Genomic DNA, 54,421 nt, shown 5'->3' on the forward strand with positions numbered 1-54,421 from the left:
AGGAGCTGGCGGAATGGATCGGCGCGAGAGCGTCGGCCGGTCGCATGGTGCCGAAGGGATTCCCGCGGACCGGGAAATTTGGTTGAAGCTGCTGATCTCCCCCCAAGTGGGGGAGATGGCCGGCAGGCCAGAGGGGGGCGCTGTCCCGCCAGCGCATCAAATGGTCATGGCTCGCCACTCGGTCGCAACTCTTGGGTCTTCAATGTCGGGTGCCAGGCTGGCGATCCTTCGCTACCCCCTCTGGCCTGCCGGACATCTCCCCCACAAGGGGGGAGATTGGCAGCTTCACCAACCATTTGGACTATCGTCACGATTGCGGCACTATAACAGTGCATAAACGCTGTTAGGCCGGGGAGAATTGACCGTTTGAAGGAAGCGAAGATCCAGAAGCCTGAGCGTCAGCAGCGCCTGTTCGGCCTGTCGACTCCGTTGCGATCAGCTGTCATTCCTCCGCTGTCGGCGGCGCGCTGGCTGTTGGTGCTGATCGTCGCCGCCGGCGTTTATTTCTTCCACGGGTTCCTGTTTCCCGTGCTGGCAGCCCTCGTCATTGCTTTTGCCAGCTGGCCGCTCTACCGCCGGCTGCTTGCCGGTGTCGGCGGTAACCGCACCGTCGCCGCGACGCTCGCCATCCTGTTCATCCTCGCCTTCCTGGTGGTGCCGATAGCGCTCGCCGGCACCTACGCCATCAACGAGGTCCGCGAATGGGTCGGCTGGGCGATCGAGACCAACAGGCACGGCGCGGTCACACCGCACTGGATCACCTCGCTGCCTGTCGTCGGCGAGTGGCTGAACGAACAGTGGATCGACAATTTCGGCCATCCCGGCGGCATCGGCGAGCTGATCCAGCTGGTCAGCGGCGCTAATATCGGCAGCATCTATCGCGGCGTGCTGGCTGCCGGCGGCAGCGCCTTCGGCCTGTTGCTGACGCTGCTGTTCATGATGATCGCGCTGTTCTTCGCCTACCGCGACGGCGAACACTTTGCCAGCCAGATCGACCGGCTCGGCGAACGCATCCTGCCGACGCGCTGGGAGCGGATTTCGCGCGTCGTGCCGGCGACCATTTCCTCGACCGTTACCGGCATGACCGTGATCGCCATCGGCGAGGGGCTGGTGCTCGGCATCGCCTACTGGCTGGCCGGGGTGCCGTCGCCGGTGACGCTGGGCGCATTGACCGGCGTGATGGCGCTGATCCCCGGTGGCGCGCCGCTGTCGTTTACGCTTGTGTCGATCTACCTCGCCGCCAGCGGCTCGCCGATGGCGGGTCTGGCGCTGTTCATCTGGGGCGCAGTGGAACTGTTCATCGTCGACAAGACCTTGCGCCCGAAGCTGGTCGGCGGGCCGATCAAGCTGCCCTTCCTGCCGACCTTTTTCGGCCTGATCGGCGGCGTAAAGACAATGGGCTTTCTCGGCCTGTTCATCGGCCCGGTGCTGATGGCGCTGCTCGTCGCGATCTGGCGCGAATGGCTGCGCGAGGTGGAACTGGCCGAAGACACCGTTCCCGACGCGGCGGCCGAGCTCGAAGGCGGGCCGCCGCAGATCGAGATTGTCGCCGGCCCGGCGAAGAAAAGTCAGGCTGGGTAAGCGACGGCGAGCGCTGCCCGGCGCTTGCGCCCTTCATGCAACTGCCACAGGGAATGGGCAACCAGCGTGACGATCAGGATCACGCCGCCGATCAAGCTGTTGCGCGACGGCGTCTCGGCAAAGATCATCCATATCCAGACCGGCGCCAAAACCGTTTCCAGGAGATAGAACATCGCCACTTCCGGGCCTGAAATGTATTTCGGCCCGTTGGCTAGGCAGAAGAAGGCGAACGGCATGATGACGGCGCCGTTGAAAACGATCCACCATGGCGCTTCCACCTGGAAACCGGTCCTGGAGACCATGAGCGCCGCCAGCCCGAACGGCAGCAGGACGCCGGTCAGCGCGGTGAATCCCATATCCCTGCCGCTGGCGCGTGAAACGGTGATTGCGCAGGCAATCGCCAAGGCCGAACACAGCGCCATCACATCGCCGAACAGATTTCCCGTGCCGACGGAATCGCCGACGATGATCGCGATGCCGACGATCATCAGCGCCATTGCCGCAAGCGTCAGCGGCTGCGGTCGCTCCTTCAGGAACAGCCACGACAGCAGCGCCGAGAACATGGTGGAGAAGGCCAGGATGAAAACCAGATTGGCGGTCGAGGTGTTGTAGACGGCAGTGATGAAGGCGATTGCGCCGAGCCCGTAGAGGGTGGCGACGACGAGCCCCGACCAGCCGGGTATCAGCTGCGGAGCATTCTTGCTGAACGAGCGCCAGATGGCCCATACGATCAGCCCTGCCACGAAGGTGCAGCCGGTGCGGAGCAAAAGGATCGTCCAGGCTTCGCCATGGGCGAGCCGGATCAGGGGAATGTCGATGGTCAGCGCCAGCCCGCCAAGCGCGGTGAGCAGGAGTCCTTTGGTGTGGGCATTGTGAGAGGACATGCAACGGCTTTCGCAATGATTTGAGCAGATGCCAGTCGGCGCAATCGCCCCGCCAACGGGCGGAAAGACCAGCATCGTCTCGGCTGAAAATGTTTAGATCAGGATCTGGTAAGAAGAAAAATCAGCGCGTGACCGCTTCGTGGTCGTAGCGTTCCCAGCCCTTCGGGCCGAGATGCTCCTGCGGCATGAAGCGCATCTTATAGTTCATCTTGCGCGAGCCGTTGACCCAGTAGCCGAGATAGACGTGGGGCAAGCCCATGGCCCGGGCGCGGGCGATATGGTCGAGGATCATGAAGGTGCCGAGCGAACGGTCCTCGAACTCGGGATTGAAGTAGGAATAGACCATCGACAGGCCATCGGCCATCTTGTCGGTCAGCGCCACGGCGATCAGCTCGCCCTGGCCCTTGCCGGTGATGAATGTGTCGGGGCCGCGGCGCCGGTATTCGATCACCTTGGTGTCGACATGGGTATCTTCGACCATCATGGCGTAGTCGAGCACCGTCATGTCGGACATGCCGCCGCGGCGATGGCGAGCGTCGAGATAGCCGCGAAACAGGGAATACTGCTCCGTCGAGGGCTGCGCGTCGTGCATGGCGCCGATCAGATCGGAATTGCGCTGGATCACCCGCTTCATGTTGCGGCTGGCGGTGAACTCCTGCGCCAGGATACGCACCGAGACGCAGGCGCGGCAGGTCTCGCAGGCGGGACGGTAAGCGATGTTCTGCGAGCGCCGGAAACCGCCTTGCGTCAACAGATCGTTCATCTCCGGCGCCTTGTCGCCGACCAGATGCGTGAACACCTTGCGTTCGAACTGGCCCTCGAGATACGGGCACGGCGATGGCGCGGTCAGGAAGAACTGCGGCGACTGGGTCGGATGGTGCGTCATCGAACCTTGGGAACACTCCTGCGAATCGCTCTACCTTTGGCTTGGCTGGCGAAAAATTCAACAGGATTGTGAAGGCGAGGTTGAACGGACCCCTTCACATTTGCACACAAATGCCTGTTGGCGTCGGTTGAACTCGGTTCAACGGTCGCTGCGGCTGACGACCGTGCCAAGCAGCAGGTCGTGCAGTGTGCGCTTGCGATCGGAAAACAGCGTCACCAGGAGGACGAGCGGCGTCAGGATGACCGTGCTCGCCCAGAACAGCACCGAATGGACAACGGCGGTGAGGCCGTCGATACGGCTGCCGTCGAGACGATCGAGCCGAATGCCCATCATCTTCATGCCTGATGTGGCCTGGTTGCGACCGCCCAGCGTGTTCCAGATGTAGAGAATGGCGACCGCCGGCACGAGGATGGAATACAGCGCCCAGCCAAGACCGAATGTCAAAAGGCCAAGCACGGCCACCAGGATCGCGAACGGAATGGTGAGCAGCGCCACGATGCAATAGTCGATGATGAAGGCCAGGATCCGCCGCGTGCGCACACCGTCATAGGCCCTGACGTCGTCGAGCCTGCTGGTGATGATTTCGCCGTCAAGTACGCGCGCGTTCATGTCATGTCCTCGCAACAGGCGCCACGCTAGGGTGCGCCGCCACTGAAATGGTGAAGACCGCGGGCGGAATCAAGATCGGTTCGTCCATCGGTCCTGCTCGGCAGTGTGACGCGGTTGAGCCGATTGAATTTGGTGGACGGATGGCGTTAGCTTGCTGCGGCGCAACAAGACGCCGAGGGGGCGGGTTACATGGATTACGACATGCTGGTCATCGGCAGCGGCCCTTCCGGGCGCCGCGCCGCGGTTCAATCGGCCAAGCTCGGCAAATCGGTCCTGGTGGTCGACCGCGGGCGCCGCCTCGGCGGCGTCTCGGTGCACACCGGCACCATCCCGTCGAAGACGCTGCGCGAGACGGTGCTGAACCTGTCCGGCTGGCGCGAGCGCGGCTTTTACGGCCGCGGCTACCGGGTCAAGCAGGACATCTCCATCGCCGACCTGGTCGAGCGGCTGCACAAGACGCTCGACCACGAGGTCGAGGTGCTGCAGCACCAGTTTATGCGCAACGCCGTCAAAAGCGTGCGCGCCATGGCGAAATTCGTCGGCCCAAACAAGGTCAGCCTGACGGCCGACAATGGCGACTACTCGGAGGTTGGTTTCACCAATGCGCTGATCGCGGTCGGCACCAGGCCGCACCGGCCGCGCGACGTGCCCTTCGACAAGGTCCGCGTCTTCGACAGCGACGAGATGCTGGAACTCGACCATCTGCCGCGCACGCTGACGGTGATCGGCGCCGGCGTCATCGGCGTTGAATATGCGACGATCTTTTCGGCGCTCGACGTGCCGGTGACGCTGGTGGAGCCGCGCAACACCATCCTCGATTTCGTCGACCGCGAGATCGTCGACGACTTCATCCACCAGATGCGCGACCGCGGCATGACCATTCGCCTCGGCAGTACGGTCAAGGAAATCGTCTCAAAACCCGACTATGCCGAAGTGACGCTCGCCGATGGCCGCCCATCCGCTCCGAGATCGTGCTTTACGCCGCCGGCCGCAGCGGCAATCTCGGCAGCCTCGGCCTCGACGTGGTCGGCATCGAGGCCGATTCCCGGGGCCGCATCAAGGTCGATCCGCAGACCTTCCAGACCAATGCGCCCAACATCTATGCCACCGGCGACGTCATCGGTTTCCCCAGCCTTGCCTCGACATCGATGGAGCAGGGCAGGGTGGCCGCCTGCCACGCCTTCGGCGTGCAACTGCCACCGCCGCCGGAAACCTTCCCCTATGGCATCTACGCCGTGCCGGAAATCTCCACCGTTGGTCAGTCGGAGGAGCAGGTGCGCGAGAGCGGCGCTGCTTATGAAGTCGGTCTGGCGCGGTTCCGCGAAACCTCGCGCGGCCACATCATGGGCGTCAACTCCGGCTTTCTGAAGCTGCTGTTCTCGGTCGAAACGCGCCGCCTGCTCGGCGCCCACATCGTCGGCGAAGGCGCCACCGAACTGATCCATATCGGCCAGGCGGTGATCAACCTCGGCGGCACGGTTGATTTCTTCGTCAACAACACCTTCAACTATCCGACGCTGGCCGAAGCCTACAAGATCGCCGGGCTCGATGCCTGGAACCGGATGGGACAGGGCTAGGCGACGAGCATCTGCTCAGCTGTTCCGCCGGGCGCCGATGCGGTCTACAAAGGTCTCCTAGCCTGCCTGGCGTGCGACCAATGCTGGTCCCGCAAGCCATTGCCGGACGATGGCGGCATCCGGGCCGCCGATTTCGTGACCTGAAGGCACGATGCGCGCATCGACCTCGGCGCCATGTTTGTTGAGCAGCGTCACCAGTGGCGGCGCAAACGGCCCGTAGGTCTCATCGGCGGCACCGGCGACAATCAGGACGCGCGTTCCGGTCAGATTGGTTGCCGGCGCATCGTCAAGCACGGGCATTGCTCTCAGCAACGCCGCTTTTCGGACGAGGCCGGAGTTGAGCAGCATCAGGCTGGAAACCAGATTGGCGCCGTTGGAATAGCCCAGGAAAGTCGCCCGGGCGAGGTCGAGCCCGTGGCGCTTTGCGGCCTCGCTTGCGAAGGCGGCAAAGTACGATGTTTCGGCACGGATGCTCGCCTGTTCGAAACTGGTCGGCGTGATCCGCTCGAACCAGCGGAAGCCGTCTTCTTGGCGGATGCGGCCACGCACCGCGACCAGCGTGGCGTTAGGGGCGATCTGCCTCGCAATCGGGACCATCGTCGTTTCGTCGACACCCGATCCGTGCAGTAAAAACAGGCTCTCGCCGCCGGCATTCTCCGGCTTGAGGAGGCGGTAGGGAAAGGCCAGATCCTGGTGCAGAAAGGCGTTCTCGCCGCTATATCGATGCACGCTCATATCTCGTTGTTTTCACGGAGACATTGGTCCTTTGCCAGCTTCAAAACGGAATATTTTCACGCTCCGCCAAATGTGATTGCAACAGGCGCATTTCAGACCGTTTCTGCGCCGATATGCTCCCTGCGGGAGGAATCGAAGCGGTGTGCGCCGATGGTGCATCCCGGCATGAACAACGCGAGCATCCTTGCTCTCCTTTGAGGCCTTTTGTCGATGACCCTGCCAGTCCCGCCCGATCGCGCCCCGCGTATCGCCGATCGCGCTCCGCGTATCGCCGATCGCGCTCCGCGTATCCCCGATCGCGACACGCGCATTGACGTGTTCCGTGCGCTCGCACTCCTGACCATCTATATCGACCACGTGCCGGGCACCGTCTTCGAAACGCTGACCTACAAGAATTTCGGATTCTCGGACGCGGCGGAAGCCTTCGTGCTGATTTCCGGCATGTCGGTCGCACTCGCCTATGGCAACAAGTTCCAGCCGGGCGGCCGGCTGCTGGCGGCGTTGAAGATGTGGCGCCGGGCCGGCGTGCTTTACAGCGCCCACATCGTCACCACCATGGTTGTGATGGCGTTATTCTGCGCCGCGGCGGTGTTCGGCGGGCGGCCGGAACTGCTCAAGCTGATCAACATCGAGCCGCTGATGAAGAACACGCCGGAGGTCATGATCGGCATTGTCACGCTCGGCCACCAGCTTGGCTACAACAACATCCTGCCGGTCTATGCGGCGCTGCTGTTGATGGCGCCGCTCTTCCTGCTCTTCGTCAGCTACCGGCCGCTGCCGGCGCTGGTCTTTTCCGGCGCGCTGTGGCTCGTCGCCGGCATCTGGCAGATCGCGCCGCCGAACTATCCCGAGCCCGGCTTCTGGTTTCTCAACCCGCTATCCTGGCAATTCCTGTTCAACATCGGCCTTGCCGGCATGCTGCATGTCAGGCGCGGCGGCACGTTCCCGGTGAACCGCTGGCTGGTGGGCGCCGCGGCGACCTATGTCGCGGCAGCGGCGGTCTGGGTGCACAGCCCGCTCTGGGGCGAGATAACGTGGTTTAACCTGCCCGTGGTGATCGGCGGCTTCGACAAGACGTTCCTGTCGCTGCCGCGGCTCCTGCACATATTGGCGGTGAGCTATCTGATCGTCGCCCTGCCGGCTTTCTCGAACCTGTTCCGTCTTAGCCCGGATCATCCGCTAGCACTGCTCGGCAAGCGCTCCTTGCCGGTGTTCCTCGCCGGCACGCTGATCGCCATGGCGGCGCAGGTGATGAAGCTGATCAATCCGGGCGGCTTTGCCTATAACGCCTTGCTGATTTCGGCCGGCATCGCCATGCAGTTCGCGCTGGCCTTCTATCTTGAGTGGCTGTCCGGCATCGGCTTGGGCAAAAAGCCGGTTCGCAAAGAAGCGCCAGCCGTTCACCAGACCTTCGACATGCCCGCGATGCCAAGGCTAAGCCGGTGATCCCACATCGGCCGCCTAGGTAGCAGGCGAGGGGCCGGATGACCCCCGCACCACAAGATCGACCGGCAGCAATTGCCGGTGCTGCGAGCCGTCATTTTCGAGGATCGCCTTGACGGCCAGCCGGCCCATCTCGGCGATCGGCTGGGCGACAGTGGTTAGTGGCGGTTCGGAGTCGGCGCCTTCCGGCACGCCGTCGAAGCCGACGATGGACACATCGCCCGGCACGGCAATGTTACGCTCGCGCAGCCAGTCGAGCGCATGCAGCGCGATCTTGTCCGACATGGCCAGGATTGCCGTCGGCGTCTGCGGCAGCGCGAAAATATGATCGAGGCCGGCCCGCACGCTCGCCTCGTCATTGAGGGTTTCGTAGATTGGCACTTGCGAGACCTCGATGCCGAAGCGGGAGAGCTCGCCGAAATAGCCACGCAGACGGTCGCGTGTGCCCGAGTAGAGGGATGTCGTCTCGACTTGCTCCTGCGTGACGGGACCAAAGCCAGCGTCGGCAGATTCCAGGGCGAGTACGGCAAAGCTGCGATGGCCGAACTCGGCCAGATGGCGCGCCGCCAGACCCGCGCCGGCGACGTTGTCGACGCCGATCGCAGCGACCGCCTCATTTTCCGAATCGAGATCAAGCGCCACGAAAGGCAGTTTGCGTTCGCGCGCCAGTTCGACCAGCCGCGACCCACCCTCGATGCAGAACACGATGAAGCCGTCGACCAGGGCGCTCTGGATGTTCCAGGCGAGCTGCTCGCTGTTGGCGGCCGAGACCAGCGAAATTCCGGCGCCGGTGGCGTCGCAGGCCTGCGAAATGCTGGCCATCATGACGCGGGCAAAGGGATCGTCGAAGAAATAGGACAATGGTTCTGCCGTTGCCACGCCGATGGCGTTGACCTTGCCGGCGCGCAGCAGCCGGCCCTTGGGATCCGGGCCGGCATAGCCCATCGCTTCCGCCGCCGCCTTGACCCGCTCGCGGACCTCTTCGCGCACGATTTCCGGGCGAGCGAACACGTTGGACGCGGTACCGTGCGAGACCCCGGCCGCCTTGGCGATGTCGGCAAGCCGCACTGGTCTCGTCTTGCCGGAGGTCAATGCCGTCATTTTCGTCTCCTGAACCGGAGCCTGTTTAGCACTTTCGTTGGATCGGTTCAAATTTTTCCTTGATCGGACGGCGGAGAGGGTCTATATTTGAATCGATCCAAGGGATTCATCAAGTACACTTGGATCGATTCAAGAGGAGGGTGCCATGCATCCCGTGAATTATCTGTTCGAAGACATCTACGGCAATGATTGGGGCATAGTCTCCGACGCCGCCACCCGCAGGTGCCGCGACAAGGTCGGGCCGTGGAGGCGTGACCTGCAATACCTTGTGAAACGCAAGCGCAGCTGATCGGTCCCGGCATTTTCGTGCCAGCTGATTGGATCGATTCAAGTTCTTGAAGAGGAGAACGAACATGCATCCCGTGAAACATCTGTTCGAAGACATTTATCGCAATTACTGGGGTATCTCGCCTGCCACGGAGCAGCCGCAACGGCGGCGGCCGACCAAGCCTGCCAAGCGCAACCGCGACCTGCTGCCGGAAAGCCGGCAGGATTAAATCTGCGATATTTGATGGGGCAGGGTTCTTGCCTCGTCAGGACCGTTGCCGCACGAGCGCCGAGGCCGCGATCACCAGCCAGCCCGCGATGAGCAAGGTGCCGCCGATCGGCGCCGACATGGGGAACAGCCGCGATCCCACGAAATCCCGTGCCAGCAGATCGCCGCAGAACAGAACAAGCCCGACGAGCAGCACCAGGCTGCCGATCCGCAAGATCCGGTTTGCGCCGGCGAGGCTGACGGCCAAAAACACCGGCGCATGCATGAGCAGGAAGGATGCGGCCGTGCCGACGAACGCGCCGCCGAGATGCGCTGAAGCCGCCGACAGCGCCACGCCCGCCGCGCCGGCAATGCCGCCGGCGAAAACGAGGATGCGCGCGCTGTTTGCTGGTGCTGACTCGGCGATGCTCACGTCTCGGGCTCCGTGATTGACGATAGGCGGCGCGACCTGTCTGTCAGGATTTTTCCGATATCGCCAGCATGTCGCGCGTGCGGCGCGCCTGGGCCAGCCAATTATACACGGCACCGCCCGCCATCAGCAACGACGTGCCGAGAAACACCGCGCGCATGCCGAAATGGCCGCCGACGAAGCCGCCCAGCAGCGGCCCCGCAATCTGGCCGACATATTGCGCCGAGATTGCCAGGCCCAGCACATTGCCGCCGACCCCATCGGGAACATTGTGGCGGATGACGCTGGCGATGCAGGGCAACAGCCCGCCCAGCACCAGACCCATAAGGAACCGCAGCCCGACCAACTGCCAGCTCTCGGTGACGAAGGCCTGCGGTATCAACAGCAGCGCCGAGACGGCCAGCGATGCGACGATGACGTTCCAGTGGCCGATGCGGTCGGCGAGTTTGCCCAGCCGTGACGCCGACAGGATGGCGCCCAGCGCCGCCGCCGACATGACGACACCTGAGACCAGGGTCACCCGGCTTGCGTCCGCGACCAGTTGCTGGACGTAAACGGTGATGATCGGCTCGATCGACATGTTGGCGAAGGTGAACAGCATGCCGGTCGCCAGCATGGCCACGACAGGGCGTTTGTCGGGGATCTGCGCCCAACTTCCCTTTGGTTTCTCCTCGCGTTTTGCCTGTACTGGCGGGCGAGGCATCTCCTTGATCAGGAACGTCGTCGCCAGCGCCGCCAGGAAAATGACGCCGCCCGCGATGAGGAAGGTGGCGCGAATACCGATCAATGGCGGCAGCGCGCCGCCAAGCAACGGGCCGACCAGGGAGCCTGCGGTGATGCCGGCCGACAGCACGCCAAGCGCCCAGCCGGAGCGCTCCTTCGGCGTCTGCATGGCGACAAGGATCGTCGAGCCTGAGGAATAACCGCCGGCAAAGCCGATCAACAGGCGCAAAAGCACCAATTGCCAGACGGTCTGCACCATGCCGGTCAGCGACATGCAGATCGCCATGCCGAAACTGGCGCGCACCAGCATCACCTTGCGGCCGTAGCGGTCGCCGAGCCGCCCCCACAGCGGTGCGACAAGGGCCGCGGCAAGGAAGGTGGCGCCGAAGGCGATGCCGGACCATTGCACGATCGCCGCGTGGCCCAGGGCGCCCAGCTGTTCGACATAGAGCGGCAGGAACGGCAGCAACAGCGTCATCGCCACAAGCGTGCTGAACGATCCGGCAAAGCACACGAGCAGGTTGCGCCGCCAATGAATGTTGTAGGTGGAAGGCGCTTCGGCGGCCTGCGCTGCACTGTCCTGCGGCATGTCCTGTCCTGTCCGCTTGCTGCGGATACCATTTTGGGATACCAACTTGGTACCTCATGGACGCAAAGCCCGGCTGCTGTCAATCAGGCCCTCTCAATGTGATCGGCAAGACCAACGGGCAAGGCCGATCGCCAGCAATGGAAGCAACTATGTCGCAGATGCAGATCGTCGAAAAAGCGCTTCGCGAGATGATCCTTGGCCTCGAGGTCGGTCCTGGCGAGCGGCTGACGGAGCGCTGGATCGAGAGCCGCTTCGGCGCCTCGCGCACGCCGGTCAGGGCAGCCCTGCTGCGGCTGGAGACGGAAGGGCTGATCTGCCGCGACGGGCGCGGCTGGACCGTGTCGCCGATCAACCTTGCCGAACTGGAACAGATCGCGGTGTACCGCGAAGCGGTCGAGGTCGCGGCGGTCAGGCTGACTTCGGCGCTGGCCGACAGGAGCGCAGCCGATGTCATCGAGGCGATGCTGGACTCCTGCGACACTGCCACGCCGCGCGAGGAATGGCACCGCGTCGGCATGGATTTCCATATCGAACTGGCGCGGCTCTCCGGCAACGAGTTCCTGTTTCGGGCCGTGCGCGATGCCATGACGCGGCTGTCGCGGGCGCGCTGGCTGGAGGTGCGCGACGAGGCGGCCCTTGGCCGCGCCTGGAGCGAGCATCACGCCATTCTGGCGGCGGTGCGGGCCGGCGATGCCGATGCGGCGGCGGCGCGACTTTCCGCCCATATCGCCGGCAGCCGCGCCCGCCTGGTGACGTCGTTGCACAATGACCGGCGCGGCCTGCGCGCCAGGGGGTTTGCCGTCGTCGCCGCTTGATACTGGTCACGAAAACGAAAGAACGCCGTCGCGATCCGCTTTCGGCCTCGCTTCGCGGACGCCGATGGCGTAAGAGGCGGCCATGGAAAACAACCGATTTGAAACACCCGTGACCGTTAAGTCGGGCACGGAGGGAAGCACTCAGCTCTTGCGTACGGTGCGCGAGGCTTCCGATTACCTGCTCAACAGCTGGCCCGGCAAGCGCAGCCCCAAGCACCGCGAAGCGCTGCAGGCCTGCCATGACGCGCTGGCCGGCGACAAGCCGGCGATGATAGCAAGACGCGCCTTCATCGCCGCCGCGCGCGAGGTCAACGTCTTCGTCAGCGACAAGGCCCCGGCCTGATCACATCGGCCTGATCAGACCGGCATTTTGCCAGGATCCGGCCCGTTTCGTGGGCCGGTGATCCTGTCTTGCCTATTTTTCTGTTTCGGTGTCGGTTTTCGAACTTGCCTCGTTCTCAGGCTCGGCGCGCTCCTTGGCCGCGACCTTGGCGGCGAGCTTCTCCGCCTTCTTGGCGGCCTTCTGCCGGTCGCGCTCTTTGCGTTCCTGACCGTAATTCGGTGGTCGAGCCATATCGTTTCCTTTCGCTGTGCCTGATCCTGCCTAGAAGCATTGGCCGGCAAACACAACAGCGCCGCGAGGGCAGATGCCAGCGGTTCTGGACTTGCGTGATGGCGAACACAATGGTTTAGAAAAGGCTGCGGGACAGTTGCTGGAGCCGCCGCCGACCGATTTCGAATCAAAACGACCGATGGCCACGCTTCAAAGAAACGCACAGAAGCTGATCTACTATGCGCGCAACGCCATGCGCGACATCGCGCCGCCGGTTCTTTTCCGGCGCCGGCTCGGCCGGCTGCTCGATCAGGCCAGGCTTTCCGACGCATCGGTCCGCCAGCGGCTCAATTACTACAACACGCTGCGGGAGCCTTTTAGCCCCAGCCCCGAGGCCGTGCCGGTCAGCCGGCTGCCGTCGGACCGCAGCATGTACTATTACGATCTGAAGGAGTTCACACGTTATTTCGACCCTGATCTGCGCATCGACCTGGAATTCGGCGACGTCATCGAAGTGCCGAAGATGCCGTCGATCGTCAAGGACCGGCCGATAGCCGGCGACAACGGCAACGGCGTCCTGTTCAAGCTGAACAAGTTCCGTCATTTCTACATGCCGGCCGACGATGTCGCCTTCGCCGACAAGCATCCGCTCGTCGTTTGGCGCGGCGAACTCAACAATCCGATCCGCACCTTGTTGCTGGATGCAGCCCGCAATCTGCCGTTCTGCGATGTCGGCACGCCGAGGGCGACAGCACCTGCGGAATACCGCAAGCCCTATCTCAGCATCGATCAGCAGCGCCGCTACCGCTACATCATCTCGCTCGAAGGCAATGATGTCGCGACCAATCTGAAATGGATCATGAGCTCGAACTCGCTCTGCCTGATGCCGCCGCCGACTTACGAGACCTGGTTCGCCGAGGGGCAGCTCGAGCCCGATGTCCATTATGTGCCGCTGGCGCCCGACTTCAGCGATCTGGCCGAGCGGGTGCATCATCTCGAGCAGCATCCGGCCGAGGCCCAGCGCATCGTTGCGGCGGCCAACGCCTATTGCCGCAAATTCGCCGACGAGCGGGCCGAGCAGGCGATCTGCCTGCTCGTGCTCTACAAATATTTCGTGCTCAGTGGCCAGATCGAGCCCGATCCGCAGGTCTGGCGGTTTATCGCGGGCTAGCGGCTTCCGGCCGCCCTTAAGTCAGATGACGCTGCGGTCCATAACCAGATCGGCCGGGCCGAAGCGGTCCTTCGCCGTAAACTGCTGGTGCCAGTAGGGATAGAGCACCGGCGGCCGGCTGACGGCATCGAGACGCTGGCGTTCATCAAAGGACAGCGTCAGGCTTGCCGCGGCGAGATTGTCTTTCAACTGGGCTTCGTTGCGCGCCCCGATCACCAGCGAGCTGACGGCCGGCCGGCCAAGCAGCCAGGCCAGCGCCACCTGGGCCGCCGAAACGCCGCGTGCCGCACCGATATCGACCAGCACGTCGACAATCCGCCACAGCCGATCCTCGTCGCGGATCGGGGGTTCCGACCAGCCGCCGATCTGGCGCGCCGTCGGACTGTCGCGGCGGTATTTTCCCGACAGCAGGCCGCCGGCGAGCGGGCTCCACACCAAAACGCCAAGGCCCTGGTCGACCGAGATCGGCAAGAGCTCATACTCGGCCTCGCGTGCTTCCAGCGTGTAGTGGATCTGCTGGGTGACGAAGCGCGGCTGGTGCTGGCTGTCGCTGATGCCGAGCGCCTTCATGACCTGCCAGCCGGAATAGTTGGAGCAGCCGACATAGCGGATCTTGCCCTGGGCAACCAGCGTGTCGAGCGCGGCGATGGTTTCCTCGAGCGGCGTCGCGCCGTCCCATTCGTGCAGGAAATAGATGTCGATGACATCGGTCCTGAGGCGCTTCAGGCTCTTCTCGCATTCGCGGATCAGATGATGGCGCGACAGGCCTTCGTCATTGGGGCCCTTGCCGATCCGCATGCGCGCCTTGGAGGCGATCAGCACGTCGTTCTTGCGCTTGCCGCCGAGCGCCTCGCCGATGATCTCTTCCGACAATCCGTTCGAATAGACATTGGCGGTGTCGATGAGATTGATGCCGGCATCGATGCAAGTGTCGATGATGCGCGAGGCCTCCGCGAGATCGGAATTGCCGACGGCAGCGAACGGCCCGCTGCCGCCGAAGGTCATGGTTCCCAAGGTCAGCGCCGAAACTTTCAAGCCGGAACGGCCAAGCGTGCGGTATTCCATGTCAGATCCTCGTAGTTTTGGTGGGGAGGCGGTTTTAGCAGGAAAGGGCGGGGAAGCCCGAACGGGTCCGCCATTTGTAGGACAATTTGAGCGGCTTGTCGCCATCCCACGGCGATGGATGGGCAATGCTCGCTGGTTTGCAGTGATGACCGGCTGGCCGGCGGCTTGCAATAAAACCGTCATTGGCGGCCTATATCGAGTCGGCTCAGGGTTTCATGTCAGCCGGCAAGCGGAGCAGTGGAAATGACCGAGTTGAAGCAGAATTCTCCGGCCAGGGATTGGCTGGAAGCCGAACTCGCCGACACGCTCGACGAGGACTATGAGCTGGAAATCTCGGAGCCGGCGCTGTCGTTGGAGATCGCCAAGATCTACAAGAACGCGCATCCGCCGTCGATCGATCGCATGCAGTATTTCCGCGACCTGATCGGCTTGCAGTCGGAACTGATCAAGCTGCAGTCCTGGGTTGCCTACCACAAGAAGAAGCTGGTGGTGGTTTTCGAGGGCCGTGATTCCGCCGGCAAGGGCGGCGTCATCAAGCGCATCACCCAGCGCCTCAACCCGCGCATCTGCCGCGTCGTGGCGCTGCCGGCGCCGACCGAGCGCGAAAAGTCACAATGGTATTTCCAGCGCTACGTGCCGCATCTGCCGGCCGGCGGCGAGATCGTGCTGTTCGACCGCTCCTGGTACAACCGCTCCGGCGTCGAGCGGGTGATGGGCTTTGCCGAACCCGATCAGGTCGAAGAGTTCTTCCGCGATGTGCCGGAGTTCGAGCGCATGCTGGTCCGCTCCGGCGTCACGCTGGTCAAATACTGGTTCTCGATCACCGACGAGGAACAGCAGATGCGCTTCATGATGCGCATCCACGATCCGATGAAGCAGTGGAAGCTGTCGCCGATGGACCTGCAGTCGCGCGTGCGCTGGGAGCAGTACACCAAGGCCAAGGAAGAGACGTTTGCCCGCACCAACATCCCAGAGGCACCGTGGTACATCGTCGAAGGCAACGACAAGAAGCGGGCGCGGCTGAACTGCATCGACCATCTCCTCAAACAGCTGCCCTATGAGGACGTGCCGCACGAAGAAATCACGCTGCCCGAGCGGGTGTTCAACCCGGAGTACGAGCGCCAGGTCCTGCCGCGCGAGCTTTACGTGCCGGAGAAGTATTGAGCACTTTTCCTTCTCCCCGTTTCACGGGGAGAAGGTGCCCGAAGGGCGGATGAGGGGCAGCGCCGGCATCGACGAATTCACAGCCGTCGGACGCTGCTAACCTCCAAAAGCAGCGCTGCCCCTCATTGCCTGCCGGGCATTTCTCCCCGTAGAACGGGGAGAAAGAAGCCTGCGCCTATCACTTCGCCACTACACCCGCTTGATCGTCACATGCGTGGCGAGCGCTGTCGCCACCTGCTCGGTGCACTGGTAACCCAGCTTCAGCATATCCAGCCCGGCAAACAGGCTCTCGCCCCTCCCGAGCAACACCGGCGACACCGCCAGATGCAACTCGTCGATGAGCTTCTCTTGCAGATATTGCCGGATGGTGGAAACGCCGCCGCCGACGCGGACATCCTTGCCGCCGGCCGCGGCCTTTGCTTGTTCGAGCGCGGCGTGGATGCCGCCGGCAACGAAGTGGAAAACGGTGCCGCCTTCCATCACAATGGGGTCGCGCTTGTAGTGGGTCAGCACGAAGGTCGGCACGTGATAGGGCGGGTTGTCGCCCCACCAGCCTTTCCAGCTCTCGTCTGGCCATTCGCCGCGGATTGGGCCGAACATGTTGCGGCCGAGGATCCAGGCCCCGACATTGTCGAAGCTGCGGACAGTGAACCGGTCGTCCACATCGGTGGTGCCGCCATCCTTGCCGACCATCTCATGGAAGGTGCGGGTGCCGGTCATCCATTTGTGCAGATATTCGCCACCAACGCCGAGCGGATTTTGCAGGTCCTGGTCAGGACCGGCGCCGAAACCGTCGAGCGACAAGGTGAAGGCATTGACGCGAAGTTTGGACATGGAGACTCCCTTTCGGTGACCAGTTGTGATTTGCAATCAGTATTCAAACTGATTGCATTTTGCAACTAGTATTTTTAGAGGCAAGCCGATCTGTGGAATGCGCAGGGACCTCAAGCCGCCACGCGCTTCGGCATCACCGCAAACGGGCTGAGCCCAAGCCAGATCTGCATCTTGCCGGCGACGTCGAGATCGCCGGTCAGGCTGATCTTGTCGCGTTCCTTGTGAACTGTCGTCAGCCCATCCAGATCGAGGTCATGGTGCACAGATCGGTCGAGACGTAGAGATCGACGTCGAAGCCCGGATCGTACCAGCAAAGATCGACCTCGCCCTGCTTTTCGACGATCAGCCACCACGATCGTTTTGACGCCGGCAGGTCATGGTACAGGAATTGTATCACGGTGCGCCCGTCCGGCAGCGGACTGGGGTTCAGATTGCGCCGCATGTCCCACATCAGCAGCGACGGATCGAGGTTTTTGAGCGACAGCCTGGCCTCGACCCACTTCTGGCCCCAAAACCCCATCGCCTCGACAACCGGGCGCAAATCCCGGCCCGCCTCGGTCAGCCGGTATTCGAACACGCCCTTCTCGGTCGCGATCTCGGTCCGCTCGACGATGCCTCCCGCTTCGAGATCCCTAAGCCGTTGCGACAGAAGGGTTGGCGACATTTTCGGCACGCCGCGGCGCAAATCGTTGAAGCGGGTCGATCCCGCCACCAGTTCGCGCAGCAGCACCATGGTCCAGCGTGTGCAGAGCAGCTCGGCGGCCATGGAGAGCGGGCAGAATTGCTTGTAACCGGCTTGTGTCATGTGGTGAGCTCCAAAAGATGTTGCCGGACCTTATTCAGAAAACCTGAGTTCAGCCAGTACAGAAGCTGTACTGGCACCCCCGGTACAGTTCTGTGACTGGAGCGGTCCGGCGCCGCCATGCGAGGCAGCGGTCACGTCACCGGGCAGTCCGGTGCCGATCCATGAGGAGTTGGACAATGACCGCTTACGTGATCGCAGACATCAAGGTGAAGGACGACAAATGGGTGCCGGCCTATGCCGCTTCGGTGCATGACCTCGTCCACAAGCATGGCGGCAAGTATCTCGCCCGCAGCGGCAATGTGAAGACGCTGGAGGGCAAGCCGCTCGACACCAGCCTGATCGCCATCATGGCGTTTCCGTCGGCAAAGGCAGCCGAAGCCTTCACCAACGATCCGCAATACGCTCCGTTTGTGGCGGAGCGCCGGAAGGGCAGCGACAGCCGCTTCCAGCTGATCGACGATACCGATCTCGCCGGAACGATTCCTTATTTGCCAAAGGCGTGAGGAAAAGCCGGAACCCGGAGCATCCAGGTTCCGGCTAACCCTTCAGCATTTGCGCCACTTCCGGAGCGAAGTAAGTCAGGATGCCGTCGCAGCCGGCGCGCTTGAAGGCGAGCAGGCTCTCCAGCATTGCCTTTTCGCCGTCGATCCAGCCATTGGCGGCCGCCGCCTTGATCATCGAATATTCGCCTGACACCTGGTAGGCGAAGGTCGGCATCTGGAACTCGTCCTTCAGCCGGCGGATGATGTCGAGATAGGGCAGGCCGGGCTTGACCATCAGCATGTCGGCGCCCTCGGCGATATCCTGCTCGGCCTCGCGCACCGCTTCGTCGGAATTGGCGTGGTCGAGATAGTAGGTCTTCTTGTCGCCCTTGAGCAGGCCGGCGGTGCCGACCGCCTCGCGGTAGGGGCCGTAGAAGGCGGAGGCGAATTTCGTCGCATAGGACATGATCGCCACATCCGAAAAACCGTTGGCGTCGAGTGCGTCGCGGATGGCGCCGATGCGGCCGTCCATCATGTCGGACGGCGCGATGATGTCGGCGCCGGCCGCTGCCTGGATGACGGCCGCGGCGGTCACCTGTTCCACTGTCTCGTCATTGACGATGATGCCGTCGCGCAAGATGCCGTCATGGCCGTGCGAGGTGAACGGATCGAGCGCGGCATCGGTGATGATGCCGATCTCGGGCACTGCGTCCTTGATGGCGCGGGTGGCGCGGTTGATGATGTTTTCCGGGTCGAGGATGTGCGATCCCGTCTGGTCGCGCAGGCTGAGTTCAACATTGGGGAAGGTGGCGATCGCCGGAATGCCGAGCTTAGCGGCCCGCTCGGCCTCCTTGACGGCGAGGTCCAGCGACAGGCGGAAGACGCCGGGCATGGCGGCGATCGGCTCGCGCGTGTTCTTGCCGTCGATCACGAAGATCGGCCAGATCAGATCGTTCACCGTAAGCCGGTTTTCCTGCACCAGGCGGCGCGACCAGTCGGCCTTGCGCATGCGCCGCAAGCGGCGGCTGCCGGTGATCTCGTCGACGCTGCGTGCGCCGAGCTTTGCCGGCGCGAATTTGTTGCTCGTCGCGGGGGTGAATTTGTTCATCGCAAAAACTCCGGGTCGAGGCGGCTTTTACCACGAGGCCTTGCCGCTGACCAATGCGACACGATTGTGCCAGCCGATGACGCGGTGCTTACGGCTTTGGCGGCCACGCCAGTTCTGGGCCGGTTTTGAAGAACGACACATTGTTGGTGAAGGTGCTCTCCGGGGCGAGCCGGATCAGGCGCCCGTCCGGATGGCCGATGTCGGCGACATTGTCGATGAACCAGCGGTTCCAGGTCGCCTCCGGGCCGAGATATTTGTGCAGCAGCCGTTTGAAGCGGTTCGGCGCCATCGGCTCGATGGTGGCGGAGCCGCGCAGGCCGAGATGCAGCAGGATGCCGGCCTCATTGTCGAAATGGACGATCTCCACGGCGCAGCGCGGGTCACGTTCGAGGTGTTTGACAGCACTTGCCCCGGTCGAGCCGAGCAGCCAGATTGCAGCGTCCTCCCAGATGAACCACATCGGCGCGTTGCGCGGCGCGCCGTCAGGCGTCACGGTCGCCAGATTTGCCATCAGCGGGCGGCTGAGAACATCATCCGGGTCGAACTTTTTCGCATCTCCCAGCCATGGCTCGGCGCTGCGGTTTCAAGCGTCATGCGTTTGTCCCTGCATCAGAAGAAAGGCTGTTTCGCCCGGCAATTCTGCGCGCTTTTCTGCGGGGGGCAAAGCACGGTTGCGTTCCCTTGCGAAAATCCAAACCGCGCCCGCCGGTTGACGCACCCATGCGCCACCTTTAGCACTTCAGTCCCGCAGGCGCGGGGAGGGATTCTCTGACGATGGATTTTGGCGGCGGCGACGAGATCCGCTTCGAACGGTTGGGCAAGGCGGGCGTCGTCACGCTGACGCGGCCGCAGGCGCTCAATGCGCTGACACATCGCATGATCAAGGCGCTGGACAAGGCGCTCGACGCTTTTGAGCGCGATACCGGCGTCGATGTCGTCATCGTCAAGGCCGAGGGCAGGGCGTTTTGCGCCGGCGGCGACATCATGCACGTCTACGAGGCCCGCGCCGGAAAGCCGCCGGTCGAGTTCTTCGCCGACGAATACCGGCTCAACGCCCGCATCAACAGTTACAAAAAGCCCTATGTCGCGCTGATCGACGGGATCGTTATGGGCGGCGGCGTCGGCATCTCTTTCCACGGTTCGCAGCGTGTGCTGACCCAGAACGCCCAGTTCGCCATGCCCGAAGTCGGCATCGGTTTCTTCCCCGATGTCGGCGGCAGCCATCTTCTGCCCGACCTTGGCGGCAGCTTCGGCATGTATCTGGCGCTGACCGGCAACCGCATTCGCTATGGCGATGCGCTGTGGTCTGGCCTGGCCACCCACACCATCAAGGCCGCCGACCAGGCTGCCTTTCTCGATCGGCTCTGCGCCAATGGCGATCCGGAATCGGTGCTGCGCGGCTTTTTCGTGCCGGCCAGGCGGGAGACCGGCCAGCCGGTGCTGGAAGCCATTGCCCGGCATTTTTCCCAACCCTCGCTCGCCGAAATCCTCGAGAGCCTGGAGCGGGCGGCAGGCGCCGACGAGTTTGCCGCCAAGACGCTGGCCACCATCCGCACCCGCTCGCCGACCAGCCTCAATGTCGCGTGGCGCCAGATCAGCGCCGGGCTGACGCTGTCGATGGAAGCCTGCATGAAGATGGAGTTCCGCATCCTCAACCGCATGCTGGCCGGGCACGACTTCTATGAAGGCATCCGCGCCGTCCTCGTCGACAAGGGTTCGACGCCGCAATGGCGGCCGGCAAGCCTGGCCGAGGTTGACGCTGCTTCGGTGGACGCCTATTTCGCGCCGCTCGAACGGGAGCTCGAACTGTGAGCGAGGTCACGTCGCGGCGTATCGTGCTGCAGCCCTCGGGCGTCGAGATCATCTTCGCCTGGTTCCAGCGCGTCATAGCGGGCTACTGCCTGTTGTTCGGCATCCTGTACTGGATCCGGCTGATCGGCTTTTATCCCGGCCCGCTGTGGCGCTTCGACCTGATGCCGGTGCACTGGCAGGTCGTGGCGGTGATGCTGGCCGTGTTCTTCCCCTTCGCCGCCGCCGGCCTGTGGATGCTGGCGTCGTGGAGCCCGGTGATCTGGTTCATCTGTGCTGTCACCGAGACCATCATGTATGCCGGCTTCCCCGATCTGTACGGCCACCGGCCGCTGATCGTCTTCTCGCATGCCGCGGTCGCGCTGCTCTACATCGCCTTCCGCATCGTCATCTGGATGCGCAAGCGCCCCGCGCGCGCCTGAAACGCCGCCCCGCAGCCATTGGCTAAATCTTTAGGTTAATTATCCTTGCTCGGGTGACCGTTCGTTAAGCGTCTTGCGAAACCTATTACCGGTAAGCTCTTGTTAGCCCTAGCGTTTAAGTCGAATTTTATGAGTATTCGATAGTGTCGCAATCAAGGTGAAAAACAAAAAATCACCAGGGCGACAAACGAGAGGCAAAGACAATGATCAATTCGCGTCCGGCGGCGAAGACCGCCAACGTATCCGACGATCGCCGCGAGGCTATCCGTTCGCTTTACATGGAATCGCTGCAGCTGGTGGAGCGTCTGCATCGCCGTCTGCTTGACGTGATCAAGGACGAGTTCGACCGCAACGGCCGTTCCGACATCAATGCCATCCAGGCGCTGCTTCTGTTCAACATCGGCAACTCCGAGCTGACCGCCGGCGAGCTGCGCTCGCGTGGCTACTATCTCGGCTCGAACGTCTCCTACAATCTGAAGAAGCTGGTCGATCTCGGCTTCATCAACCACCAGCGCTCGCGCATCGACCGCCGTTCGGTCCGCGTCTCGCTGACGCCGAAGGGCAATGAAGTGGCCGAAGTCGTCGCCGGTCTCTATGAGCGCCATGTCGGCTCGATCGAACAGGTCGGCGGCATCAACAGCGAAGAGTTCAAGCAGATGAACCGCGCGCTGCAGCGCCTCGACCGCTTCTGGAACGACACCATCGCCTACCGGATGTAATCAGCGGGCCATTGAATAGCAGCTGCGCCGGAAGAAGCGCGGCCGGAGGAAAGTCTCAGCCAACAGGCCGGTGCCGAAAAGCACCGGCCTTTTCTTTTTCGAGCCGCCTGCGCTTCCAATTCGGCGCAAAGCCACGTTGCCGCCATATTCGCGGTGGAAGCGAGGGGTGTGGGTATGCGGCGGCGAAAGCTGTTCGCGCGCCTGTAAGGTCGCATCGCGGTCCGCTTTTGACGGCCAGGTGACGCAGGTCATGGTTGGCTAATTGTTAACAGTGCCAACTTTAGAGTGCGGGCGATATCGCCCAACATCGAGCACGTAGCCGAACGCTGCAACAGCCAAACGCTACAAGCCAAACACGACAAGAATGTCTGGAACGTCCATGAGAACCAGCCGCCGCTTTTTCCTTTCCGGAGCTTCCGCGCTCGCCGTTGCCATGGTTGCCAATGCCGCCAGCGCGCAGGATGTGATCGACGATATCCTGAAGTCTTCGAACCGTGGCAATTGGGACGACCAGTTCGATGCCCGCGCCTCGGAGGGCGGCAAGGTCGCCTCGACGCTGCCGATCTTCAGCCTGCAGACGGTCGCCTTCACCGAACAGGCGGTGGCGCAGTATCAGAACATCGTCGCCCAGGGCGGCTGGGGCGAGGTGCCGGCGACCAAGAAGCTGCAGCTTGGCGTCGACGATCCGGACGTGGTGCCGCTGCGCAAGCGGCTGATGGTTTCGGGCGACCTGGCGCAGAGCGCCGGCATTTCGACGTCGTTCGATTCCTACGTCGACGCCGCGGTCAAGCGCTTCCAGGCGCGCCATGGCCTGCCGGCCGACGGCGCCATGGGCAAATACACCTATGCCGCGATGAACGTTTCGGCGCAGATCCGCCTCGGTCAGCTGCAGACCAACCTGGAGCGCCTGCGCGAAAAGGCCGGCACGCTGGGCAGCCGTTATGTGCTGGTCGATATCCCGGCGGCACAGATCGAGGCGGTCGAGAACGATCGCGTCGTGCTGCGCCACACCGCAATCGTCGGCAAGATCGACCGCCAGACCCCGGTGGTCAATTCCAAGATCAACGAGATCATCGTCAATCCTTACTGGAACGCGCCGGTCTCGATCGTGCGCAAGGACATCATTCCGCTGATGCGGAAGAACCCCGACTATCTCAAGGACAGCCACATCCGGCTGTTTGCGCCTGATGGCAGCGAAGTCGATCCGATGACTGTCGACTGGTCGACGGATGATGCCGCAAAATACCGCTTCCGCCAGGATCCGGGTTCCGGCAACGCCATGGCCTCGGTGAAGATCAACTTCCCCAGCCCCGACGGCGTCTACATGCACGATACGCCGCAGCAAAGCCTGTTCGGCAAGATGATGCGCTTCGATTCCTCGGGCTGCGTGCGTGTCCAGAACGTGCGCGACCTCGTCACATGGATCCTGCGCGACACACCCGGCTGGGATCGCCAGCATTTCGAGGCGACCATCAAGACCGGCGAGAACACGCCGGTGCAGGTCGTCAACCCGGTTCCCGTCCACTTCCTCTATGTGTCGGCCTGGTCGACGGGTCCGGGCGTCGTGCAGTTCCGCGACGACGTCTACGCGCTCGATGGCGCCAGCGAACTGCAGATCACCTCTTCGCTCTAGGTGCCTGAATTGTTTATGAAAAGGCCGCCGTGAGGCGGCCTTTTCCGTTCGACATCCCAACAGAAGAAGACTGGTGGCCGCCAGCCATGCAGGCCATGAACACTGCCGGACGTTGGGCCGCAGGCCCATCTGGACGGACTAACGGCAATTGCGCATGGTCCTCAAAACAGCCGGAATCGCGCCATGCAGGTCGCAATCCTCATCCTCGCCGTGCTGGTCTTCGTCGCTCTTTCCGGCGCACTGGTGCGGTTGGTTCGGCTGCCGCTGCCGGTGCTGCAGATTGCCATCGGCGCCGCGCTCGCATGGCCGGTGAAGGGCATCCATGTCGAGATCGACCCCGAACTCTTCCTGCTGGTGTTCATCCCGCCGCTTTTGTTCGGCGATGCCTATGGAGCGCCCAAACGCGAGCTGATCGCGCTGCGCGGACCGATCCTCGATCTGGCCATCGGGCTGGTCTTCTTTACCATTGTCGGCTTCGGTTATGCCTTGCACTGGTTGGTGCCGAGCATCCCGCTGGTCGTCGCCTTCGCGCTCGCCGCCGTGCTGTCCCCGACCGACGCCGTGGCGGTGTCCTCGATCGTCGACAGAAGCCTGGTGCCGGCGCGGCTGATGCATATTCTGGAAGGCGAGGCGCTGCTCAACGACGCCTCAGGCCTGGTCATGTTCCGCTTCGCCGTCGCCGCCGCCGTGACCGGCAGCTTTTCCTTCGCCGATGCATCGCTGTCCTTCGTCTATGCCGTCGCCATCGGCATCCTGGCCGGCATCGCCGCGTTGTTCATCGCCGCCAGGCTGCTGCAGCTTCTGAATCGCATCGGCGGCGTTCCGGCCGAGGCGCAGGTTCTGGTCATGGTCCTGCTGCCCTTCATTGCCTATCTCGTCGCCGAACATCTGCATGCCTCAGGCATTCTGGCGGCGGTCACCGCCGGGCTTTTGACCGGCGGCTCCGGCGTCTTCCGCTTCCTCGGCGTCTCGGCGCGCATGCAGACGATCTCGCTGTGGACGACCTTGTCCTTCGTCTACAATGGCGCGCTGTTCATCGTGCTCGGCATGCAGCTTCCCGAAATCATTCGCCGCGTGCCGCCCGAACTGACCGGCCATTACCCGATCATCCAGCCGGTCGCGACGGTGATAGCGCTGACGCTGTGCCTGATCGCGCTGCGCTTCCTCTGGATCTGGGTCGGCGATATCGCGGCAGGCCTCAAGGCAAAATGGGGAAAGCGCAAGGCCGAGCCGTTTGGCATGCGTGTGCGGCTTGCCGGCTCGGTGGCGGGCGTGCGCGGCGCGATCACGCTGGCCGGCATCCTGTCGCTGCCGGTTGCCATGCCGGACGGCTCGTCTTTTCCGGCGCGCGACCTGGTGATCTTCCTCGCCGCCGGCGTCATCATCTGTTCGCTCGCCATCGCCAGCGTGGCGCTGCCGAAGATAGCGCACGGACTGGTCGAGCCGGGCGAGGATGGCAGCGCCATCGAGGAGCGTCTCGCCCGCATCGGCGCCGCCAAGGCGGCCATCGCCCGCATCGAAAGCATGGCGGGCGCCAGCGACGACGACCAGGGCGAGGTGCCCGGCGCCAGGCTTGCCGCCGCCGAAAACATCGTCGCCGGCTACCGGCGCCGCATCGCCACCTCGGACGAGGCCGACGACGCACGGGCGGAGGCCCGCGAAGCCGGGCGGCTGGAGCTCGAAATGCGGCTTGCCGGCATCGAGGCCGAGCGCATCGCCGTGCGCGACATGTTAAGCAGCGGCGCGATCAACGACCATACGGCGCGGGCGCTGTTTACCGAGATCACGCTCACCGAAGCCTTGCTGCAGGGGCGGCAGGAGCGGAAATAGCTGCTCCTGGACCGCCTTGGCGCAATCCGGCCAGCAAATTTCGCGCTGCAAACGTGGCGAGGCGAAAACAACTGTGTTAATGGCGCGGCAATGCATGTCGCCCGGAACCGTGCAGCGGTTTCGGGGCAACGATATGCATAGATAAATGCCCCGAACCGAAGGATTTCAGGCCATGGCAACTGCAGCGGCAGCGTCGAACAAGTTCGAATCCTTCTTCGAAACCACGCTGGAAGATGCCGATCCGGAGATCTTCGGCTCGATCCGCAACGAGCTTGGCCGCCAGCGTCACGAGATCGAGCTGATCGCCTCGGAAAACATCGTTTCGCGCGCCGTGCTCGAGGCGCAGGGCTCGATCATGACCAACAAATACGCCGAGGGTTATCCGGGCAAGCGCTATTATGGCGGCTGCCAGTTCGTCGACGTCGCCGAGGAACTCGCCATCGAGCGCGCCAAAAAGCTGTTCGGCTGCAACTTCGCCAACGTCCAGCCGAATTCCGGCAGCCAGATGAACCAGGCGGTCTTCCTGGCGCTCTTGCAGCCCGGCGATACCTTCATGGGCCTCGACCTGAACTCCGGCGGCCACCTGACGCACGGCTCGCCCGTCAACATGAGCGGCAAATGGTTCAAGGTCGTTTCCTACGGCGTGCGCAAGGACGACCATCTGCTCGACATGGACGCGATCGAAAAGACCGCGCATGAGACCAAGCCGAAGCTGATCCTGGCCGGCGGCACCGCCTATTCGCGCATCTGGGACTGGAAGCGCTTTCGCGAGATCGCCGATGCGGTCGGCGCCTATCTGATGGTCGACATGGCCCATATCGCCGGCCTGGTTGCCGGCGGCGTGCATCCGTCACCGCTGCCGCACGCCCATGTGGTCACCACGACCACGCACAAATCGCTGCGCGGCCCGCGCGGCGGCATGATCCTGTGCAATGACGAGGACATCGCCAAGAAGATGAACTCGGCGGTTTTCCCCGGCCTGCAGGGCGGGCCGCTAATGCATGTCATCGCCGCCAAGGCGGTCGCCTTCGGCGAGGCGCTGAAGCCGAGCTTCAAGCTCTATGCCGAGAGTGTCGCCGCCAACGCGAAGGCGCTGGCGTCGAGCCTCAAGGAAACCGGCCTCGACATCGTCTCCGGCGGCACCGACAACCATCTGATGCTGGTCGATCTCAGGCCCAAGAACGCCACCGGCAAGCGCGCCGAGGCAGCGCTCGGCCGCGCCAACATCACCTGCAACAAGAACGGCATCCCGTTCGATCCGGAAAAGCCTTTCGTCACCTCGGGCGTGCGTCTGGGCACGCCGGCCGGCACCACGCGCGGCTTCGGCCAGGCCGAGTTCCGCGAGATCGGCAAGCTGATCGCCGAAGTGCTGGACGGGCTGAAGGTCGCCAATTCCGACGAAGGCAATGCGGCTGTGGAAGCAGCCGTGAAGGCCAAGGTCGTGGCGCTGACCGATCGTTTCCCGCTCTATCCCTATCTCGGTTGACCACCAGCGGCGCTTCGTCTTTTATCCCGCGCTCTGCGCCGCTTGCTGTCCGGGCGGCGCGGCCTGTTGGAGATCTGACGATGCGCATGTTCCGTCCTGCCGTTCTGGCCTTCATCGGCTCGCTTGCCGCTTTCACCGCGTCAGGCGCGATAGCCCAGGAGCAGACGCAGCCGGGCACGGATATCCCGGCCACCAACACCTTTGGCAGGTGGACCACCATCATCGATGCGCTCGACACCGGCCAGGATTCGCACAAGACCTGTGCGGCCTCGACAGCCTTTGTCGACGGCAACGGCAATGCCGGCACGCTGACGCTTTCGATCTCGACTGGCGACGCCCTGCCGCCCGATGCCTATCCGGCGATCATGTTCACGATCGCCAACAAGGACCTGCCGACCGGCAAGAAGATCGCCGCGACCTTTGGCGACCCCGGCGTCAAGGTTTCCGCGACCGTCTATTCCAATGATGCCGCCCGCCCGAGCTGGACCGTCGACAACCAGGTCAAGACCAGTCTCGCTTTGTTGCGGGCCATGCGCCAGGTCATCTCGCTCGATGTGACGTTCGGCAAGCAGGCTGTCGCCAGCATCCCGATGGATGGCTTCACCAAGGCCTACCGCAACCTCGGAACGTCCTGCGGCTTCCCGACCAAGGACGTCGCCCCCTGACATCTGGCGCGGCTGGAAATTTTCCTCCCGCCTCGCTATCTCTGAGGGCGCGAGCGGCCGTTGCCGAACCTTTGCCGTCCCGGCAAAAACCTCTAAGCCTATCGTTCCGCCAGAACGCCAACCCGAAGGCTCTCCATGCGCTGTCCCTATTGCCAGTCCGAAGATACGCAGGTGAAGGATTCGCGCCCCGCCGAGGATGGCGCGGCGATCCGCCGGCGACGCGTCTGCCCCGATTGCGGTGGCCGCTTCACCACCTTCGAGCGCGTCCAGCTGCGCGATCTCGTTGTGGTCAAGAAGTCCGGCAGAAAGGTGCCGTTCGACCGCGACAAGCTCTTGCGTTCGGTGGAGATCGCGGTGCGCAAGCGCAATGTCGATCCCGAGCGCATCGACCGCGCCGTCACCGGCATCGTGCGCCAGCTCGAAAGCTCCGGCGAGACGGAAATCGCCTCGGGCGAGGTCGGCCGGCTCGTCATGGAAGCGCTGAAGTCGCTCGACGACGTCGCCTATGTCCGCTTCGCCTCTGTCTATCGCAATTTCCGTGAGGCCAAGGATTTTCACGATGTGCTGGGTGAGCTCAAAGGTGACGAACTCAAAGGCGACGAGCTGAAGAGCGAAGAGGACGCCGGCTGAGCATGGCAAGCCAAACGTCAGGGAAGGCCGATCAGCAGGCCCTCGATTGCCGCTTCATGGCCGCGGCGCTGAGGCTCTCGCGCAGAAATGCCGGCCGCACCTCGACCAACCCTTCGGTCGGCACCATCATCGTTCGCGACAATGGCGCCGGGCCGATGATCGTTGGCACCGGCGTCACCGCCGTCGGCGGTCGGCCGCATGCCGAGACCGAGGCGTTGGCTGAAGCCAGCGAGTTGGCGCGCGGCGCCACGGCCTATGTCACGCTGGAGCCCTGCGCCCACCATGGCCGCACCCCGCCTTGCGCCAACGCGCTGGTCAATGCCGGAGTGGCGCGGGTCGTCGGCGCCGCCAGCGATCCCGATCCGCGCGTCTCCGGCAAAGGCTATGCCATCCTGCGCGCCGCCGGCATCGTAGTGGTCGAAAAGGTGCTGGTCGAGGAAGCCGCCGAGCAGATGGCCGGCTATTTGATTCGATCCATGAAAAAGCGTCCGGAAGTGACTCTGAAGCTTGCGCTTTCCAGCGACGGCAAGATCGGCAGGCATGGCGCCGGCCAGGTCGCGATCACCGGCGATGTCGCCCGCCGCGAAGTCTATCTGATGCGCGCCGAAGCCGATGGCATCCTGGTCGGCATCGGCGCGGCGCTGGAGGATGATCCGGCGCTCACCGTGCGGCTGCCGGGGCTGGAGAACCGCTCGCCGGCGCGCATCGTGCTCGACCGCCAGATCAGGCTGCCCGAAGCCTCGAAGCTGGTCTCCGGCATCGACCGGGTGCCGCTCTATATCGCCGCGAGCCTGGAGGCCGACCCGCTGCGGCGGTCGGTGCTGGAGCGTGCCGGTGTGCGCTTCATCGGCACCGAAACCCATGAAGGCGGCATTGCCTTGCCGGAACTGCTCGAGGATCTCGGCGCGCTCGGCATGGCCAGCGTTCTGGTCGAAGGCGGCGCCAAGGTGGCCAGCGCCTTCCTCGCCGAGGGATTGGTCGACCGCATCGTGCTGTTCCAGGGACCGGAAGCGATCGGCGAGGGCGGCATTGCATCGCCCATCGACGCCAACCATATCCCGGCAGGCTTCCGCAAATTGCGCGAGATGCGCTTCGGGGAAGACAGCTATGCCGAATGGGTGAGAGATATCTGAAATGTTCACTGGAATTGTCACCGATATCGGCACTGTCGCGGCCATCAAGCCGCTGAGCGAAGGCGTCGGCCTGCGCATCGACACTGCCTATGATCCCGCGACCATCGCTATTGGCGCCTCGATTTCCTGCGGCGGCGTCTGCCTGACGGTGACGGCGCTGCCAGATGGCGGCTCGAACGCCCGCTGGTTCGAGGTCGAAGCCTGGGAAGAGGCACTGAGGCTGACCACGGCGTCGGGCTGGAAATCAGGCACCAAGGTCAATCTCGAGCGGGCACTGAAGATCGGCGACGAACTCGGCGGCCACATCGTGTCGGGCCATGTCGATGGCATGGCCGAAATCGTCGAGCGCAAGGACGAGGGCGATGCCGTGCGCTTCACGCTGGAGGCGCCGCGCGAACTGGCGAAATTCATCGCGCCCAAGGGTTCCGTCGCACTCGACGGCACCTCGCTCACCGTCAACAAGGTCGAAGGCGCCCGTTTCGACGTGCTTTTGATCCATCATTCGCTGACCGTGACCACCTGGGGCGAGCGCAAGGTCGGCGACAAGGTCAACCTGGAGATCGACACGATGGCCCGCTACGCCGCGCGCCTAGTCGAGGCGGCGAAAGAGGGGCTTTGATGGCCGCAAGACTCACAATCGAACAGAAAAAGCGGCTTACGCGCGAAGCAATGGCCGATGTAGACGCGGGTCGTTTAGTGGATCACGAAGCTGTTCTCGTCTGGGCTGAAAGCCTCTGCAGCGAGTGCCCGCTACCGACGCCCAGCCCAAAGACGCGCTAGGCTACGCTCGCCTCCAGCAATCTTCCGCTTGCGATCAAACCGGCTTCGGCCTAAGTCACCGGCTACCCCCGGAGACATTCATGGCAGGCACATCCCAACACGGCAAAGCGTTCATTCGCCCGAAGAAGAAGGCCCACCTTCTGATTATCGAGGCGCGCTTTCATGACGATCTTGCCGACGCGCTACTCGACGGCGCGACGAGCGCGCTCGACGAAGCCGGCGCGACCTATGACGTCGTCACCGTTCCCGGTTCGCTGGAAATTCCAGCAGTGATCACTTTTGCGCTCGACGGCATGGGCGAGGGCGGCAAGGACTATGATGGTTTTGTCGCGCTCGGCACCATCATTCGTGGCGACACTTATCATTTCGACATCGTCGCCAATGAATCGAGCCGCGCGCTGATGGATCTCTCGGTGCAGGAAGCGATTGCGATCGGCAACGGCATCCTGACCACCGAGAACGACGCGCAGGCCTGGACGCGCGCCAAGCGCTCGGAGGGCGACAAGGGCGGCTTTGCCGCGCGCGCGGCGCTGACCATGATCGCGCTCAAGGAGAAGCTGGGAGCGCAATCGTGAGCGAACCCGCTTCGCCCGGCCAGCCCGCGATACGCCACGCCAACAAGCGTGGCGCCGCCCGTCTGGCCGCCGTGCAGGCGCTTTACCAGATGGACGTGGCCGGCAGCGGCGTCTTCGAGATCACCGCCGAATACGAGGCGTTCCGGCTCGGCAAGGAAGTCGACGGCGCGCTTTATCGCGAGGCCGACGCGCAGTGGTTCCGCGCCATCCTGGCCGGCGTCGTCGAGAACCAGACGACCATCGATCCGATCATACGCCAGGCGCTGACGGAAGACTGGCCGCTGTCCAGACTCGATTCGACGTTGCGCGCCATCCTGCGCGCCGGCGTCTACGAACTGATGAAGCGCGACGACGTGCCGGTGGCCGTCATCGTTTCGGAATATGTCGACATCGCCAAGGCCTTCTACGAGGAAGACGAGCCGAAGCTGACCAACGCCGTGCTCGACCGTGTGTCGCGCCGGGTGCGGGGCGAGGGGCGCGGCAAGGACGCATTGTGACCGGCACCGTCGCCGGCGCAGCAAGGGAAGCGCGCCGCACGGCGATCATCCTGGCGACGTCGCAGGCGATTATCGGTTCGGCCGCGCCGATTGCCATTTCCATGGGCGGGCTGGCCGGGCAATATCTGCTTGGCCCCGATAAGTCGCTGGCAACGGCGCCAATCACCGGCTTCAACATCGGCGTGGCGCTCGGCGCGTTGCCGGCCGCGGCCATCATCCGCTGGCTCGGCCAGCGCGGCGGCTTCATGACCGGCACCATCGTGACCGCGCTTGGCGGCGTCATCTCCACGCTGGCACTGTTCCACGCCAGCTTCTGGCTGTTCGCTTTCGCCCTGCTGGTGATCGGCGTCGGCGGCGCCTTCGTCCAGCAGTTCCGCTTCGCCGCCGCCGATAATGCTCCGCCCGAATTCAAGGCGCGCGCCATTTCCTTCGTGCTGGCCGGCGGCGTCATCACCGCGATCCTCGGGCCGCAGATCGTCATCTTCACCCGCGAATTGCTGGCGCCGGTGATGTTTGCCGGCTCGTTCGTGGCCATTCCGGTTCTGGCGGCGGCCGGCGCCATCATCCTGTCATTCCTGCGCATCCCGGCCAAGGCTCCCGGCCACGCGGAAGTCGCGTCAAGCGACGCCCGGCCGCTGTCCGATATCGTCACCCGGCCGCGTTTCGTCGCGGCGCTGTTTTGCGCCGTCGGCAGCTATGCGCTGATGAGTTTCGTCATGACCGGCGCGCCGCTGGCCATGGTCGGCTGCGGCCTGTCGACAGACGACGCCACGCTCGGCATTTCCTGGCATGTGATGGCGATGTTTGCGCCTAGCTTCTTCACCGGATCGCTGATCCATCGCTTCGGCGCCGAACGCATCGTCGCCACCGGCCTGGTCCTGCTCATCGGCTGCGCCGCGGTGGCATTGTCCGGCCTGCATTTGTGGCAGTTCTGGACGGCGCTGATCCTGCTTGGCCTCGGCTGGAATTTTGCCTTCATCGGCGCCACCTCCATGGTCGCCGACAGCTACCATCCGTCCGAAAAGAGCAAGGTGCAGGGCTTCCACGACTTCGTCCTGTTCGGCTCCGTCGCCTTCGCCTCGCTAATGTCGGGCGCCATCTATAATGCCTGGGGCTGGGAGATGCTGAACTGGCTGGTTTTCCCGGTCGTCGCCCTCTGCTTCGTCGCCCTTGGCGCGCTCAAACTGACCGGATCGCGCAAAGCCCGCGCCTGATCCGGTTCTATCTTTGGCTTGGCACGACGTGTCAGCATGGCGCCGACCGAATCGCGGCGACCGCACAAAATTATTGCGTCTGTACCCATTGTTATGAAACCGTGTGCCCCGACGGGGCGTTGAAGCCATGCTCATATGCGGCCACCGCATTTCGGTCCAAAGCAAGGGGTTTTCACAATGTTTTCAGTCAAGATTCTGGCCGGCGCGGCGTTGGCGCTCGGCATCACGGCCGCCTCCGCCAATGCCCAGGTGGTCGTCTCCTCGAAGATCGACACCGAGGGCGGCGTGCTCGGCAACATCATCCAGCTTGTGCTCAACGCCAACAACATCAAGACCACCGACCGCATCCAGCTCGGCGGCACGCCGGTGGTACGCAAGGCGATCACTGCCGGCGAGATCGACATCTATCCCGAGTACACCGGCAATGCCGCTTTCTTCTTCGAGAAGGCCGACGATCCGGTCTGGAAGGATGCCGCCAAGGCCTATGAGACCGCCAAGAAGCTCGACTATGATGCCAACAAGATCGTCTGGCTGTCGCCGTCACCGGCCAACAACACCTGGGCGATCGCGCTGCGCAAGGAGGTTGCCGAGACCAACAAGCTGGCGACCCTGACCGACTTCGGCAAATATGTCGCCGGTGGCGGCACCGTGGTTTTGGCGGCCTCAGCCGAGTTCGTCAATTCGGCGGCAGCCCTGCCGGCGTTCCAGACCACTTACGGCTTCACGCTGAAGCCCGAGCAGTTGATCACGCTTTCGGGCGGCGACACCGCCGCGACGATCGGTGCTGCCGCCAACCAGACCAACGGCGCCAACGCCGCCATGGTCTACGGCACCGACGGCGGCATCGCGCCGTCCGGCCTGGTCGTGCTCGCCGACGACAAGGGCGTGCAGCCGGTCTACCAGCCGGCGCCGATCATCCGCGAAGCGGTGCTGAAAGAGCATCCGGAGATCGAGACGCTGTTGAGGCCGGTGTTCGCCAAGCTCGACCTCGTCACGCTGCAGGAACTCAACGGCCGCGTCCAGGTCGGCGGCGAGCCGGTCAAGGGTGTCGCCGAGGACTTTTTGAAGAAGAACGGGTTTTTGAAGTAGTCAGCGCATAGCTGATCGTGACGCTGGTGCGAGACACCCCTCTCTGGAAGCTGCTGATCTCCCCCCTTGCGGGGGAGATGTCCGGCAGGACAGAGGGGGGTGCTGTCCCGCCGACCTCACAACCGGTAGCAGGTGCGTGCCTCGACAGGGTTGCTTCTGAACAAGCCGACGCTCGAAAGCTGGCGATCCTTCACACCCCCCTCTGGCCTGCCGGCCATCTCCCCCGCAAGGGGGGAGATCGGATTTCGCGTCGGCTTTCGCCGATCACCGGCGTAGTCTGCGCAACGTGGAAAATCGCTCCTCATGAGGGGCATCCATGACCCTGCGTTTCGACAAGCTCGGCGTGGTTATCGCGGCGATCGTTGCCTATGCGGCGTTTCTGGCCCCGTTCGCCACCTTCCGCGCCAATCGTATCGTTCCCGGTCAGGCGCGCTCGATCCTCGAGGCGCTGCCGGCCACAGTCGGGCCGCTGCTGCTGGCGGTCGTCGTCGTGGCCGCAATTGTTGCGTTGCTGAAAACCCCGCTTGTCCTGCGCCTGGCTGCAAGCGTCGTGGCGCTCGCCGCCCTTGCCATCCTGATCGGTGTCGCCGGCACCTTCCTGACGCCGGCCGGCAACACCTTCGCCCGCATCTCGCCGGCTTCCGGCTTCTGGCTGTTGATCTTTGCCTTCACATTGTTGCTCGCCGACGTGCTGACCAGGCTCAACCTGTCGCCACCGGCCCGCATCGGCGTGCTCGTCCTCGCGGCGCTGGCCATCGGCTTGTTGCTGATATCGGGGCAGTGGGACAGCCTGTCGATCCTCAAGGAATATGCAAACCGCGCCGATAGTTTCTGGGCCGAAGGCTCCAAGCACATCACACTGGCGCTGGGGTCGCTGGCGGCGGCGGTGATCGTCGGCCTGCCGCTCGGCATTCTATGCCATCGCGTCGAACGGTTGCGCGCCGGTGTGCTCAACGTGCTCAACATCGTCCAGACCATACCCTCGATCGCGCTGTTCGGCCTGCTGATCGCGCCGCTGGGCTGGGTCGCCGCGCATGTTCCGGGTGCCGCAGCGCTCGGTATCAGAGGCATCGGCACCGCGCCCGCCTTCGTGGCTTTGTTCCTCTATTCGCTGCTGCCGGTGGTGGCCAACACCGTGGTCGGGCTTGCCGGCGTACCCCGCGCGGCCAATGATGCAGCGCGCGGCATGGGCATGACCGATGGCCAGCGCCTGTTCGGCGTCGAGTTTCCGTTGGCCTTTCCGGTGATCCTCACCGGCATCCGCATCGTGCTGGTGCAGAACATCGGCCTGGCCACCATCGCCGCACTGATCGGCGGCGGCGGCTTTGGCGTCTTCGTCTTCCAGGGCGTCGGCCAGACCGCAATGGACCTGGTGCTGCTCGGCGCCGTGCCGACCGTGGCGCTGGCCTTCGCCGCGGCCATCATCCTCGACGCAGTGATCGAAATGACCGCCACCAGGCGCAGGGTTGAAACGGCATGATCGAGATCGAAGGCATTACCAAGCGCTATGACGCGACGACCGTGGTCGACGACGTGTCCATGGTCGTCGAGCCGCGTACGGTTTGCGTCATTGTCGGTACCTCCGGTTCCGGCAAGACGACGCTGCTGCGAATGATCAACCGGCTGGTCGAGCCGACCGCCGGCGTCATCAAGCTCGACGGCAACGACAACCGCACGCTGCCCGGCTACGAGCTGCGCCGCAGCATCGGCTACGCTATCCAGGGCCACGGCCTGTTCCCGCACCGCACCGTTGCGCAGAACATCGCCACCGTGCCGGTCCTGCTGGGCTGGGACAAGGACCGCATCAAGGCCCGCGTCGATGAGTTGATGACACTCTACCAGCTCGACCCCGAGGCCTATGGCCCGCGCCACCCGCACGAACTGTCCGGCGGGCAACAGCAGCGTGTCGGCGTCGCCCGCGCGCTCGCCGCCGAGCCCAATGTGCTTCTGATGGACGAACCGTTCGGCGCACTCGACCCGATCATCCGCACCAAGGCGCAGGAGGACCTGCTGGCAATCCAGAAGCGCTTCGGTACCACCATCATCCTCGTCACCCACGACATGGAGGAGGCGGTCCACATGGGCGACAAGATCGCCGTCATGGATGCCGGAAAGCTGGTGCAATACGCCAAGCCGGAAGAGATCCTGGCGCGGCCGGCGAACGCCTTCGTCGAAACCCTGGTCGGCGCCAGCGAAAAGCCGTTCCGGCTCTTGTCGCTCGGCCGCGTGCGCGACGCCGTGGAAAAGGGGACTGCCGAAGGCGAGGCGATCCCAGGCGACGCCAGCCAGCGCGACGCGCTGGCCGAGCTTCTGTGGTCGGGCCGGCCGGCGCTGCCGGTCAAGGGCGAAGACGGCAAGCTGCTCGGCCGCGTCACCGTCGACGGGCTGGTGAAGCGCGCGGCGAGGCCGGCATGAAAGGGGCCGGTCTAAAAGCCTGGCTGCCTTCGCTGCTCAGACTTGCCCTGGTGGTGCTTCTCATAGCCTTCGTCACCAATCCCGGCTGGTTCGAGCCGCTGTTGAAGCCGCTGACCGAAAACAATGCGCCGGCGATCTACAATCAGGGCAGCCTGCTGACGCTGACCCTGCTGCATCTCAGGACCGTGCTGATCGCTACCGTCGCCGCAACCATCGTTGCCGTGGCGCTTGCCATCCTGGTGACCAGGCCGGCGGGCGCCGAATTCCTGCCGCTGTCGCGCAGTCTGGTCAATATCGGCCAGACCTTTCCGCCGGTGGCGGTGCTGGCGCTGGCGGTGCCCGCCGCCGGTTTCGGCGAGAAGCCGACGCTGATTGCGCTGTTCCTCTACGGCCTGCTGCCGATCTTCGAGAACGCGCTGACCGGCCTCACAACGCTGCCGGGCAACATCATGGAGGCCGCGCGCGGCGCCGGCATGACGGGCTGGCAAAGACTGGTCAAGGTCGAATTGCCGCTGAGCGCCGCGATCATTCTGGGCGGAATAAGGCTGTCGGTGGTGATCAGCCTGGCCACGGCGACGATCGGCTCGACGGTTGCCGCCAAGACGCTGGGCGAGGTGATCATCGCCGGCCTGCTATCCAACAATCTCGCCTTCGTCCTGCAAGGCGGCCTGATCGTCGCGGCGCTGGCGGTGCTGATCTATGACGGACTGTCCGCCATCGAGCGCTACACCGCGCGCAAGATGGGGCAGGAGACTGGCGACTGACCTTCGCTGGACTGCGGGCAAAGCATTGACTGACGCAGCGTCATTTCAACCGATCTAATAGCAGGGCATCGGCCACGGGAATGTTCTGGCCTAAACTTTTGGCTGAAAGCGGGGCAAAAACCGAACAATATCTTGACGTTCCGAGCCCTGTTTCGCATACACCGCTGCGAAGGACGGATTCCGCCTAGGCTTTATCCGCTCCCCGCACCAACGGCCCAGGGAGGGGTTCTTTTGGGCCATCAATCGAGGAAAATTCGGCAATGACCATCATTTCTGCCGTCATCGCCTGCGGCTTGCTTTCAATCCTTTACGCCATCTGGGCGACACGATCGGTTCTTGCAGCCGATCAGGGCAACGCACGCATGCAGGAAATCTCCGCCGCCATCCGCGAAGGCGCGCAAGCCTATCTGGCGCGCCAGTACACCACCATCGCCATCGTCGGCGTGGTCGTGCTCGTGCTCGCCTGGTGGCTGCTCTCGATCACCGCCGCGGTCGGCTTCCTGATCGGCGCCGTGCTCTCGGGCGCCGCCGGTTTCATCGGCATGCACGTCTCGGTGCGCGCCAATGTGCGCACCGCGCAGGCGGCGTCCAACAGCCTCGCCGCCGGTCTCGACATCGCCTTCAAGTCGGGCGCCATCACCGGTATGCTGGTGGCTGGCCTCGCGCTGCTCGGCGTGTCGATTTACTACTATATCCTGACCGGCCCGATGGGCCTGCAGCCCAATGACCGCATCGTCATCGATGCGCTGGTTTCGCTCGGGTTCGGCGCATCGCTGATCTCGATCTTCGCCCGTCTGGGCGGCGGCATCTTCACCAAGGGCGCCGACGTCGGCGGCGATCTCGTAGGCAAGGTCGAAGCCGGTATTCCCGAAGACGATCCGCGCAACCCGGCCACCATCGCCGACAATGTCGGCGACAATGTCGGTGACTGCGCCGGCATGGCCGCCGACCTCTTCGAGACCTATGCCGTGACCGTCGTTGCCACCATGGTGCTGGCTGCCATCTTCTTCGGCGGAACCGCCGCTCTGGGTGCGGCGATGCTCTATCCGCTCGCCATCTGCGGCGCCTGTATCCTGACCTCGATCGTCGGCACCTTCTTCGTCAAGCTCGGTTCCAACGGCTCGATCATGGGCGCCCTCTACAAAGGCCTGATCGTCACCGGCCTGCTGTCGATCGTCGGTCTCGGTGTCGCTACCTCGGCAACCGTCGGCTGGGGCGAGGTCGGCACCGTCGCCGGCATGACCATCATCGGCAAGAACCTGTTCATCTGCGGCCTGATCGGTCTCGTTGTGACCGGTCTCATCGTGGTGATCACCGAATACTATACCGGCACCAACAAGCGCCCGGTGAACTCCATCGCCCAGGCCTCGGTGACCGGTCACGGCACCAACGTCATCCAGGGACTTGCGGTGTCGCTCGAATCGACCGCACTGCCGGCAATCGTCATCGTCGGCGGCATCATCTCGACCTACCAGCTCGCCGGCCTGTTCGGCACGGCGATCGCGGTCACCACCATGCTCGGCCTTGCCGGCATGATCGTCGCCCTCGACGCCTTCGGCCCGGTCACCGACAATGCCGGCGGCATTGCCGAAATGGCCGGCCTGCCCAAGGAAGTGCGCCACTCCACCGACGCGCTCGACGCGGTCGGCAACACCACCAAGGCGGTGACCAAGGGCTATGCCATCGGTTCGGCCGGCCTCGGCGCGCTGGTGCTGTTTGCGGCCTATTCGAACGATTTGAAGTTCTTTGCCGCCAATGGCGACAAATATCCGTACTTCCAGGGCATGGGCGATGTCTCCTTCGACCTCTCCAATCCCTACGTCGTCGCCGGCCTGATCTTCGGCGGTCTGATCCCGTATCTGTTCGGCGGCATCGCCATGACGGCCGTCGGCCGTGCGGCCGGCGCCATCGTCGAGGAAGTGCGCAAGCAGTTCCGCGAGGATCCGGGCATCATGGCCGGCACCTCCAAGCCAAACTATGCGCGCGCCGTCGACCTTCTGACCAAGGCGGCGATCCGGGAAATGATCATCCCCTCGCTGCTGCCGGTGCTGGCGCCGCTCGTCGTCTATTTCGGCGTGCAGCTGATCTCGGGCTCCAAGGCGTCCGCCTTTGCGGCACTCGGCGCCTCGTTGCTCGGCGTCATCGTCAACGGCCTGTTCGTCGCCATCTCGATGACTTCGGGCGGCGGCGCCTGGGACAATGCCAAGAAGTCGTTCGAGGACGGTTTTGTCGACAAGGACGGCGTCAAGCACCTCAAGGGGTCCGAAGCGCACAAGGCTTCGGTCACCGGCGACACGGTTGGCGATCCCTACAAGGACACCGCCGGCCCGGCGGTCAACCCGGCAATCAAGATCACCAACATCGTGGCGCTTCTGCTGCTGGCCGTGCTCGCGCACGGCTGAGGCAAAGCCACTGATTCAAGAAAAAACCCGCGGAGCGATCCCGCGGGTTTTTGTTTGAGATTCATGCGGGGGTCTGTTCAGACCTCACCCGGCTCGGTCCCGGCATCGCCGCGCTTGCTGTAGCGATCCAGCAATTCGCTCACGCCAGGTTCGCGCTCAGGCATCGGCGCCAGGCCACGCAGGCGCCGCAGCTTGGCAAGGAAGGCGCCTCGCTTATACTTGCGGCGGAAGGCGCGGGCGCGGGGATGGATGCCAAGAGCCGCCATCAGCCTGCGCCTGAGATAACTCGATGCCGCCAGGCGAATGGGTTCGCCCGCGCAGCCAAGGATTTTCACGCGCAAGGCGTCTGGCGTCTGCATGGCATCCAGAAGATCCTTCTGTTCCTGCGCATTGTCGCCGAGATAGGAACCCTTGCGTATGCCGGAATGCAACTTGATCACCGTGAGGTGCGGCATCGTCGCGATCACCGCGCCCTTTCGCCATGCCCGAAACAGCCAGTCCTGCGAGCTTTCGCAAAAGCACTGGCTGGCGGGTCGCCAAGGTCCGAGCAGGCTGAACGAAGCGCGGCGAAACATGTGTGCCGAGCCAAATCCTTCCGTCGTGACGGGGTCGTAAAAACCATCCTTGCCGATCCCGAAGATCGAATTGACAGGATTGCCGGCCGCCGACGGCGGCTGGATGACGGCACCGCGCGCCAGCACCACGTCGGCGCCCGAGGCGTCGATCCAGCCGGTCATCGCCGCCAAATGGTCGGGAAACCACAGATCGTCGTGGTTGAGCAAGGCGACGAAGCGGCCACGCGCCCTGGCAAAGCCGATATTGTTGGGACCGGACTGTTCGCCGAAATTGACGGGAAGATCGATGTAGACGATGCGGGCATCGTCAAATTCAGCGACAACGGCCGCCGTATCCGGCCTGCAATCGTCGCCGATGACCAAGGCTTCCCAGTCTTGCAACGTCTGGCGCATGACGCTGGTCAATGCCTGCCACAGTGCTGCCGGCCGGTTGTGCGTCGCGATCACGATCGAAACCAGCGGTTCGCCGCCGGCCTGATCGCGCTGCGCAGATGCTTCCACGCTACACCAGTCTGTAGGGAATGTGGTCGGTGTCTGGCGGCAGGCGCCAATGGTCGGGCTGATCGTAGGCATAGGCCTTGTCGACGAGGTTGAGCAGCACCGCCGTCTCCGCTCCGAGCGAAACAACACCGTGCCATATTCCGGGTGGAATGATGACGACCGCCGGGCGCAACGGGCCGATAATCTTGTGCCAGACGGCGCCGAAGGTCGGCGAGGCCTTGCGTCCGTCAAACAGCGAAATGCGAACGCTGCCGACGCAGCAGAACAGCCGGTCGGTGGTCACCGCGTGTGCATGCCAGCCAGTCACCGCGCCGGCATACAAGGTCCGTTGGAAGACCTGGCCGACCGGCTCCGAATCGAGCTCCCACTCCTCGCGAAAGATCTCGGTCAGATAGCCGGTGGAGGTTGCGACCGGCCTGATCTCCTTGACCCTCACGCCATCGATCGCCACCGGCTCGATGGGTATCCAGTCAGGCGTGACCACCTGGCCGTCAGCCGTTCCGGTCGCCATCCAGCCTGTCGGTTTTGTCCGGGTTTTTTCCGGCACGGATGCTCCTCCCAATTCAGCGTGATGCGCCATTGGCCAGCACGGTCTGATACGAATTTGACCGGTCGCTGGCAAGTACGCGTCAATGTTTGCTGATAGCTTTCGACCTCACGGCACTTGATGTTTCCGACGCAATCGGAGGGCCGCATTGCCCAAAACATCGTTCCATCCTACCCAAGCCCGGACCCTCCGCCTGCTTTAATACCCCGGCCATTGGCCAGGACATTGCAATAGGCGCGGTGTCGGGCTCGCCTCTGCGGCGATTTTGGCCAGGGAAACGACATTCGGACAGGGAAAAGACATGGACATTTTCTTGATGGCGGCTTCGCTTGCGCTGGCTGGAATTATTGCCGGCATCTACGTCTCGGGCGTAATCCACGATTTTCGCATCGATGATCTTACCGCCGGCCAGTACATGGCCATGCATCAGATGCGCGACCGGACGTTTACCCGGGTGATGCCGGTCGTCAGGCTGACGACGCTGGTGCTGATCGCGGCGATGGCGATGTTTGCGGTCGATGCCGGCCTGCCGCGCATCCTGACCATCGTCGCCGCGGCGCTGGTGGTGATCGACATTGGCTTCACCGTCAGCACTCAGGTGCCGCTCAACAAACAGGTGCAGAGCTGGACGCCGGTGACCATCCCCGATGATTGGGCGCAGACCCGCGACAACTGGGCGGCCAACCACAATTTGCGCCTTGTGCTTGGACTGGCCGAATACGCCTGCTTGTTTGCCGCGGTCATCCTGACGCTCAGCCGGTGATTCAGTTTTCGCGGAACGCCGCGGCATGGGTCGGCACTTCTGCCGGCAGCCGCCGTTGAAAACAGGAGTATTGCCATGCTGCACCACGCTTCATTCAACGCCCGCGATCCGCAGGCCGTCGCCAGCGTCCTTGCCGAAATGCTTGTCGCCACCGCGGTTCGTGCGCCGTCGCCGCCATTTCCTGAGGGAGCATGGTTCGTCTGCCTCGGCGACGATTTCGGCTCGCTGATCGAAATCCTGCCGTGCGGCACGGTTCTGGACCAGCAAGCGCTGCTCGGCATCGGCTTCGACCCGAACATGCGCCTGCGCTCCGGCTCGCATGTGCTGCTCAGCACGCCCAATTCGACCGAAACCATCCAGGGCATTGCCGCCCGCATGGGCTGGCATAGCGGGCTGATCGATGCCCGCCTGTTCAAGGTGCTCAAGGTCTGGGTCGAGGACGAAACCCTGGTCGAATTCCTGACGCCCGAGATCGCACCGCTGTACCGCGCGACATTCGCCTGGGGCGGCATGGCGACACTCGACGCCAAGCTGCGCGAGCTGGAGAGCCAGATGGCGGCAGCGCTTGCCGCCAAGACCGCAAACCAGTCGGGCCGCAAGGATGAGCAAATGGCCGATACGATGTGATGAGAGCTCCTAGACGGCCGCCGAGGTCAACCGTCGCCGGTGTTGTCGCCGGCTTCCGCCTTCAGCCAGTTGATGAACGATCTGGCAGGCTCCCAGGCGGAGATGGACGGGTGGACGACGACGTAGTGGTTCCAGTTCGTCGGTATGTCCGTCGTCAGGAGGCGGACGAGCCTGCCGGTGCGCAAATCGCTCTCGACCAGCGACTTCCTCGCGATGGCGACGCCCAGACCGCTCGCCGCCGCTTCGACCGCCAACAAGGTGCCGTTCAGATTCATGCCGTCGCCAACCGTATCCAGCGGCAGATTGTTTCTCTCGAACCAGTGGCGCCAATTGGCGCCGCTCTCGTCATTTTCGGCCGTCGTGTCGAGGATGCGAAACAGTCGCAGCACATCGTGCTGGTCTCTGACCGGGCCGTTGGCGGCGAGATAGTCGGGACTGACGACAGGAAAGATCGCATCAGCCATCAGCCATTCGGTCTCGACGGCCGGATAGTGTCCGCCGCCGAAGCGCAATGCGATGTCGACTGTTCGCTGCGAAAGGTCGACGACTGCAAGATCCGCATTGATGTCGATCTCTGTTTCGGGATGCTTTTTGCGAAACCTGTGCAGACGCGGGGCCAGCCAGCGCACGGCATGCGAAGGAATGGCGGTGACCCTCAGCCTCGTGCGCTCGTTGCGCGCGACACTCGCGATCGTGCTCTGGATTTCCAGCAGTGCGCGTCTCACGCCCGCGGACAATCTTTCGCCTTCAAGCGTTAGTTCGACGCGGCGGACATGGCGGGTGAACAGAAGCACGCCGAGATCGGCTTCGAGATCGGCGATGCGGTGGCTGAGCGCGCTTGGCGTAACATTCAGCTCATCGCCGGCGCGCTTGAAGCTGCCCAGCCGGGCAATGACCTCGAAAGCCCGAATGGATTCCAGTTGTGGAAGCCGTCTTGTCATCTGCCGTTACCCTATCCTGCCCCTGGGTTTCTTAGCATGAATGAACTAAGCTCATCCATAGCTTCGTAAATAGTCTTTTGTCCAAGTGCGCAAATCATTGTAGCCATCCACTGCCCCCCGATTGCCGCCGTCGGAATGAGAGGCCGTTCATGGAACGAGCCTCGACTACGAACGACAGTGAAATGAAGACAATCGCTTGGGAGTACCCCATGACTATTCGACCCCCCGAGTTTGCGCATGCGCGCTTTTCGACCGCCATGTGGCCGCGAGCGGAATGGCGAAACGTCTATTGCGACCTGTTGCGCCGGATGGTGACCGACATGGATTTTAACGTCACGGAGGAAAAGCTCTCCGTCGACGCGACCATCCTGCGGCTGCCGGGCGTCGGCATTGCCGATTCGAGGACCACCGCCTTCCGCACCATCCGTTCCCGCGCCGTGGCCAAGGGGACCGATGATTACATTTTCTTCATGTGTCTGGAGGGCGCTGCCACCTTCTCGCATCTCGGCCGCGAGGCCAGCATCGAGGCCGGCCAGGCAATCCTTCTGTCCTCCTCTGATCCGCATGTGATCGAGCGGGCGATGTCGCATCATCTCTTCATCACCATCCCCAAGGCAGCGCTCGGGCCCATGGCTGCGAATGCGGATGCCGCCCTGATGACGCCGATGTCACGCGTGGGCGAAAAGTTCTTGCTGCTGACCAGGAATGTCCGTCTGCTGATGCAGGAGCCGAACCTGGCCGCGTCCGAATTGCGCTGGCTTGCCGCCAAGCACATACAGGACCTTGTCGCGGTCGTGGTCGGGGCAACGCAGGACGCCACCGAGGTCGCCGCAGGCCGCGGCATACGCGCCGCGCGGCTGCGCGCCATCAAAGCCGATATCGAAAGCAATCTGGCTTCCGGCGATGTCGGGTCGGACGCGCTGGCCGGGCGCCACCGCGTCAGCGCGCGCTATATCAGAAAGCTGTTCGAGGGTGAGGGTACCTCGCTGTCGCAGTTCGTGCTTGGCCGGCGGCTGGCGCTGGTTTGCAGCAAGCTATCCGACCTGCGCCTGGCACACCGCACCATCGGCGCCATCGCCTTCGACGCCGGCTTCGGCGATCTCTCGACCTTCAACCACGCCTTCCGCCGGCATTTCGGCATGACGCCTTCGGAAGCGCGGCAGAGTGCGGCTGTGCACCGCGCCTCGCTGGAGCCCGGCGGCCGAACAGGCCACGCGCGGCAAAGCGCGACGGGTGTTGCGGCCGCATAACCTCAAAACAAAAGCCCGCAGGATCGCTCCCGCGGGCTTTTGGTCGCCTGAGATGGTGTCGCTTCGGGGGAAGCAAAAATCTGAGGAAGGCGGTCGCTTCTTAGGCGCCGCCGCCAGGAATGGGGGGCGCCAGCTTGCTGGCGCCTTTGATGATCTGGCTGAGGAAGTTCTGGTCCTTGCCGCCGGTCGGCGTGGTGCGCGAGATAAAGTCGAAAATCTTGCCGTCCTTCAGACCGTAATTGGCAATCTGGGTGACGCGCCCGTCCTCGCCAAAATAGACCGCGAGCACTTTCTGGTCGACCAGGCGCGGCTTGTCGAAAGCGACATAGCGCTTGCGCGTCTGCGAAATGTAATAGAACGCCTCATTGTCGAAGGTGGCTTTCGTCGATGGCGTGCCGAGCGCCAGAAGCACCTGTTCGCGGCTGGAGCCCACCGGCACCGAATCGACCGCTTGCTGGTCGATAACATAGCCCTGCGTCAGCGTCTCGCTAGGGTTAAGGTCGCCGAACATCTTGGACGAATTGCAGCCCGACAGCGCGGAGGCCACCAGCACCAGCGAAACCGCGGCGGTGGCCCCAGGCAGAAAAGTCGACTTGAATTTCAGCGCGCGCAACAACAACTCCATTAGCTGGCCGCAACTTGCGCTGGGCGGCAAAACCGGTAAACCAGCTTGCTTGCCGATGCAACAAGGCCCATTCAAACAATCGGTCCCCAGGAGACCACCCTCAATGTTCCAGCGCCTTTTTGGCCGCGAACGCAATGCCAACCGCGCTATCACCGAGGCGCTTTACGCACAAATCGTGGCGGCGGCGCGGCAGACCGTGTTTTATTCCCTCTGGAATGTGCCGGATACGCCGCTCGGCCGTTTCGAGATGCTGTCGCTGCACATGTTCCTGTTTCAGCACCGGCTGCGCGGCGAAGAGGGCGTCGCGCATGAGGTCGCGCAGGTGCTGATCGACGAGTTCTTTCTCGATGTCGAGCATTCGCTGCGGGAACTGGGCGTTGGCGATGTCGGCGTGCCCAAGCGCATGAAGAGGCTGGCCAAAATGTTCTACGGCCGTACCGCCGCCTATGACGACGCGCTGAGACGCAGCGACCCCGACGCGCTTGCTGCCGCCCTGGCGCGCAATGTCAGGCCCGATGCCGGCGCCTGGCCGCAAGCCTTGCCGCTGGCGTCCTATGTAATCGATGCCGCAAGGCAGCTTGAAGCACAGCCGTCCGAATTGATCGTTTCCGGTGCCGTGGCGTTTCCGGTCGCGAAAGCGGAGTGAGGAGGGGAGACCAAGATGAAACATGTGGACACGCCTAGCCCGGTCTCATTCGCGGCCAATGTCGGCCGCCTGCCGCACAAAGGTTTGCAGGTGGTGATCGACGCCGACGCCGCGCAGCGCGCAATGCTTGCGCGCGAGCACGAGCTGCTTTCGGTCGAAAACTACCGTGCTGAGCTTTTGGTGGCGCCGTGGAAGCGCAATGGCGTCAAGGTCAGCGGCCGCGTCGAGGCTGATATCACCCAGGCCTGCATCGTCACCCTTGAGCCGGTCGCGGCCCATATCGACGAGGAGGTCGAGGCGCTGTTCTTGCCCGAACAATCCAAACTCGGACGGCAAGGTTTCGAAGGCGGCGGCGAGATCCTGCTCGACGCCGACGGGCCAGACGGCCCGGAAACATTCTCCGGCGACACGATCGACGTCGGCGCGCTCGCCGAACAGTTCTTCGGGCTGGCGATCGATCCCTATCCGCGCAAGGCAGGCGCCTCTCTCGATGCCGCCGGCCCGGACGAGCCCGTCGAGAATGAATTCCAGCAAAAGCTGCGATCCTTGCTTGGAAAATCCTAAAACACGAAGCGATCGGAGAAAAGCCGGTTGTGCGGCAGCCCAAAACCGCTATTTTCGCCGAACCTTCGCGAGCCCCGAATTTCGCGAGTTTAGTATTTCTTTCGCGGGCCATGTGCCCTGGCCCAAGCTAGTGAGATAAAGACCGCGTGATCAGGATTTCCATCGATGCCATGGGTGGCGATCACGGGCCAAACGTGGTCATCCCGGCACTCATGACGGTCGCCGTCAGGCGTCCCGACATCCGCTTCGTCATATATGGGCGCGAGGAATTGGTGCGCCCCGAACTCGCCAAATTTCCCAAACTGGCCGAGGTCAGCGAGTTCCACCATTGCGAAGTCGCGGTCAGGATGGACGACAAGCCGAGCCAGGCGCTGCGCCACGGCCGCTGGAAGTCGTCGATGTGGAAGGCTGTCGAAGCAGTCAAGAGTGGCAGCGCGCAGGCCTGCATTTCGGCCGGCAATACCGGCGCGCTGATGGCGATGTCGAAGTTCTGCCTGCGCACGATGGCGACCATCGATCGTCCGGCGATCGCGGCGATCTGGCCCACGATGCGCGGCGAGAGCGTGGTGCTGGATGTCGGCGCCACCATCGGCGCCGATGCGCACCAGCTGATCGACTTTGCCATTCTCGGCACCGGCATGGCGCGCTCGGTGTTCGGCATCGACCGGCCGAAAGTCGGCCTGCTCAATGTCGGCGTCGAGGAGATCAAGGGACAGGAAGAGGTCAAGGAAGCCGGGCGCATGCTGCGCGAGGCCAACATGGCCTCGATGAATTATCATGGCTTCGTCGAGGGTGACGACATCGGCAAGGGCACGGTCGACGTGGTAGTCACCGAGGGCTTCGCCGGCAACATCGCGCTCAAGACGGCAGAAGGCACTGTGCGCCAGATCTCAGGCTATCTGCGCGCCGCGATGAACCGCACGCTGATGGCCAGGATCGGCTATGTCTTCGCCAGGGGCGCTTTTGACCGCCTGCGCGAAAAGCTCGATCCGGGCCGCTCCAATGGCGGTGTTTTCCTGGGTCTGAACGGCATCGTGGTAAAGAGCCATGGCGGCGCCGATTCGGACGGTTTCGCGGCGGCCATCGAGCTTGGCTATGACATGGTGCGCAACAATCTGATCGACCGCATCGAGGCCGATCTCGACCTGTTCCATGCGCGCAACCCGCATGCCCAGGCAAGCAGGAAATCCGACGCCACCGTCGACGAAAAGGAATAGGAAAGAGCTTTGATCAGATCAGTCGTGCGCGGCACCGGTGCTGCGCTGCCCCGCCGCATCATGAAGAATGCCGATTTCGAAGGCATGGTCGAGACCTCGGACGAGTGGATCGCCCAGCGCACCGGCATCCGCCAGCGTCATATAGCCGCCGATGACGAGACGACGGCGTCGCTGGGCGAGGCGGCGGCGCGCGCAGCGCTCGACAATGCTGGTCTTACGCCTGCCGACATCGACCTGATCGTGCTGGCGACCTCGACGCCCAACAACACCTTTCCGGCGACCGCCGTCGAGATCCAGAACCGGCTCGGCATGCATCACGGCTTTGCCTTCGACCTGCAGGCGGTGTGCTCGGGCTTCGTCTATGCGGTGACCACCGCCGACCTCTACATCAGAGGCGGCCTCGCCAAGCGCGTGCTGGTGATCGGCGCGGAGACCTTTTCTCGCATCCTCGACTGGAGCGACCGCTCGACCTGCGTCTTGTTCGGCGACGGCGCCGGCGCGCTGGTGCTGGAAGCGGATGAGGGCACCGGCGGCATTGCCGACCGTGGCGTGCTGGCGATGAGCCTGCGCTCCGACGGCGCCCACAAGGACAAGCTTTTCGTCGATGGCGGTCCCTCGACCACCGGCACGGTCGGCCATCTCAGGATGGAAGGCCGCGAAGTGTTCAAGCACGCCGTCGGCATGATCACCGATGTCATCGAGGCGACGTTTTCGCAGGCCGGCATAACCGCCGGCGACCTCGACTGGTTCGTGCCGCATCAGGCCAATAAACGCATTATTGACGCTTCGGCCAAGAAGCTCGGGATTGCAGAGCAAAAGGTGGTGGTCACCGTCGATTTGCACGGTAACACCTCGGCTGCTTCCGTGCCGCTGGCGCTTTCGGTGGCTGTCGCCGACGGTCGCATCAAGAAGGGTGATCTCGTGCTCCTGGAAGCGATGGGCGGCGGCTTCACCTGGGGCGCGGTTCTCGTTCGCTGGTAAGTGCCGAACGGTCCGGTTTCGGTCCTTGACCTTGCCGGATCAATTACTTAGGCTCTGCCTTTACCTGTATCGATTTATGTTTTTTGAACTGATGGGACGGTCGCATGGGGGGAAAGACACTTACGCGCGCCGACCTTGCCGAAGCTGTTTACCGTAAGGTCGGCTTGTCACGCACTGAATCGGCAGAACTCGTCGAAGCGGTGCTGGACGAAATCTGTGAAGCCATCGTACGCGGCGAGACGGTGAAGCTGTCGTCCTTCGCCACCTTCCACGTCCGTTCCAAGAACGAACGCATCGGCCGCAATCCCAAGACCGGCGAGGAAGTGCCGATCCTGCCGCGCCGGGTGATGACCTTCAAGTCGTCGAACGTGCTGAAAAGCCGTATCCTGCGCTCGCACCAGAACAGCAAGGCCAAGGGCGGCAAATAGGTTCTGCCGCAGGCTTCGGTTGAAAACGCCGGGCCGTTTTGACGCCGGGCTTGAATATTGTTTCATAAACCGCTGAAATGATACCCGATTCGGCAGACTGGGCCGGATCGCCGTCCAGCGTGAGGATTTCGCCCATGGACAAGAGCCCCGACGCTTTCCGCACCATCAGCGAGGTCGCGGAGGATCTCGATCTGCCGCAGCACGTGCTGCGCTTCTGGGAAACCCGTTTCAACCAGATCAAGCCGATGAAGCGCGGCGGCGGCCGCCGCTACTACCGGCCACAGGATGTCGAACTGATCAAGGGCATCCGCCACATGCTCTACGACCAGGGTTACACGATCAAGGGCGTGCTGAAACTGCTGCGCGAGAACGGCAACCATTTCCTGGTCGCCATCGGCAATGGCGACATGGCTGCCGTCGAAGCGATCTCGCAGCGCAGGCAGGCCGATCAGGTGCCGCTGACGCCAGCCGCCCAGCCGCGCGGCATGGATGACGAGATGCTGGTCGGCCAGCCCAAGGTAAAACCCAGCCGCCGCTTTTTCGGCCTGGGCAAGACCGAGGAGGAAGGTCCGGTCCAGCCCGGCGCATCGAAACTGTCGCGCGACAACCGGGCCTTGCTGCAGGAGGCGCTGTTTGACCTCCTGGAGTGCAAGCGCCTGCTCGACCAGGTGCGCTAACCTTTCCGCTGCCTCGGGCAAGCAGACCGGAACCGGTTCTGCGGCCATGCGTTTGGCCTTCTCTCAAAAAGAAGGAAAACAATCATGGCATCGCTTTCGACCCTCTCCGATCTCGATCTCGAAAAGCAGGTCGCGACCCTTTCCAAAGAGCTCGCCGCCTTGCGCAAAGTCGTGGCCAAACGCGGCGGTGCTTACTACGAGGACGGGCGCGATGCCGCTTCGGACTATTATGGGCAGCTTGCCGACCTTGTCAGCGATGCGCTGCCGGCGATCAGGAAGCAGGGCAGGGCGATCGAAAAGACGGCGCGCGATCGTCCGGCAACAGCCGCTGCTGTTGGGTTAGTCGTGGTCGGCCTTCTCGCCAGCTTGTTGCTCAGCCGGCGCTAAAACAATTCACGAAAACAAAAAGAAAATGGCGGCCGTCCCGCGGACGACCGCCATTTCCCTGATCTGCGGCCGATTACTTGGCGAGCTTGATCTTGGCCTGCGGCGAAACCTGCGCGGTCTGGCTGCACTTGCCATAGACAGTGCCATTCTTGTCCGTGGCGTCGGTATAGGTGCCTTTGCACTCGATCGAGAGCACCAGGCAATGACCGGAGCCCTTGCAAACCGCGCCGCCGTCGCCCGTGGGATGCGTGCCGTTGGCGAAAGCCGAGGTCGGAACGGAAGCCGAACCGAAGGCCGAGACGATGAGGGCCGCGGCGAGCGTGATGCGCTTGAAGTTGGTCATTTGAGCATTTCCTTCTCTGGATCGAGGATCGCCACCATGGCGTCCTTCTGTGTTGGGATCGCCTTCTCGGCGTCCATGCCGGTTAGTGCGGCCTCCAAAGCAAAGGTTCATGCGTGGTTCGAATTTTCTTCGCGTTTTTTCGCGACGTCGATTTTTAGCCTTCGCCAACGGACGGCGCCTGGCGGGGCCGGCATCGACCATGCATTTTCGCGTGAAGGCCGCTGAGGTAGCGGCGCGGCATCCCATGCGAAGGTCACACCGTGGCGTGCCCAAATGGCCGGCCAAGACCGAGTCCGCGCCCGGCTCTTGTCAGGTCGCGGCAGCAGTCATTGCCGCCACTTGGCACCGCGCTTTCTGCCACTCCCGGCTGCGACTATAACGCCAGTCCAAAGGTACCGGCGGAGGAGACGGGCGTGGTCGCAAATTACATCGACGAGTTCATCATGTTCTGCGCTGGGCTGTGGATGACAGGCGTTGGTTTTGGGCTGCTCCAAAGTCCTTTTCAGGCCCAGAAAGGTCAGCAGCCATGGTGGCTGCAGGTCGCGAAGCATTTCAAATGGATGGGACCGCTTTTGATTTTGATCGCAATAGTGCTCGCGTTCGCGGCGCCGTCCTAGCGGGTTCCGACAGCATTGAGAGACCCGTGGTGTCCTGCAACTGGCAACCGCTGTGTTGTCGGCCTTGCGCCTGATACGTTCGTTGGGGTGCGCTGTGGTTGCTCGCGTTCTGGCGCATCGGCGCCATCGAATCCTGCCTTCAGCTTTTCCACATGTCGCCTGGCAAAAACCAACGGGAAGGCGGCCTTGGCGAGGACTCCAGGGCCAGCCTTCCCGTTGGGCAAGTCGGCCGTGTCAGGCCTTCTTGGCCTCCACCTTGTTGTGGTGGTGGTGGTGGTGGTGATGGTGATGGCGGTGATGCTTGTTGTGATGATGATGATGGTGATGCTTCTTGTGCAGCGATGCTGCGTCGGCGCTGCTGGCGCCGATGAGGGGCAGAGAGACAGCCAGGGCAAAAGCCAGCCCGAGAGCCGACAGGAGGGACTTCTTCATGACTTCGTTTCCTTTTCTGCGCGGGCTGAATTTGACCGTCACCGAGCAAGATCGGTCCCGGTGAACCCCGCAGTCATGACTATCGCCTCCGAACTTTTCGACAGTTTTTCCGGACTGTAGAATTTTGTTTCTGGATTGTGTCTGGCGGCTTCGTCGGCAACTTACATCGGCGGAATGACGCCGTTGGTGCCGACAACGACCCGGCCCGCGGTTAGCTTGCCGTCACTGCCGCGCTCGGCGTTGACGAACACCACAGCGCCAGGCTTGAGGTCGGCGGGCGTCGCCGGCGCGAAGGTCACCACCGGCGTCGTCTGCGGGATCGCGATCTGCTTTTTCTGGCCATTGTCGTAGGTCAGCGTCACCGTGCGACCTGCAATCTCGGTGACATCGGCGACCGTGCCGTTGGTCATCCGGCTGTTGGGCTCGAGATCCCACGGGCGGTCGCCTTCGCCAGCGCCCTTCAGCGCGGCCGGGAAGATCACCACCTCGAGCGCGCCGCTGCCGCCATGGCCTTCGAAACAGAGGCAATGCCGAGGAAATCGCCTTGCTTGATATCCCCCGGCATCCGCCTTGGCGACGCCGGAAATCTTCCACCCTTCAGCCAGCGCGATGGCGTCGGTAGCGCCTTCGCGGGTCTTCACCGTCAGCGTCGCTCCGGCAAAGGCGGTCACCGTGCCGCGAATGCGCACGGCCTCGGCGGCTTGCGCCGCGACCATGCTCGCGCCAGCGAGGCCTGAAATCGTGGCGAGCACGATGGCTGATGTCTTGAATGTCATGGATCTGATCCTCTTGGGAAAAGCTGGCCCGATGCGGCTGCCAGCAACATCAGGCTAACGCGCGAGCGGCGCAAAACCGCTGAACACTTCGGCCTGCGGCCCTTCAAAAGAACTTGATTGGGAGATCGGGGCGGAGATCCTATATGTGCCCTGGCGCCTGCGGTTTTGGACGCCGGTTCACGATGGTGTGACGGTCGGTTTGGGCCTTGGCAAATCGCCGTCAAGCGGGCATTGTCCCGGCTCTCAGGCAACACCCTATCATTTGATCCAAAACTCTTTAGCCCCATGGAGTTGCCAATGCCCCAAACTGCAAAACACGAACCCTTCTCCAGGCTGGCGGCCGATGTTGCGGCCGATGTTGCACTCGAGCACCCCGGCCTCAAAGCCATCCGGGAGACAAAGGGATACAGTATTGAAGAGCTTTCCCTGACCTGCGGTCTGTCGACCAGCGAGATTGCCGACATAGAGAGCGGCAAGGACACCGATCCGACGAAACTTCGCCGGATCGCCGCAGCATTGCAATTGCCGGAAACGGCCCTGATCGATGCCCCGGCGCCCACGGCGCCTGTGGAAAACCGGTCCGTTTCATAAACAACGGCCAAGCGTCGTTCAACAAGCCCGCCATGGTTTGCCCTGGCGGGCTTGTTGCATTCGCCCAACGGCGAATGTCACTTCTTGCTCGGATCGTCCGCCGGGTTGACGTAGGTGATCGCGAACGGCCCCTCGCCATGAACCTGGACGATCGTAGCGCTTGTCGTCCAGGCGTAATGGTTCATTCCCTGTGGGGCTACGCCGAAGCCGCCGGCGGTCAGTTCGATGCCCTTGGTCTCGTCGAGCTTGTCGCCCATGCCGATATGAAAATTGCCGGAAATCACCGTCACATATTCCGAGGTGGGATGGTTGTGCGCGGCAATCCTGTAGCCGGCCGGCAGCTTCAACCGCAGCACGTAGATGCCATCCGTCGAGGGGTCCCCGGCGATGACAGCCATGTCCGCGCCGGCGGGCAAGACAGCAGGAGCAGGGCCCCATTTGATGGCGTCCGCGTTTATCGGCATGTCGTCGGCAAGCAGCGGCGCCGTCCCGATAAGCAGCAGCGCCAGAGCCGAGGCGAGCTTGAGCATGATGATCTCTCCGGTTGGTCGTGGGAGCACAGCATCAGCGCCGGCCCTGATCCATTGCGACCTACCAAGGCAGCAGCCCGAACACATCTCCCGCACGGGGGATGCGCCTTGCGTTGCTGACATGCGGCGCGACCCGCCTGGCCTGGTATCGCTGCAGCCGTCGAGGGGCGGGGAGGTTGCCGCCGACCGAGCGTGAAGCTATCCAGTGTGAACGCTAACCGTTTTCGAATGGGACAATGCCGAGATGAGCCTTGAATCCGTGCGCGCCTTCCTGGCTGCCCATGCGCCCGATGTCGAAGTGCTCGTCACCGAAGCGAGTTCCGCGACGGTGGCGCTGGCGGCTGAGGCGCATGGCGTGGAGCCGGCGCAGATCGCCAAGACCATCTGCCTGCGCGTCGGCGGTGAGACCATGCTGATCGTGGCCGGCGGCATGTCGAGGCTCGACAACCGCAAATTCAAGGACCGTTTCGGCGGCAAGCCGCGCATGCTTGACGCCGACGAGGTTGTCGCGATTACCAGCCATCCCGTCGGCGGCGTCTGCCCATTCGGCCTGCCGGCGCCGCTGCCGGTCTATTGCGACGTCTCGCTGCGCGCCTTCGATGAAGTCGTGCCCGCCGCCGGCGCCACCAACGCCGCTGTAAGGCTCAGCCCGCAGCGCATGGCACAGATTGTCGGCGCCGAATGGGTCGACGTCTGCCAAGGATGAATGTTGGTGATTTGAGAAGCAGGACCTTTGGGGGCAAGTCCTGTCTAAAAATGGTCGGAGTGGCCGGATTCGAACCGACGACCCCTTGACCCCCAGTCAAGTGCGCTACCGGGCTGCGCTACACTCCGGACCGCGCAAAGCCATATATTTTCAAGGGGTATGGTGCAAGCGCTAAAACGGCGCGCCGGGCCTGAAAGTCGCCAGCATTCGGCCTTGTCGCCGCAACGCCAAGGCGATATGGCTCGCGCAGTATCTATACGAAGGATTGCGCGTGGCAAATTCCTGTTTTTTTCTGGCGGCCGACGCAAATTATTTTCCGTATGCATGCTTGGCGGCGCGCAGAATTCTGGATGTTTCGGGAGAGGCAACACCGGGATTCATCCTGCATGTCGGCGCACGCGATGCCGATATGCGTGTTGCTGAACGCCTGCTGACGAACCGTCTTCGCATAGTGGACGTTTCGGGGCTGTTTGCGGAGGCTGGCCATACTTTCCGGCCAAGCAATGTCGGCACTTTTGTTCGGCTTTTCGCCGACCAACTGCCTCAGTTCGCGGACTATGACCGCATCGCCCATGTCGATTGTGATGTTCTGTTCAATCGAGAT

The 54,421-nt window shown here is 63.3% G+C and carries 62 protein-coding genes, 1 tRNA gene and 3 pseudogenes (1 of these 66 cut by a window edge); 43 read left to right on the forward strand and 23 right to left on the reverse strand.

The features are described 5' to 3' along the window. Positions 1-366: 366 nt before the first annotated feature. On the forward strand, positions 367-1,581 hold the full coding sequence (locus tag NKJ76_RS26640) for an AI-2E family transporter (protein WP_023682419.1): 1,215 nt from the start codon (positions 367-369) through the stop codon (positions 1,579-1,581). On the opposite strand, the gene NKJ76_RS26645 is transcribed toward NKJ76_RS26640, so the two are convergent. The 3 genes from NKJ76_RS26645 to NKJ76_RS26655 form a co-directional block, all read right to left on the reverse strand. After that, positions 1,569-2,465, reverse strand: coding sequence for a DMT family transporter (locus NKJ76_RS26645; protein WP_023689526.1), 897 nt, complete (start codon positions 2,463-2,465; stop codon positions 1,569-1,571). The genes NKJ76_RS26640 and NKJ76_RS26645 overlap by 13 nt on opposite strands. 121 nt (positions 2,466-2,586) lie before the next feature. Then, positions 2,587-3,351 carry an arginyltransferase gene (locus tag NKJ76_RS26650; RefSeq protein ID WP_023682417.1) on the reverse strand — a complete coding sequence of 255 codons (765 nt, stop codon included), beginning with the start codon at positions 3,349-3,351 and terminating at the stop codon, positions 2,587-2,589. 138 nt (positions 3,352-3,489) lie between these two features. Next, complete coding sequence (locus NKJ76_RS26655) at positions 3,490-3,960, reverse strand: RDD family protein (RefSeq protein WP_023673020.1); 471 nt, start codon at positions 3,958-3,960, stop codon at positions 3,490-3,492. A gap of 248 nt (positions 3,961-4,208) precedes the next feature. Here NKJ76_RS26655 and sthA point away from each other — a divergent pair. Next, positions 4,209-5,537, forward strand: a pseudogene (sthA, locus tag NKJ76_RS26660) (Si-specific NAD(P)(+) transhydrogenase); the annotation flags it as partial. Positions 5,538-5,594: 57 nt separating this feature from the next. On the opposite strand, the gene NKJ76_RS26665 reads toward sthA, so the two are convergent. After that, positions 5,595-6,266: an alpha/beta hydrolase gene (locus NKJ76_RS26665; protein ID WP_352538759.1), complete on the reverse strand. Its 672-nt coding sequence runs from the start codon at positions 6,264-6,266 to the stop codon at positions 5,595-5,597. Between the two features lie 216 nt (positions 6,267-6,482). Between NKJ76_RS26665 and NKJ76_RS26670 the strand changes: the two genes are divergently transcribed. Then, complete coding sequence (locus NKJ76_RS26670; protein WP_352538760.1) at positions 6,483-7,718, forward strand: OpgC family protein; 1,236 nt, start codon at positions 6,483-6,485, stop codon at positions 7,716-7,718. Positions 7,719-7,733: 15 nt separating this feature from the next. On the opposite strand, the gene NKJ76_RS26675 is transcribed toward NKJ76_RS26670, so the two are convergent. Then, positions 7,734-8,816: a LacI family DNA-binding transcriptional regulator gene (locus NKJ76_RS26675; RefSeq protein WP_352538761.1), complete on the reverse strand. Its 1,083-nt coding sequence runs from the start codon at positions 8,814-8,816 to the stop codon at positions 7,734-7,736. A 145-nt stretch (positions 8,817-8,961) separates the two neighbouring features. Here NKJ76_RS26675 and NKJ76_RS26680 point away from each other — a divergent pair, with 145 nt between their 5' ends. Beyond that, complete coding sequence (locus NKJ76_RS26680; protein WP_352538762.1) at positions 8,962-9,105, forward strand: hypothetical protein; 144 nt, start codon at positions 8,962-8,964, stop codon at positions 9,103-9,105. Between the two features lie 64 nt (positions 9,106-9,169). Continuing rightward, complete coding sequence (locus tag NKJ76_RS26685; protein WP_023697463.1) at positions 9,170-9,313, forward strand: hypothetical protein; 144 nt, start codon at positions 9,170-9,172, stop codon at positions 9,311-9,313. 36 nt (positions 9,314-9,349) lie between these two features. Here NKJ76_RS26685 and NKJ76_RS26690 read toward each other — a convergent pair whose 3' ends face one another. Together NKJ76_RS26690 and NKJ76_RS26695 are read right to left on the reverse strand one after the other, a co-directional pair. Further along, complete coding sequence (locus tag NKJ76_RS26690; protein ID WP_352538763.1) at positions 9,350-9,724, reverse strand: DUF423 domain-containing protein; 375 nt, start codon at positions 9,722-9,724, stop codon at positions 9,350-9,352. A 43-nt stretch (positions 9,725-9,767) separates the two neighbouring features. After that, positions 9,768-11,033 carry a multidrug efflux MFS transporter gene (locus NKJ76_RS26695; RefSeq protein ID WP_352538764.1) on the reverse strand — a complete coding sequence of 422 codons (1,266 nt, stop codon included), beginning with the start codon at positions 11,031-11,033 and terminating at the stop codon, positions 9,768-9,770. Between the two features lie 149 nt (positions 11,034-11,182). Between NKJ76_RS26695 and NKJ76_RS26700 the strand changes: the two genes are divergently transcribed. Both NKJ76_RS26700 and NKJ76_RS26705 read left to right on the forward strand, forming a co-directional pair. Further along, a complete protein-coding gene (locus NKJ76_RS26700) occupies positions 11,183-11,848 on the forward strand; it encodes a GntR family transcriptional regulator (RefSeq protein WP_023689520.1) in 666 nt (221 codons plus the stop codon). Positions 11,849-11,957: 109 nt separating this feature from the next. Next, positions 11,958-12,191 (forward strand): DUF982 domain-containing protein, encoded by a 234-nt coding sequence (locus tag NKJ76_RS26705; protein ID WP_245259900.1) that lies wholly within the window; start codon positions 11,958-11,960, stop codon positions 12,189-12,191. 72 nt (positions 12,192-12,263) lie between these two features. Here NKJ76_RS26705 and NKJ76_RS26710 read toward each other — a convergent pair whose 3' ends face one another. Next, positions 12,264-12,422: a hypothetical protein gene (locus NKJ76_RS26710; protein ID WP_023673009.1), complete on the reverse strand. Its 159-nt coding sequence runs from the start codon at positions 12,420-12,422 to the stop codon at positions 12,264-12,266. Between the two features lie 178 nt (positions 12,423-12,600). Between NKJ76_RS26710 and NKJ76_RS26715 the strand changes: the two genes are divergently transcribed. After that, a complete protein-coding gene (locus tag NKJ76_RS26715; RefSeq protein ID WP_023700560.1) occupies positions 12,601-13,572 on the forward strand; it encodes a glycosyl transferase family 90 in 972 nt (323 codons plus the stop codon). Between the two features lie 21 nt (positions 13,573-13,593). Here the strand turns inward: NKJ76_RS26715 and NKJ76_RS26720 are convergent, their stop codons facing one another. Next, positions 13,594-14,637, reverse strand: coding sequence for an aldo/keto reductase (locus NKJ76_RS26720; protein WP_023730846.1), 1,044 nt, complete (start codon positions 14,635-14,637; stop codon positions 13,594-13,596). Between the two features lie 243 nt (positions 14,638-14,880). On the opposite strand from NKJ76_RS26720, the gene ppk2 reads away from it, so the two are divergent. After that, positions 14,881-15,801: a polyphosphate kinase 2 gene (gene ppk2 / locus NKJ76_RS26725; RefSeq protein ID WP_352538765.1), complete on the forward strand. Its 921-nt coding sequence runs from the start codon at positions 14,881-14,883 to the stop codon at positions 15,799-15,801. Between the two features lie 189 nt (positions 15,802-15,990). Here the strand turns inward: ppk2 and NKJ76_RS26730 are convergent, their stop codons facing one another. Then, entirely contained in the window at positions 15,991-16,635 is a 645-nt protein-coding gene (locus NKJ76_RS26730; RefSeq protein WP_023697456.1) for a dihydrofolate reductase family protein, read from the reverse strand. Positions 16,636-16,745: 110 nt separating this feature from the next. Further along, a pseudogene (locus NKJ76_RS26735) lies at positions 16,746-17,440 on the reverse strand (winged helix-turn-helix transcriptional regulator). A gap of 176 nt (positions 17,441-17,616) precedes the next feature. On the opposite strand from NKJ76_RS26735, the gene NKJ76_RS26740 reads away from it, so the two are divergent. Then, positions 17,617-17,943 carry a DUF1330 domain-containing protein gene (locus tag NKJ76_RS26740; RefSeq protein WP_023673003.1) on the forward strand — a complete coding sequence of 109 codons (327 nt, stop codon included), beginning with the start codon at positions 17,617-17,619 and terminating at the stop codon, positions 17,941-17,943. A 34-nt stretch (positions 17,944-17,977) separates the two neighbouring features. On the opposite strand, the gene hemB is transcribed toward NKJ76_RS26740, so the two are convergent. Then, a complete protein-coding gene (gene hemB / locus NKJ76_RS26745; protein ID WP_023673001.1) occupies positions 17,978-19,030 on the reverse strand; it encodes a porphobilinogen synthase in 1,053 nt (350 codons plus the stop codon). A gap of 88 nt (positions 19,031-19,118) precedes the next feature. Further along, entirely contained in the window at positions 19,119-19,541 is a 423-nt protein-coding gene (locus NKJ76_RS26750; RefSeq protein WP_023673000.1) for a pyridoxamine 5'-phosphate oxidase family protein, read from the reverse strand. A 263-nt stretch (positions 19,542-19,804) separates the two neighbouring features. On the opposite strand from NKJ76_RS26750, the gene NKJ76_RS26755 reads away from it, so the two are divergent. The 3 genes from NKJ76_RS26755 (at position 19,805) to ldtR (ending at position 21,980) form a co-directional block, all read left to right on the forward strand. Then, positions 19,805-20,842 (forward strand): enoyl-CoA hydratase/isomerase family protein, encoded by a 1,038-nt coding sequence (locus tag NKJ76_RS26755; RefSeq protein ID WP_352538766.1) that lies wholly within the window; start codon positions 19,805-19,807, stop codon positions 20,840-20,842. Beyond that, positions 20,839-21,261 carry a DUF6163 family protein gene (locus tag NKJ76_RS26760; RefSeq protein WP_352538767.1) on the forward strand — a complete coding sequence of 141 codons (423 nt, stop codon included), beginning with the start codon at positions 20,839-20,841 and terminating at the stop codon, positions 21,259-21,261. The genes NKJ76_RS26755 and NKJ76_RS26760 overlap by 4 nt, the downstream gene beginning before the upstream one ends. 203 nt (positions 21,262-21,464) lie before the next feature. Beyond that, positions 21,465-21,980 (forward strand): transcriptional regulator LdtR, encoded by a 516-nt coding sequence (gene ldtR / locus NKJ76_RS26765; RefSeq protein WP_023672997.1) that lies wholly within the window; start codon positions 21,465-21,467, stop codon positions 21,978-21,980. Here ldtR and NKJ76_RS26770 read toward each other — a convergent pair whose 3' ends face one another. Beyond that, positions 21,981-22,232 (reverse strand): hypothetical protein, encoded by a 252-nt coding sequence (locus tag NKJ76_RS26770; RefSeq protein ID WP_023672996.1) that lies wholly within the window; start codon positions 22,230-22,232, stop codon positions 21,981-21,983. Positions 22,233-22,359: 127 nt separating this feature from the next. On the opposite strand from NKJ76_RS26770, the gene NKJ76_RS26775 reads away from it, so the two are divergent. From NKJ76_RS26775 to NKJ76_RS26845, 16 genes are all read left to right on the forward strand, one after another. Then, the gene (locus tag NKJ76_RS26775) at positions 22,360-23,613 is read left to right on the forward strand and encodes a L,D-transpeptidase family protein (RefSeq protein WP_023682396.1); all 1,254 of its coding nucleotides are present in this window, start codon (positions 22,360-22,362) and stop codon (positions 23,611-23,613) included. A gap of 183 nt (positions 23,614-23,796) precedes the next feature. Next, positions 23,797-25,443 carry a Na+/H+ antiporter gene (locus tag NKJ76_RS26780; protein WP_352538768.1) on the forward strand — a complete coding sequence of 549 codons (1,647 nt, stop codon included), beginning with the start codon at positions 23,797-23,799 and terminating at the stop codon, positions 25,441-25,443. A 172-nt stretch (positions 25,444-25,615) separates the two neighbouring features. Continuing rightward, positions 25,616-26,929 (forward strand): serine hydroxymethyltransferase, encoded by a 1,314-nt coding sequence (gene glyA, locus NKJ76_RS26785; RefSeq protein ID WP_023669349.1) that lies wholly within the window; start codon positions 25,616-25,618, stop codon positions 26,927-26,929. An 80-nt stretch (positions 26,930-27,009) separates the two neighbouring features. Then, entirely contained in the window at positions 27,010-27,594 is a 585-nt protein-coding gene (locus tag NKJ76_RS26790) for an invasion associated locus B family protein (protein WP_352538769.1), read from the forward strand. 135 nt (positions 27,595-27,729) lie between these two features. Beyond that, entirely contained in the window at positions 27,730-28,224 is a 495-nt protein-coding gene (gene nrdR / locus NKJ76_RS26795; protein WP_023669351.1) for a transcriptional regulator NrdR, read from the forward strand. 2 nt (positions 28,225-28,226) lie between these two features. Next, positions 28,227-29,357, forward strand: a complete 1,131-nt coding sequence (ribD, locus tag NKJ76_RS26800; RefSeq protein WP_352538770.1) for a bifunctional diaminohydroxyphosphoribosylaminopyrimidine deaminase/5-amino-6-(5-phosphoribosylamino)uracil reductase RibD — start codon at positions 28,227-28,229, stop codon at positions 29,355-29,357. Between the two features lies 1 nt (position 29,358). Next, positions 29,359-29,976 carry a riboflavin synthase gene (locus tag NKJ76_RS26805; RefSeq protein ID WP_027049600.1) on the forward strand — a complete coding sequence of 206 codons (618 nt, stop codon included), beginning with the start codon at positions 29,359-29,361 and terminating at the stop codon, positions 29,974-29,976. A gap of 50 nt (positions 29,977-30,026) precedes the next feature. Continuing rightward, positions 30,027-30,137, forward strand: a complete 111-nt coding sequence (locus tag NKJ76_RS32470) for a hypothetical protein (protein WP_502896829.1) — start codon at positions 30,027-30,029, stop codon at positions 30,135-30,137. Positions 30,138-30,217: 80 nt separating this feature from the next. Next, a complete protein-coding gene (gene ribH, locus NKJ76_RS26810) occupies positions 30,218-30,712 on the forward strand; it encodes a 6,7-dimethyl-8-ribityllumazine synthase (RefSeq protein WP_023693260.1) in 495 nt (164 codons plus the stop codon). Then, positions 30,709-31,209, forward strand: coding sequence for a transcription antitermination factor NusB (gene nusB / locus NKJ76_RS26815; RefSeq protein WP_023682390.1), 501 nt, complete (start codon positions 30,709-30,711; stop codon positions 31,207-31,209). Before ribH ends, nusB begins: the two co-directional genes overlap by 4 nt. Further along, positions 31,206-32,423, forward strand: a complete 1,218-nt coding sequence (locus NKJ76_RS26820; protein WP_352538771.1) for an MFS transporter — start codon at positions 31,206-31,208, stop codon at positions 32,421-32,423. The genes nusB and NKJ76_RS26820 overlap by 4 nt, the downstream gene beginning before the upstream one ends. 177 nt (positions 32,424-32,600) lie before the next feature. Continuing rightward, positions 32,601-33,512, forward strand: coding sequence for a glycine betaine ABC transporter substrate-binding protein OsmF (gene osmF / locus NKJ76_RS26825; protein WP_023693262.1), 912 nt, complete (start codon positions 32,601-32,603; stop codon positions 33,510-33,512). Between the two features lie 316 nt (positions 33,513-33,828). Further along, positions 33,829-34,992 (forward strand): ABC transporter permease, encoded by a 1,164-nt coding sequence (locus NKJ76_RS26830; protein ID WP_352445125.1) that lies wholly within the window; start codon positions 33,829-33,831, stop codon positions 34,990-34,992. Continuing rightward, a complete protein-coding gene (locus NKJ76_RS26835) occupies positions 34,989-35,927 on the forward strand; it encodes an ABC transporter ATP-binding protein (RefSeq protein WP_352538772.1) in 939 nt (312 codons plus the stop codon). Before NKJ76_RS26830 ends, NKJ76_RS26835 begins: the two co-directional genes overlap by 4 nt. Continuing rightward, positions 35,924-36,691: an ABC transporter permease gene (locus tag NKJ76_RS26840; RefSeq protein ID WP_352538773.1), complete on the forward strand. Its 768-nt coding sequence runs from the start codon at positions 35,924-35,926 to the stop codon at positions 36,689-36,691. Before NKJ76_RS26835 ends, NKJ76_RS26840 begins: the two co-directional genes overlap by 4 nt. Before the next feature lie 260 nt (positions 36,692-36,951). Then, the gene (locus tag NKJ76_RS26845; protein ID WP_023689501.1) at positions 36,952-39,093 is read left to right on the forward strand and encodes a sodium-translocating pyrophosphatase; all 2,142 of its coding nucleotides are present in this window, start codon (positions 36,952-36,954) and stop codon (positions 39,091-39,093) included. Between the two features lie 77 nt (positions 39,094-39,170). Here NKJ76_RS26845 and NKJ76_RS26850 read toward each other — a convergent pair whose 3' ends face one another. Together NKJ76_RS26850 and NKJ76_RS26855 are read right to left on the reverse strand one after the other, a co-directional pair. Then, the gene (locus NKJ76_RS26850) at positions 39,171-40,169 is read right to left on the reverse strand and encodes a glycosyltransferase family 2 protein (RefSeq protein WP_023747588.1); all 999 of its coding nucleotides are present in this window, start codon (positions 40,167-40,169) and stop codon (positions 39,171-39,173) included. 1 nt (position 40,170) lies between these two features. After that, positions 40,171-40,716 (reverse strand): dTDP-4-dehydrorhamnose 3,5-epimerase family protein, encoded by a 546-nt coding sequence (locus NKJ76_RS26855; protein ID WP_245259899.1) that lies wholly within the window; start codon positions 40,714-40,716, stop codon positions 40,171-40,173. A gap of 301 nt (positions 40,717-41,017) precedes the next feature. Between NKJ76_RS26855 and NKJ76_RS26860 the strand changes: the two genes are divergently transcribed. Together NKJ76_RS26860 and NKJ76_RS26865 are read left to right on the forward strand one after the other, a co-directional pair. Beyond that, entirely contained in the window at positions 41,018-41,479 is a 462-nt protein-coding gene (locus tag NKJ76_RS26860) for an anthrone oxygenase family protein (protein WP_023747589.1), read from the forward strand. A 75-nt stretch (positions 41,480-41,554) separates the two neighbouring features. Continuing rightward, a complete protein-coding gene (locus NKJ76_RS26865; protein WP_352538774.1) occupies positions 41,555-42,106 on the forward strand; it encodes a hypothetical protein in 552 nt (183 codons plus the stop codon). Positions 42,107-42,132: 26 nt separating this feature from the next. Here the strand turns inward: NKJ76_RS26865 and NKJ76_RS26870 are convergent, their stop codons facing one another. Next, positions 42,133-43,047 carry a LysR substrate-binding domain-containing protein gene (locus NKJ76_RS26870; protein ID WP_023730859.1) on the reverse strand — a complete coding sequence of 305 codons (915 nt, stop codon included), beginning with the start codon at positions 43,045-43,047 and terminating at the stop codon, positions 42,133-42,135. Positions 43,048-43,256: 209 nt separating this feature from the next. On the opposite strand from NKJ76_RS26870, the gene NKJ76_RS26875 reads away from it, so the two are divergent. Continuing rightward, positions 43,257-44,297 (forward strand): helix-turn-helix domain-containing protein, encoded by a 1,041-nt coding sequence (locus NKJ76_RS26875; RefSeq protein WP_352538775.1) that lies wholly within the window; start codon positions 43,257-43,259, stop codon positions 44,295-44,297. Positions 44,298-44,397: 100 nt separating this feature from the next. Here NKJ76_RS26875 and NKJ76_RS26880 read toward each other — a convergent pair whose 3' ends face one another. Beyond that, positions 44,398-44,910 carry an outer membrane protein assembly factor BamE gene (locus NKJ76_RS26880; protein ID WP_023669368.1) on the reverse strand — a complete coding sequence of 171 codons (513 nt, stop codon included), beginning with the start codon at positions 44,908-44,910 and terminating at the stop codon, positions 44,398-44,400. 115 nt (positions 44,911-45,025) lie between these two features. On the opposite strand from NKJ76_RS26880, the gene NKJ76_RS26885 reads away from it, so the two are divergent. The 7 genes from NKJ76_RS26885 to NKJ76_RS26915 all read left to right on the forward strand — a co-directional run bounded on the left by NKJ76_RS26885 (position 45,026) and on the right by NKJ76_RS26915 (position 49,822). After that, the gene (locus tag NKJ76_RS26885; RefSeq protein WP_352538776.1) at positions 45,026-45,568 is read left to right on the forward strand and encodes a ubiquinol-cytochrome C chaperone family protein; all 543 of its coding nucleotides are present in this window, start codon (positions 45,026-45,028) and stop codon (positions 45,566-45,568) included. A 15-nt stretch (positions 45,569-45,583) separates the two neighbouring features. Next, positions 45,584-46,132, forward strand: coding sequence for a YceD family protein (locus NKJ76_RS26890; RefSeq protein WP_023669370.1), 549 nt, complete (start codon positions 45,584-45,586; stop codon positions 46,130-46,132). Positions 46,133-46,278: 146 nt separating this feature from the next. Then, positions 46,279-47,349, forward strand: coding sequence for a phosphate acyltransferase PlsX (plsX, locus tag NKJ76_RS26895; RefSeq protein WP_023689496.1), 1,071 nt, complete (start codon positions 46,279-46,281; stop codon positions 47,347-47,349). A 9-nt stretch (positions 47,350-47,358) separates the two neighbouring features. Continuing rightward, complete coding sequence (locus NKJ76_RS26900; RefSeq protein WP_023705061.1) at positions 47,359-48,330, forward strand: beta-ketoacyl-ACP synthase III; 972 nt, start codon at positions 47,359-47,361, stop codon at positions 48,328-48,330. A gap of 104 nt (positions 48,331-48,434) precedes the next feature. Then, positions 48,435-48,758, forward strand: a complete 324-nt coding sequence (locus tag NKJ76_RS26905; protein WP_006201891.1) for an integration host factor subunit alpha — start codon at positions 48,435-48,437, stop codon at positions 48,756-48,758. Positions 48,759-48,892: 134 nt separating this feature from the next. Next, positions 48,893-49,435, forward strand: a complete 543-nt coding sequence (locus NKJ76_RS26910) for a MerR family transcriptional regulator (RefSeq protein WP_352538777.1) — start codon at positions 48,893-48,895, stop codon at positions 49,433-49,435. Positions 49,436-49,519: 84 nt separating this feature from the next. Beyond that, on the forward strand, positions 49,520-49,822 hold the full coding sequence (locus tag NKJ76_RS26915; protein WP_023705060.1) for a hypothetical protein: 303 nt from the start codon (positions 49,520-49,522) through the stop codon (positions 49,820-49,822). 73 nt (positions 49,823-49,895) lie between these two features. On the opposite strand, the gene NKJ76_RS26920 is transcribed toward NKJ76_RS26915, so the two are convergent. Then, a complete protein-coding gene (locus NKJ76_RS26920) occupies positions 49,896-50,165 on the reverse strand; it encodes a hypothetical protein (protein WP_023669376.1) in 270 nt (89 codons plus the stop codon). Positions 50,166-50,578: 413 nt separating this feature from the next. Here NKJ76_RS26920 and NKJ76_RS26925 point away from each other — a divergent pair, with 413 nt between their 5' ends. Continuing rightward, positions 50,579-50,782 carry a hypothetical protein gene (locus NKJ76_RS26925; protein ID WP_023669377.1) on the forward strand — a complete coding sequence of 68 codons (204 nt, stop codon included), beginning with the start codon at positions 50,579-50,581 and terminating at the stop codon, positions 50,780-50,782. 234 nt (positions 50,783-51,016) lie between these two features. Here NKJ76_RS26925 and NKJ76_RS26930 read toward each other — a convergent pair whose 3' ends face one another. Further along, positions 51,017-51,214, reverse strand: coding sequence for a hypothetical protein (locus tag NKJ76_RS26930; RefSeq protein WP_352538778.1), 198 nt, complete (start codon positions 51,212-51,214; stop codon positions 51,017-51,019). Positions 51,215-51,375: 161 nt separating this feature from the next. Continuing rightward, positions 51,376-51,990: pseudogene (locus tag NKJ76_RS26935) on the reverse strand (hypothetical protein). Between the two features lie 297 nt (positions 51,991-52,287). On the opposite strand from NKJ76_RS26935, the gene NKJ76_RS26940 reads away from it, so the two are divergent. After that, positions 52,288-52,581 carry a helix-turn-helix domain-containing protein gene (locus NKJ76_RS26940; RefSeq protein ID WP_023682373.1) on the forward strand — a complete coding sequence of 98 codons (294 nt, stop codon included), beginning with the start codon at positions 52,288-52,290 and terminating at the stop codon, positions 52,579-52,581. A gap of 77 nt (positions 52,582-52,658) precedes the next feature. On the opposite strand, the gene NKJ76_RS26945 is transcribed toward NKJ76_RS26940, so the two are convergent. After that, the gene (locus NKJ76_RS26945; RefSeq protein ID WP_023743606.1) at positions 52,659-53,111 is read right to left on the reverse strand and encodes a cupin domain-containing protein; all 453 of its coding nucleotides are present in this window, start codon (positions 53,109-53,111) and stop codon (positions 52,659-52,661) included. Positions 53,112-53,355: 244 nt separating this feature from the next. On the opposite strand from NKJ76_RS26945, the gene NKJ76_RS26950 reads away from it, so the two are divergent. Then, positions 53,356-53,817 (forward strand): YbaK/EbsC family protein, encoded by a 462-nt coding sequence (locus NKJ76_RS26950; protein WP_023689490.1) that lies wholly within the window; start codon positions 53,356-53,358, stop codon positions 53,815-53,817. A gap of 51 nt (positions 53,818-53,868) precedes the next feature. Here the strand turns inward: NKJ76_RS26950 and NKJ76_RS26955 are convergent. Then, positions 53,869-53,945 (reverse strand) — tRNA-Pro (locus NKJ76_RS26955). 143 nt (positions 53,946-54,088) lie between these two features. Here NKJ76_RS26955 and NKJ76_RS26960 point away from each other — a divergent pair. Continuing rightward, positions 54,089-54,421 carry the 5' portion of a glycosyltransferase family 8 protein gene (locus NKJ76_RS26960; RefSeq protein WP_352538779.1) on the forward strand. 636 nt of this gene lie beyond the right edge of the window, so only the first 333 of its 969 coding nucleotides appear in the window; its start codon is at positions 54,089-54,091; its stop codon lies beyond the right edge, outside the window.

Origin of the sequence: Mesorhizobium sp. M0029 (genome assembly GCF_040323735.1) — a bacterium.
Lineage (GTDB): Bacteria > Pseudomonadota > Alphaproteobacteria > Rhizobiales > Rhizobiaceae > Mesorhizobium.

Coding starts and splice junctions, on each gene's coding strand:
- NKJ76_RS32470 (WP_502896829.1), top strand. CDS start 30,027: ATGGCCGATGTAGACGCGGGTCGTTTAGTGGATCACGAAGCTGTTCTC.
- NKJ76_RS26915 (WP_023705060.1), top strand. CDS start 49,520: ATGGCATCGCTTTCGACCCTCTCCGATCTCGATCTCGAAAAGCAGGTC.
- NKJ76_RS26715 (WP_023700560.1), top strand. CDS start 12,601: ATGGCCACGCTTCAAAGAAACGCACAGAAGCTGATCTACTATGCGCGC.
- NKJ76_RS26655 (WP_023673020.1), bottom strand. CDS start 3,960: ATGAACGCGCGCGTACTTGACGGCGAAATCATCACCAGCAGGCTCGAC.
- NKJ76_RS26905 (WP_006201891.1), top strand. CDS start 48,435: ATGGGGGGAAAGACACTTACGCGCGCCGACCTTGCCGAAGCTGTTTAC.
- NKJ76_RS26950 (WP_023689490.1), top strand. CDS start 53,356: ATGAGCCTTGAATCCGTGCGCGCCTTCCTGGCTGCCCATGCGCCCGAT.
- ribD (WP_352538770.1), top strand. CDS start 28,227: ATGGCAAGCCAAACGTCAGGGAAGGCCGATCAGCAGGCCCTCGATTGC.
- NKJ76_RS26910 (WP_352538777.1), top strand. CDS start 48,893: ATGGACAAGAGCCCCGACGCTTTCCGCACCATCAGCGAGGTCGCGGAG.
- glyA (WP_023669349.1), top strand. CDS start 25,616: ATGGCAACTGCAGCGGCAGCGTCGAACAAGTTCGAATCCTTCTTCGAA.
- NKJ76_RS26780 (WP_352538768.1), top strand. CDS start 23,797: ATGCAGGTCGCAATCCTCATCCTCGCCGTGCTGGTCTTCGTCGCTCTT.
- NKJ76_RS26720 (WP_023730846.1), bottom strand. CDS start 14,637: ATGGAATACCGCACGCTTGGCCGTTCCGGCTTGAAAGTTTCGGCGCTG.
- NKJ76_RS26775 (WP_023682396.1), top strand. CDS start 22,360: ATGAGAACCAGCCGCCGCTTTTTCCTTTCCGGAGCTTCCGCGCTCGCC.
- NKJ76_RS26710 (WP_023673009.1), bottom strand. CDS start 12,422: ATGGCTCGACCACCGAATTACGGTCAGGAACGCAAAGAGCGCGACCGG.
- NKJ76_RS26890 (WP_023669370.1), top strand. CDS start 45,584: ATGAAACATGTGGACACGCCTAGCCCGGTCTCATTCGCGGCCAATGTC.
- NKJ76_RS26675 (WP_352538761.1), bottom strand. CDS start 8,816: ATGACGGCATTGACCTCCGGCAAGACGAGACCAGTGCGGCTTGCCGAC.
- NKJ76_RS26840 (WP_352538773.1), top strand. CDS start 35,924: ATGAAAGGGGCCGGTCTAAAAGCCTGGCTGCCTTCGCTGCTCAGACTT.
- NKJ76_RS26685 (WP_023697463.1), top strand. CDS start 9,170: ATGCATCCCGTGAAACATCTGTTCGAAGACATTTATCGCAATTACTGG.
- NKJ76_RS26750 (WP_023673000.1), bottom strand. CDS start 19,541: ATGGCAAATCTGGCGACCGTGACGCCTGACGGCGCGCCGCGCAACGCG.
- NKJ76_RS26870 (WP_023730859.1), bottom strand. CDS start 43,047: ATGACAAGACGGCTTCCACAACTGGAATCCATTCGGGCTTTCGAGGTC.
- NKJ76_RS26930 (WP_352538778.1), bottom strand. CDS start 51,214: ATGAAGAAGTCCCTCCTGTCGGCTCTCGGGCTGGCTTTTGCCCTGGCT.
- NKJ76_RS26790 (WP_352538769.1), top strand. CDS start 27,010: ATGCGCATGTTCCGTCCTGCCGTTCTGGCCTTCATCGGCTCGCTTGCC.
- NKJ76_RS26755 (WP_352538766.1), top strand. CDS start 19,805: ATGGATTTTGGCGGCGGCGACGAGATCCGCTTCGAACGGTTGGGCAAG.
- NKJ76_RS26730 (WP_023697456.1), bottom strand. CDS start 16,635: ATGTCCAAACTTCGCGTCAATGCCTTCACCTTGTCGCTCGACGGTTTC.
- ribH (WP_023693260.1), top strand. CDS start 30,218: ATGGCAGGCACATCCCAACACGGCAAAGCGTTCATTCGCCCGAAGAAG.
- NKJ76_RS26740 (WP_023673003.1), top strand. CDS start 17,617: ATGACCGCTTACGTGATCGCAGACATCAAGGTGAAGGACGACAAATGG.
- osmF (WP_023693262.1), top strand. CDS start 32,601: ATGTTTTCAGTCAAGATTCTGGCCGGCGCGGCGTTGGCGCTCGGCATC.
- NKJ76_RS26680 (WP_352538762.1), top strand. CDS start 8,962: ATGCATCCCGTGAATTATCTGTTCGAAGACATCTACGGCAATGATTGG.
- ldtR (WP_023672997.1), top strand. CDS start 21,465: ATGATCAATTCGCGTCCGGCGGCGAAGACCGCCAACGTATCCGACGAT.
- NKJ76_RS26805 (WP_027049600.1), top strand. CDS start 29,359: ATGTTCACTGGAATTGTCACCGATATCGGCACTGTCGCGGCCATCAAG.
- NKJ76_RS26830 (WP_352445125.1), top strand. CDS start 33,829: ATGACCCTGCGTTTCGACAAGCTCGGCGTGGTTATCGCGGCGATCGTT.
- NKJ76_RS26700 (WP_023689520.1), top strand. CDS start 11,183: ATGTCGCAGATGCAGATCGTCGAAAAAGCGCTTCGCGAGATGATCCTT.
- NKJ76_RS26860 (WP_023747589.1), top strand. CDS start 41,018: ATGGACATTTTCTTGATGGCGGCTTCGCTTGCGCTGGCTGGAATTATT.
- NKJ76_RS26835 (WP_352538772.1), top strand. CDS start 34,989: ATGATCGAGATCGAAGGCATTACCAAGCGCTATGACGCGACGACCGTG.
- NKJ76_RS26845 (WP_023689501.1), top strand. CDS start 36,952: ATGACCATCATTTCTGCCGTCATCGCCTGCGGCTTGCTTTCAATCCTT.
- NKJ76_RS26885 (WP_352538776.1), top strand. CDS start 45,026: ATGTTCCAGCGCCTTTTTGGCCGCGAACGCAATGCCAACCGCGCTATC.
- NKJ76_RS26940 (WP_023682373.1), top strand. CDS start 52,288: ATGCCCCAAACTGCAAAACACGAACCCTTCTCCAGGCTGGCGGCCGAT.
- NKJ76_RS26920 (WP_023669376.1), bottom strand. CDS start 50,165: ATGACCAACTTCAAGCGCATCACGCTCGCCGCGGCCCTCATCGTCTCG.
- NKJ76_RS26770 (WP_023672996.1), bottom strand. CDS start 22,232: ATGACCTGCGTCACCTGGCCGTCAAAAGCGGACCGCGATGCGACCTTA.
- NKJ76_RS26865 (WP_352538774.1), top strand. CDS start 41,555: ATGCTGCACCACGCTTCATTCAACGCCCGCGATCCGCAGGCCGTCGCC.
- NKJ76_RS26650 (WP_023682417.1), bottom strand. CDS start 3,351: ATGACGCACCATCCGACCCAGTCGCCGCAGTTCTTCCTGACCGCGCCA.
- hemB (WP_023673001.1), bottom strand. CDS start 19,030: ATGAACAAATTCACCCCCGCGACGAGCAACAAATTCGCGCCGGCAAAG.
- NKJ76_RS26695 (WP_352538764.1), bottom strand. CDS start 11,033: ATGCCGCAGGACAGTGCAGCGCAGGCCGCCGAAGCGCCTTCCACCTAC.
- NKJ76_RS26645 (WP_023689526.1), bottom strand. CDS start 2,465: ATGTCCTCTCACAATGCCCACACCAAAGGACTCCTGCTCACCGCGCTT.
- NKJ76_RS26875 (WP_352538775.1), top strand. CDS start 43,257: ATGACTATTCGACCCCCCGAGTTTGCGCATGCGCGCTTTTCGACCGCC.
- NKJ76_RS26945 (WP_023743606.1), bottom strand. CDS start 53,111: ATGCTCAAGCTCGCCTCGGCTCTGGCGCTGCTGCTTATCGGGACGGCG.
- NKJ76_RS26670 (WP_352538760.1), top strand. CDS start 6,483: ATGACCCTGCCAGTCCCGCCCGATCGCGCCCCGCGTATCGCCGATCGC.
- ppk2 (WP_352538765.1), top strand. CDS start 14,881: ATGACCGAGTTGAAGCAGAATTCTCCGGCCAGGGATTGGCTGGAAGCC.
- nrdR (WP_023669351.1), top strand. CDS start 27,730: ATGCGCTGTCCCTATTGCCAGTCCGAAGATACGCAGGTGAAGGATTCG.